Genomic DNA, 57,671 nt, shown 5'->3' with positions numbered 1-57,671 from the left:
CGATCGCTGGGAGCGACATGAGCACCACCGAGACCACCACCACCACCACCACCACGACCAGCGCCACCGCCACGACCCGCGCGACGCAGCGCACCGCCCGCACCCTGCACACCGGCTGGAGCCTGCGCAGCACCGCCGGCCCCGTGCCGCCCGAGATCGCGGCCGTCGACGTGCCCGCGACCGTCCCCGGCACGGTGCACACCGACCTGTTGGCGGCGGGCCTGATCGTCGACCCGTACCTCGACGCGAACGAGCACCTGCTCGCGTGGATCGGGCAGGCCGACTGGTCGTACACGTCGACCTTCGACTGGCAGCCCGACGAGCACGACCGCCACGAGCTGGTCTTCGCGGGCCTCGACACGGTCGCCACCGTGCTGCTGAACGGCGAGGTGGTGGCCGAGACGCGCAACCAGCACCGCACCTACCGGGTCGGGGTCGACGGCCTCCTGCGCGAGGGGTCGAACGACCTCGAGGTGCGCTTCGGCTCGCCGGTGGCCTACGCCGACGCGCAGAGCCTGGCGCTCGGCTACCGGCCGCACGTGAACCACCACCCGTACAACGCGATCCGCAAGATGGCGTGCAGCTTCGGTTGGGACTGGGGCCTCGACACGGCGACCTCGGGCATCTGGAAGCCCGTGACGCTCGAGTCGTGGTCGTCGGTGCGGCTGGCGGCCGTGCGTCCGGTCGTGACGGTCGACGGGGCGCGGGGCGTCGTCGACGTGCACGTCGACCTCGAACGCGACGGGGCGTCGGCCGCGGTCGGGCCGGTGACGGTCCGGGCCACCGTCGGCGACGTCACGCAGGAGGCGCGGGTCGAGCCGGGCGCGGACTCCACGGTCGTGCAGGTGGTCGTCGACGACCCCGAGCTGTGGTGGCCGAGGGGTCACGGCGGGCAGCCGCTCTACGACGTGCGGGTCTCGGTGACCGGGGGAGCGGGCGGGGACGCGAGCCGCGCCTCCTCGGGGGGTGACGGCGACGGGGTCGACGCGACCCGCGCCTCCTCGGGTGTCGACGCGCCGGGCGCCGACGCGCCGGCCGGCGACGACTCGGCCGGCCCGGTGCTCGACGAGTGGTCGTCGCGGATCGGGTTCCGCACGGTCGAGGTGCAGGTCGACCCCGACGAGGTCGGCACGAGCTTCAGGGTCGTGGTGAACGGTGAACCGTTGTGGATCAAGGGGGCGAACTGGATTCCCGACGACGCGTTCCCGCACCGCATCGGGCGTGGCCGCTACCGGCAGCGCATCGAGCAGGCCGAGTTCGGCAACGTGAACCTGCTGAGGGTGTGGGGCGGTGGCATCTTCGAGTCCGACGACTTCTACGAGCTGTGCGACGAGCGGGGCATGCTCACCTGGCAGGACTTCCTGTTCGCCTGTGCCGCCTACGCGGAGGAGGACCCGCTGCGCGGCGAGGTCGAGGCCGAGGTGCGCGACAACGTGACGCGGCTGATGACGCACCCGAGCCTCGTGCTCTGGACGGGCAACAACGAGAACATCTGGGGTCACGACGAGTGGGGCTGGGAGCGTCGGCTCGACGGGGCGACCTGGGGGCTGGGCTACTACCTCGACCTGCTGCCGGCGTTGGTGGGCGAGCTCGACCCGGGGCGTCCCTACGCCGCGGGCAGCCCCTGGTCGGGCAGCCTGGACGTGGCGCAGAGTGACCCCGACCACGGGTCGGTGCACCTGTGGGAGCAGTGGAACCGCACGGACTACCCGACCTACCGTGATGTGGTGCCGCGGTTCGTGGCCGAGTTCGGCTGGCAGGGGCCGCCGACCTGGTCGGCGATGACGCGGGCGATCCACGACGAGCCGCTGACCCCCGAGTCGCCCGGCATGATCGTGCACCAGAAGGCGATGCAGGGCAACGACAAGCTGACCGACGGGCTGCTGGCGCACTACCGGCTGCCCGACGAGATCGAGGCGTGGCACTGGGCGATGCAGCTGAACCAGGCGAACGCGGTGCAGGTGGCGCTCGAGCACTTCCGGTCGCACGCTCCGCGGTGCATGGGGGCCGTGGTGTGGCAGATCAACGACTGCTGGCCGGTGACGTCGTGGGCCGCGGTCGACGGCGACGGACAGCGCAAGCCGCTGCTCTACGCGATGCGGCACGCCTTCGCCGACCGGCTCGTCACGATCCAGCCGCGCGACGGTGGTCTCGCGGCCGTGGTGGTCAACGACACCGAGGAGGCGCTGGCCGGCCTGCTCACGCTGCGGCGCGTCGAGTACGACGGTCGCGTCCTCGCCTCGGAGCAGGTGTCGCTCACGGTGGCGGCTCGCGACACGGTGACCGTGCCGGTGCCCTCGTCGGTGGCGGAGTTCGGCGCGCCCGAGTCGGAGCTGCTCGTGGCCTCGGTGGCCGGGGTGACGCGCGGGCTGTGGTTCCCGGTCGAGCCGCGGGACTCGGCGCTCGCCGCAGCTGCGTTGACGACGTCGGTGACGGCGCTGGCCGAAGTGTCGGGGTCGGGTGCGGGCTACCGGGTCGAGGTGACGGCGGGTTCGCTCGTGCGCGACCTGGCCCTGCTCGTCGACAAGGTCGACCCCGCGGCGACGGTGGACGAGATGCTCGTGACCCTGATGCCCGGCGAGACGGCCGTGTTCACGGTGGCGTCCGACGCGGCCGGCGTGGGGGAGGAGCTCGTCTCGGGGAGGGTGCTGCGCACGGCGAACGAGCTGGTCGGGTGAGGCGGTGCGACCTGGTCGGCGTCAGGCCGGCCAGGTCGCCCAGACCGCGACGCCGTTGAAGACGACATGGGCGACGATCGCGCCGCCGAGGCGTCCGGTCACGCTCGCGAGGGTGCCGACGATCAGGCCGAAGACGAAGGTGCTGACGACGATGATCGTGGCCGTCGTCGGCGCGACGTTCAGTCCGACCGCGACGTGCAGCACGGCGAAGAGCGCCGCCGACACGATGACGGCGCTCGTCGTCGCGAGGACCTGCAGGAGGCGCGTGTCACCCGTCAGTGCCCGGTCCAGTGAGCGCAGGAGAAGTCCGCGGAAGAAGACCTCCTCGACGAGGGGAGCGACGAGCACCGGGGCCAGGATCAGGACGACCGTCGTCGCCAGGTCGGGTCCGCCGTCGAGGGTGGGCTGAGGTGCGAGCCCCGTGTCGCCGGTCGACACGAGGTTGAGGCCCGCGTCGAGCCCGCGGGCGCCCATGCCCGTGGCGAGGCCCCAGACGAGGTCCGTCCACCGGAACGAGAGACCGAGCGTGCGGCGCGCGCCGCCTCGGCCGAGCCCGGTGCAGGCGACGACGACGGCGATGACGAGCGGCACCCAGACGACGACGTAACTCGCCGCGGTGCCGAGCGCCGGCGGGATGCCGGGGGACCGAGCGATGAGGTCGCCGACGATGCGCGCACCCACCACGACGGCTCCCAGCGCGAGCGCCGCGTAAGCGAGGTCCCAGCGCGCGGATCGGGTTCGAACGTTTCGGCTGTCGATGTGGGGGGCCGCCATGGCCCCAAAACTAGGGCACGGGAAACGCCGAGAGGCGGAGCAACGTGTCGTCCAGGCGGACTCGACACCGCCCGGAGGATCGAAACGTCCGCCGTGGCTCGTCCGAGGTGCCAGGATCGACCCACGACGAGGAGGTCGAGTGCTGGACAGTGCCGGAACGCGGCCCCGGGAGGGCGCCGGATCGACGGCGGGTCCAGGCCGAGCTGTCTGGATAGATCTGCTACGTGGCTGCTCGATCCTCCTGGTGATGGTCTTCCACTCGTACATCTTCGCCGCGAACGACACCGGTGAGAGATCGTCTGTCCTCGATGTCGTGACAGGGACGTTCGAGCCCCTGCGGATGACGACGATGATGTTGCTCTCGGGGCTGTTCGTGCCCCGTTCACTGGAGAAGGGAGCCCGGCCGTATCTCGTCGGGAAGCTGCGAAGGATCGCCTACCCGTACCTCGTCTGGTCGGTGTTCATGCTGGTCTTCCTGTTCGTGGGTTCTCTGACGGTGGGGCTCCGATTCGACCCGGCCTGGGTCGGGCGTGTCTTCTACGACCCCATCGAGCACCTCTGGTTCCTCGGATACCTCTTGGCCTACTTCGTCCTGGCGTATCTGACCAGGTCATTGCCGAGCGTCCTCGTGATCGCCGGCGCGGTCGGCCTGTCCCTCCTGCCGCTCGCCTTCGAATGGCAGCACTTCTGGCAGCTGCTCGCGTTCTTCTTCGTCGGTGTCGCTGTCAGCGGTCGAGTCGGCCCCCGACTCGCCCTGTCGACAGCCCGCGGTCGGGCGTGGTTCCTGCTCCTGACGACCCTCGCGGTCTCCGTGGGGCTCGTCGTCACCGGACTCATGGAGTCCTTCCGCTTCTGGCTCTTTCCCTTGTCTCTCATGGGCATCGTCGGGGCTGCGGGTATCGCGCGGCGCGCTTCCTCGAGCCGAGTGACGGGCGGCATCGCCTTCGTCGGACGACATTCCATCGTCTTCTACCTCGTGCACTGGCCGGTCGCCATCGTCTCGTCCGAGATCGCGGCGCACGTGCTCGCGCTCCCCACGCTCGCCGTGTCGGCGGTGAACCTCGTGGCAGGTTCGGCGGTGTGCACCCTGCTGGCATTCGCGTACGGCCGCTCGGCGATCGTCCGGGGACTGTTCGTCGCGCCACGACGGGGGCACCGGCGTTAGCTCGCGTCAATGGACCTACGAGGCCTGCTCATGTGGGAACATTGCCGAGATGTACCCCGGATCAGGGCGGGTGCAGCATCGAGCAAGGGGAACCCAGCCGTGGAGCTTCGCGACTACATCACCGTCCTCCGCAAAGGGTGGGCCTTCATCGTCGTCATGGTGCTGGTGGGTGTGGGGGCCGCTGCCGCCTACTCGCTCGTGAAGACCCCGGACTACAGCGCATCGGCTCAAGTCTTCGTCTCGACGCAGACCAGCGGCAGCGTCGCCGACCTGGCCCAGGGGAACACCTTCACCCAGCAGCGCGTGAAGACCTACGCGAGTCTGGTCACGACGCCGATCGTGCTGCTGCCGGTCATCTCGAGTCTCGGTCTCAACATCACGGCCGAGCAACTGGCCGAGAGCATCACCGCCAGTGCGCCACTCGACACGACCTTGATCCAGATCGACGCCGTCTCGGACGACCCGGTCAGGGCCGCCGACATCGCCAACGCGACCTCGCAGAGTCTGACGAACGCCGTCGAGCAGATCGAGTCGACCGGTGACAGCGGTGGGTCCCAGGTCAAGCTGACCCGTGTGCAGGAGGCCCAGGTGCCCGTGTCGCCCGTCAGCCCGAACGTCCCGCTGAACATCGCGCTCGGATTCCTCGTCGGCCTCGCGATCGGCATCGGCATCGCCGTCCTCCGTCACGTCCTCGACAACCGCGTCCGCAACGAGTCCGACGTGGAGCGCATCAGCTCGGCGCCCGTCGTCGGCGGGATCGCGTTCGACCCGAAGGCGCAGTCCCGTCCTCTCATCGTGCAGGCCGACCCCCGCAGCCCGCGCGCCGAGTCGTTCCGTACCCTGCGGACCAACCTGCAGTTCCTCGACCTCGGCGGCCGCGCCCGCACGTTCGTCATGACGTCATCGGTGCAGAGCGAGGGCAAGAGCACCACGGTGGCCAACCTGGCCATCGCCCTCGACAGTGCCGGGGCCAAGGTGATCGTGATCGACGCCGACCTGCGTCGTCCGAAGCTCGGCCAGTACATGGGGCTCGACGACGCAGCCGGTCTCACCGACCTTCTGATCGGTCGCGCCGAGCTGGCGGACGTCGCCCAGCCGTGGGGTCGCGGCCAGCTTCACGTGCTCCCGGCCGGGCAAATCCCGCCGAACCCGAGCGAACTGCTCGGCTCCCGTGCCATGTCCGACTTGATCCGGGAACTCGAGATGCGTTTCGACTACGTGCTCTTCGACGCGCCGCCGTTGCTTCCGGTCACGGACGCCGCCATCCTCTCGAAGAGTGCGAGCGGTGCGATCGTGGTCGTGTCGTCGGGCAAGACGCACAAGAACCAGCTCGCCGGGGCGGTGAGCGCTCTCGAGAGCGTGGGTGCCCCCATCGCCGGCTTCGTCATGACGATGATGCCCACCAAGGGCCCTGACGCCTACGGCTACGGGCGGTACGGCGGAGCGTACGGCTACGGCATCGACGACGATGGCGACACGAAAGCAGAGAAGAAGGAACGCATCCGCGTCGGCAGTGCCGCTCGCAAGGCCGCGAAGTGACCTCGACCCGTCCGTTCACGATCCTCGTGGTCTGCACGGGCAACATCTGTCGGTCGCCCCTAGCCGAGCAGCTCTTGTCCGCTCGTCTCCTGGGTTCGGTCACACCGTTCGTCGTGACGAGCGCGGGGACGATGGCGCAGGACGGGGCCCCGATGGACGATCTCGCCGCGGAGCAGTCGCGTCGTCACGGTGGCGTGCCCGACGGGCACGAGGCCACTTACCTCACCGAGAAGCTGGCCGAGAGCGCCGACCTCGTCCTGACCGCCTCACGCGAGCACCGATCCGCCGTCGTGCGTCTGTCGCCTCGCGCCACTCGGCGCACCTTCACGTTGCGGCAGTTCGCGCGCCTCGCGGACTCCCTCGGGCTCGAGGAACTCGAGTCGGCCGAGGACACCTCCGACGTGGTCCGCCTGGTGGCCGGACAGAGGGGCATGATCCCTCCCGCGACCGACCCGGACGACGAGGACGTCGTCGACCCGTACCGTCGGTCGCTCGACGTCCACGAGAGAGCGGCCGCGGACGTCGACGAAGCCGTCAGCTCGATCGTGGCAGCTCTTCGAGCACCTGATCGTCGCTTCTCGGACGCCGGCGGGAGAACGGACGCATGACGTCGGCGGGGGAGAGCCGGTGGGGCGGTCGTGGGGTGTGGTGGATCGCCCTGCTCGGAGTGTTGGTCCTCGTCGACGTCGGGCTCATCGCCGCCGCCGTCTCGTCGACGCAACCTCGGGATCGGGCCGAGGCCGGGCCGATCCCGACCTTCTCGCAGGAGCCTGACCAGGCCGCCACCACCCCCTCGGCGTCGGAGACGCCCACGCCGATCGCTTCGGCGCCCGCTGTCGAGAACGAGGACGCCCCGCAGGTGTTCCTGTCTGCCGTCAGCGCGACCGAAGCCTGGCGCGCGACGACCGGTGATTGCGCGGGGACGCCAGCGCGCGTCGAGCGGACCACCGACGGCGGAGCGACCTGGGGCGCGGTGACCATCCCGTTCGACCTGAGGACCGTCGTGGCCTTGAGCGCGGGGTCGGAGCGCACGTCGGTCTACGGGGGTGTCGGTGACAGTTGCGACCTCGGGTACTGGTCCACGTTCACCGCAGGGGAATTCTGGAAGGAGTACCCCGCCGATGCGACGGGTGTCGCGTATCTCGATCAGGCAAGCGCGACCGTCGTTTCTCCGACAGATGTGTCACCTGCTCCCTGCGACGCACCGAGGCGTGTCCTGGTGCAAGACGCCACGACGATGGTCGTCTGCGACGGCCTCCTCGAGACGTCGGGATCGGCAGGCTGGACGCCGATCTCCGTTGCCGGCGTGATGGACGCCACCCCTGCGGTCCCCGGCTACCTCCTCGCCTTGCGAGACGCGGAGGGCTGCGACGGCATCGCCGTGGCCACGGTCGCCAGGCCCCTGTCCGAGGGCGTCGAGCCGACTCGCGTGGGTTGCGTCTCGGGCGCCGACGGGACCGTTGCCACCGCCGTCACCCGGGTGGGAGACGTCGTCTGGCTCTCGTCGGCCGACCGGTCGTGGGTCTCGACGGATGGCGGTGTGACGTGGTGACCACACGCGAGCCCTCGGCTGCGGTCGTTCCGTTCGACTGGAGCCGTGTGTACGCGCGTCGGCTCGCCGTCACCGATCTGCTCGTCCTCGTGTGGGTCGTCTTCGGAGTCCAGATCGCCTACTTCGGACTCGATGCGAACAACGTCGCGTTCTCCGGCAGACTCAACGAATTGCGCTTCAGCTACTACGGCTTCTCCATCGCCTTGATCGTCGCGTGGATGGTGATGCTCAGACTGTTCGACACCCGGGATTACCGTGTCCTCGGGGGCGGGTCCGCCGAGTACCGAGCCATAGCCGACAGTACGGCCCGACTCTTCGGGTTGGTCGCCGTGGTGTCGTACCTGTTGAAGATCGACATCGCGCGGGGCTACATCTTGATCGCCCTGCCCCTCGGCATCGTCGTGTTGATGCTCTCGCGGTGGATGTGGCGCCAGTGGTTGTCGTTGAAGAGGCAGACCGGCGCGTATTCCGCGCGCGTGGTTCTGGTGGGCTCGCCGACGACCGCCCTCCACATCGCCCGCGAACTCGCGCGTCACCCCGAGGAGGGTTACTTCGTCGTCGGCGCATGTGTCACGTCGGGCGCCGTCGGAACCATGCTGCCCGGGACGTCGATCCCCATCCTCGGGGACGTGTCCCATGCGCTGTCCTCCCTCGATGCCGCCGCGGCGGACACCGTGGTCATCACGGGATCGGAACAGCTCGGCCCGCAGGAGATCAAGACCCTCAGCTGGGGTCTCGAGGCCGGGCAGCGCCATCTGATCGTGGCTCCCAGCCTCACCGACGTCGGTGGGCCCCGCATCCACACGCGCCCGGTCGCAGGGCTTCCCCTCATCCACGTGGAGACCCCTCGCTACGCCGGCAGCAAGCTCTTCACGAAGCGTGCTTTCGACATCCTGGGTTCATCGGCGTTGATCATCGCGCTGTCCCCGGTGCTGATCGTGCTGGCCCTCATCGTCAAGCTGACGAGCCGGGGGCCCGTGTTCTATCGGCAGGAACGGGTCGGGCTGAACGGTGAGCACTTCGACATGCTCAAGTTCCGGTCGATGCGTGTCAACGCCGATGACGAGCTATCGTCGCTCCTGGCTGCTCAGGGCACGAGCGACACACCTCTATTCAAGGTCAAGGACGACCCGCGAGTGACATCCATCGGAAGGCTTCTTCGCAAGCACTCCCTCGACGAATTCCCGCAATTGTTCAATGTCTTTCTCGGCTCGATGAGCCTGGTCGGACCACGCCCCCAGCGTGACGGCGAGGTCGCCCTGTACGACGACGCCGCTCGTCGTCGGCTCCTCCTCAAGCCCGGCATGAGCGGATTGTGGCAGGTGGGCGGTCGGTCATCGCTCGGCTGGGAAGACGCCATCCGGCTCGACCTCTACTACGTCGAGAATTGGTCCATCACCGGAGACGTCGTGATCTTGTGGCGGACCATCAAGGCCGTCCTGCGGCCCGGGAACGAGGCATCGTGAGTTCTTCTCCGTCCACTGCGCCCAGTGTGACTCTGATCGTCGAGAGGAACAGGACCGGGCATCGGCTCTTCTACGTCCGTCTCCTGGCCGCGGCTGCCACCGCACGAGGTGACGACGTGATCGTGGTTCTGTCGCCGGGGGACACCGTGTCCATGGAAGCGCGACTTCATCTCGCCTCGCTCCCCGACGCAGTGAGAGTCGTCGAGGAGGAATCCCTCGGTCTCGCTGACGTGGAAGCCCTGTCACATCGGTACGCCGCTGACCGAGTGGTGCTGCCGGATGCCGATCGAGCGACGATGGATCTCGCAACGCGTCGGGGTGGGTGGAAGGGCGCCGGTGCACTCTCGCTGCTGGTGATGCGGGAGGCGGCCCAACCAGGGCGCCTCACGGTGGTGCAAGCGCTCAAGGGCCGACTTCGGCAGTCTCTCTTCATCAGAGCCTCCAAGCTCCAGAACGTCAGGGTCTGCGTCCTCAAGTCACCCACCTGGTCGGGTTCATCACGTCTGGTCCCAGCCGTCGACCCGATCTCCGTCGACGTCGACTCCAATGCCGTGCAGGCTCTCCGAGCCGCGTGGCAGCTCGACTCAGAGCGCCGATGGTTCGCGGTCGTCGGTGCGGTTTCGGCGAGGAAGAACGTTGACCTGGTGATCTCAGCCCTGCACCAGCTTCCTGACCAATCCGTCGTCGGACTAGTCATCGCGGGTTCGATGGAACCGGAGACACGGGCGCTTCTCCAGCCACTGATCCAAGGACTGGACGCGACCGGCGTCGCTGTCCGAGTCGTCGACCGATTGCTGACCGACGGTGAACTCGATGCCTGTGTCGCCGTGGCCGATGTCGTCGTCCTGGCTCATTCGAACGAGGGGCCGAGCGGCATCCTCGGAAAGGCGGCGGCGTTGGGAACGCGGGTGGTGGCAGCAGGAGCAGAGAGCTTGCGCCGTGATGCGGACGCTTTTCCTGAGCTGGCGTCGTGGACGACGCTGTCTGCACCGGCACTCGCCGTCGAGTTCAGCCGGGTCCTTGCTCTTCCCGCCCCGGTCCCCGTTCTCAGCATCGGTACTGAGGCCTTCACGTCGGCGCTCCTGTGACGACAGCGTCAGCACCGCTCGAGCCACGGAGATCGATCGGCCACCAGGCGGTGTTCCTGGCGGGTTCGACGGGCCTGGCTCAGGTCCTGCTCGCAGTCATCTACGTTCTTGCGGCCCGAGGATCTGACCCGAGGTCCCTCGGTCTCATCATCACTGCCATCGCGTTGGGAACGACCGCCGCGGGCTTCGTGGATTTCGGCACGAACTCTCTCTGGGCGAGGGAGATCGCTCGACGTCGCCTGGAGCCCGCCGAGCTCGGCGCACGCGTCTGGGGCAAGCTCCTGGCAGCGTCGGTTCTCGGCTGCGCATGGGTGCTCGTCACCCTCGTCGCGTTTCCGCTGAGCCACATCTGGCCCGCAGGAATCGTCATGGTGGCCCTACTGGCCAATCAGACCATGCAAGTTGCTCTCCGAGGTGCAGCTCGAGGTGAGCTGGTCTCGGCCGTCATCCTCGTGGACCGGGCCGTGGCGATCCTTCTGTTCCTCGGGTTGCTGAGCTCCGGCGTGAGTGTCATGACGGCTCTCTGGCTCTCCATCTCAGTGGGTTCGGCGTCTGCGGCCGTCCTCGGTTACACCTTGACCAAGAAGGGAACACGGCCGGCTTTCACGGTGACTCCGCGTCGCAACCCGTGGTCAGGGGCGAGGAACTTCGGTCTTGCGGGCGTGGCCAACAGTGCTCAGACCCTCGATCTCCCCCTGCTCACGCTCGTGGGTGGCCCGGTGGCGTCTGGTCTCTACGGGGCCGTGAGTAGATGGACGCAACCGATGAGTCTCCTCGCTACGGCTTTCGCATCGGCCAGCGCGCCGTTCGCGGCGAATGCCGGCACCATGAGGGGAGCCTTGGCGAGTCTTCGCAGGGGCCTCTGGATGCCCGTCGCGGCGATCGTCCTCGCTCTCACCGTTTTCGCCTTCGCGCCATGGATCGTGGACCTGCTCCTGGGGCAGAGCTACGAAGGCTCCGCCGCAGTTCTGCGGGTACTGGCTCTCGTGAGCGTGGCCTCGATCATCAGCCAGCCACTCGTCGTCGCTCTGCAATCCCTCCGACATGACGGTTTCGTCGCCCTTGCACTGTCGCTTTCGGTGCTTGCCCAGCTGGGTCTTGTGGCTGTCCTGGCACAACGTGAGGGTGCCTTGGGTGCAGCCCTGGCTTCTCTCACTATCCAGGTTCTTTTGCTGGTTGCGTTGTTGGTAAAAGTGTCTGCGGAATACAATCGGGGCGCTAGGCCATTGCCCCATCCGGATGACTCGATCACAACGGCCACGGAGAACTGATGTCGCGACCAATCGTTCTTCTTACAGCAACGGTGACGCCCAATGCGCCCGCATTAGGAGGTGTTGTGAACGACCCGCGAGACCGTCTAAGTCAGTATCGTCGCAGCATAGAGGTATGGTCTCGGGCGGCACAATCACAAGATTTCTCGTTGGCAGTGGTGGAGACCAGCGGGTCAACTGCCCAGGAGGTTCTGGGTAGCGTCTCTGGCGCGGCGAGAGCGAATATCCAGTTCGTACCGTACCTGCCGCCTCGAGAGCTGCTGGTGCGAGGTAAAGGTGCAGCGGAGCTCGGTGCCGTGCACGAAGCCCTCGGCCGGTTGGATGGCATTTCCGACGAATCGACTGTCTACAAGGTGACGGGTCGACTTGCTCTTTTGAATCCGATGATTCTCGAGACACTGCCCGCAGATGGTTTGCGGCTCCGGATGACTCTCGACAGATCGTTTGCTGACTCCCGAGTCTTCGGAGCTTCATTGGCAGTTTGGCGCGATCAGTTGCAGGATCATGAAAGGGTCATCAACGACGAGAGCGGCACCTTCCTCGAGCACTTCATCGCTGGGCGAGCAAGCTACGGAACTACCGTCGGACGAATTTCACTGAGTCGGTTCAGACAGCGGCCTGTTTTGTCCGGCCGTTCCGGCGCGACAGGTGCGACGTACAGTGCGGCCTCAAGTCGTGTGCGAGCCGGCCTCCTCACCTGGACGGAAGCGAAACTCGTCGCTCTCGCCGCACGTAAGCAGGTGTAAGCGGATCGAGGCCGTCAAGACCAGCGAACATTGTTGCGGATGGCGCGGGCCGGGTTGCCGGCGATCAGGACACCGGGCGTGGTGAAGCTCCTCGTGACTACGGCGCTACCAGCAATAACGCAACCATCGGCGATCTCGACCCCCTTGTACAGCCGGGCGTGGCTGCCTATCCACACGTCGTTACCAATCTTCACTGGAGACTTTGATGGTCGCGCGACAGCCGCTGGGGTGCCCATGAACTCGTGGAAGTCGTTATCGAGTACCTGAACGTCCCATCCGATTGCGCACCTCTCGCCAATGGTCATCGGCAGGGATGCAATGACGCGCACGTAGGGCGACAGGTAGGTGCCGCTTCCGATCGCAAGGCTTGCGTCAGGCCCTACGTCGATTCGGCAACCTGTGGCTAATGTGACGTGGCCGTCGATCCGAAGTTCGCCGCGAAGACGAAGCAATCCGCGGTCATTGCCCCGCGCAAAGCCGTAAGGCCTGATACCCAGCGAGAGTCTTGAGTCAGGAGCGAGTACGAGGTTCCGAGCATTCTTGATGGAGTAGCCGCGGCCCACGATCACCCGACGGCGTCGGAACAGAAAACCGAGCGTTCGGAAGGCGGAAATTCGGAAGTCGCCAAAGAGAACTTCTACTAGACGCATCTATGCCTCAGACCTGGCTCTTGCAGTCGAAACGGCTGGCCGTGCCTGTATTAAGGGGAAGGGCGGGCTGGCCTATTGAAGTGGTCACGCGTTCGTGGCCCTCGAATTTAGAGGTCGAGCCGGGATTCCAGAGAGGGTCTCATGCGGTGATGTGGACGATGTCACGACCGAGTTGGGGGCTACTGTCGTGCCGACAGCCAAGACGGTTGGCCTGCTTCCCCCGATGACCTTCGCGCCTGGATAGACGATGCAATCATCTTGGACGTCGATCGCAAAGCGCGGAAGATCCTCGCCCGATCTGGGCTGGCGGGTTCCCAACGTGACCTGGTGGTAAATCTGCACGTTTCGCCCGATGCGCACGTGGGGGGACATTACGATCCCTTGACCTCGATGCTGGAGGATCAAGCCGGGTCCGATCGTGACCGCTCGAGGAATCTCCACACCCTGCGCAAGCAGAAGCTGCTGGATCAGGCCGCCGATAATGGGGCGGTTTCGGGCATAAACCAGACGCTCGATGAGTCCCATGAATTGATAGTACGTCGTCTTTACGTGCGGCAGGTTCGAAAACCACCGCCGCGGAGGGTAACGGTGCCCGTATGCGGACACATCGTGGGTTATCCTCGCATCATGGGGCGGCAATGGATCTGGGTCGGGGGACCACTTGTCGTTGTGCTCATCGTTATCGCGGCAATGCGGCAACCATTGGCTCTCCTCGTGGTCCCGGTCATCGCCCTCGGCGCCTGCTTCTTTCGCTACGCGGCATTACGAGTTGTTGTGTTCATCATCGGAGCCTTGCTTGTCTTCCAGACCTCCGAGGGCATATCCGCTCCCAAGGTCGCCTACCTAGGCCTTGTCGCGCTGGCGGTCGGGCTCGCGTTGATCCGCATGCCGCGGATACTTCGAACAACGTGGGGACAAGAGATGCGGCCAGCCCTGATCGGCGCCGGCCTCCTTGCCGCGTGGGTGGCGCTTGTGACGCTTCCCTACTCGGTCGTAGTGGAGGGGGTCTCGCCCAGCGCATGGGCCCGAGACGCCATCACGTACTTCCTGATTTCGGGAGGCGTGGTCATCGCCATCGAGGCGGCCGAGTCCACGACGCTGAGGCAAGCGAGAGCTTTGGCCCTGGGCACCGGGGTCGTTGTTGCCGTCGGCTTCGCCGCTCGCTGGGTGAGTCTGCGCGGCTTCGGCGAGTCCGATACGAACCAGAGCCTTCTTGCTTCTTTCGTCGGCGTTGCTTTTCCCCTTGGCCTTGCCTTGGCGCTGGCGTTAGTGGGATTAAGAGTCCGACCCGCGTATGCGCTGCTCGGTGTCTTTTTCCTCTTAGCGCTCCTCGTGACGGGAACGAGAAGTGCCGCCGTCTTCGGAGTTGTATTCCTCGGTCTCATCGGGCTGCGTAACAAGGCCCGAGTGGGAGTAGTGAGGGTCGCCTCAGCTCTCGGAGCCGCGGCGCTGGCAGTCATTGTCCTCCTACCCTTGGCGGGGGCTGCGTTTTCGTCCGAGCAGTTTATTAGCCAGCGCTTCGAGGCAGGCGTGCGTGCCTTGACCGGCGGCGTCACTCAAGACAGATCTGGCGCAATTAGAGCTCGGGCTTACGATTTTGCTGCCGAGATCTGGCGGGATCACGTGTTGATGGGGCAAGGGCTCGGGCGTGTCTTTCCCGATCCCTCCGCGGCTGGTTTCACTACGAGCTTTTCCCTAGACACGCCCCTGTCATACCCTGCCAAGTTCGGCTTGTTAGGCACCATCGTCCTGATCGTATCGGTCGCGTTAATTGCCCGAGCTCTGCTTCGCCCTGGACAAGCTGGCTACTCCATCGAAAGTACCGCGTTCAGAGGAGCCCTAGTGGTCGTACTAGCTTTGCTACCCTTCGGGGCACCCACCGAGGACAAGGGGTTCGCACTGAGCCTGGCGCTTGCCGTCCTGTGCGTGACCGTTGCCAAAAAGTTTCGCTTGGAGAACGTAGATAGTCGGGCGACGGATCAGGAGATCTTGGCTGCTGCACGGGTGTAGTCGTGCTGGCTAGGCAGACTGCAGAGCTCACCGCCCTGCGGCCTGAGATCAGGACCGATGTTGCGACAAGGATGAGTTCAACATGATTCGCAGGCCGAAGGTCGTACCCGTGTCCCTCACGGGGGCTCTTAGCTGCCAGGGCCGATCTTCAGTCGGGTAGGCCAAAGACCCATCGTTGTTTCCCAGCGGCCTGCCAAAGCGGGAGGGCACGGCCCGAATGAGACGGTGGAGTCCGGCAATGAAAGAGGGCCACAAGGTCGCTACTCTGCTCGGTGGACGTGGTTTCATCATGCAAGCATCGGCTGCCCGTAAAAGGCCGACCTCAGGCGTTCGGTTGCATGACAGTATTCATTTTCCGGACGGACGGACTGACGGGTAAGAGTGGCTTCTAGGCCCGAAGAGATCCTTAGCCTTGCGCCCGTTTGTTGCGTCGCTTTCGACTCAAGGGGACAAGTATGGTGTCACGAGGTCGGGGGATGGCACCTAGGAATACCTCGGCGAAGGCCTCTGGAGAGTGCTTCAGAATCTCGGGAGTTGCTACCAGGTCATGGTCGTGCTGCCCGACGGAGACGTCGTTCATCGCACCTTGGATCGATTCGACGTCGCTCTCCGTGACCGTGACCCCCTGCATGTGTTTGACATCTGCTGTTACCCCACACTCTTGGCTCACGATCACGGAGAGGCCAGCAGCGAGGGCTTCGTTGACTACCAACCCCCAGACCTCTTCGGTGGGAACATGAACAAGAGTGTCAGCTCGTGCAAGGACATCCGGTAAAGATTGATAGGGGACGTGGCCGGTGAATTGAACCCGGTGGTCAAGACCGAGCTTGTGACTCAAGGCCCGGAGGATTTCCAGTTGAGGCCCAACCCCCACGATCTCCAGGGTTGCTCGCTTATCGTCAAGCATCGACAGTGCTGTCAGGACTGATCGAAGGTTCTTCCGCTCAATCAGCTGGGAGATAGCGAGAAAACGTGTCGACGTGGCCTCTAAAGCGCCCTGCGAGATCCGAATGCGACTGGTGGAATCGTGAATCCAAATCCCGTCGACCGCGTTGAAGCCCGTCCTTAGGTGTTGCTCGCCAACGCCCATCGCCAGGACAGCGTGTCGTGCAGCCTGACCCGGCACGACGACCTCATCCAGGAGGCGGAAAAAGATTTGTCTAATCCGACCGACGGGGCCGCCGTTGAATTGATGCGACCCTGAGTGTGACTCGTAAAACCCGATGGTTTTTGTCCGACAGGCTCTTGCCACGAGTAAAGCCAGCAAGTACGCCGGGCTATCCCAACCCCCCAGCAAGATGGCGTCCGCGCGCGCAATCGCGGCCAAGTTCAACCGCAGGGGGAAGTAGTGCCTCGCTTCGCCCCGCCGAACCACCAGGGTGGGAACTTCGCGAACTCTATAGGTGGTCCTTCGTCCGTCAACGCGCCAATCGCTGCCCCGATTGCTGCCGTCTCGGCTGAGGCGTTGAGAGTTCTCCAAGAGCAAAACCTCGAGATCGGCCTCCTTCGCGATCGCGGTCCAAACCGGCACTCTGTATGGCGCGGCGGTGTTGGTCATCCACAGAAGACGTGGTCGTGATCGATTGCATCGAGACACAGAGCTGGTCTGGGCACCTTCGTACACATTCTCTAGTTCTCTAGCAATGCCCGTGATGTCGAAGAGCTCGATCATGGCCGCTGCCTGACCCACTTCGATGCTCTTCCTCAGCCCAGGTTCGCTCAAGATCCTCTCCACGCCAAGAGCGAGGTCACCTGGCGTTGTACCCGTCACGATTCCAGCACCTGCGTTAGCAATGTCCGGCGCCATGCCGGACTCCTCGGTCATGACCACAGGGACTCTGCTTGCGACTGCTTCGATGACTGTCATCGGGTAGACCTCACCCACGCTCGGTAAGACGTAGACGTCAGCAGTCTCGAAGTGCTTGATAGCGGTGCCCGGCTCGGCCGGACCGTCGTAACGCAATGAGATCCACGGATGATCTTGCATGAATCGCGTCAGTTCGGGGAGATTGCCCTCATCGGGGCCCACGATCTTGTACTCGGCCCTAATCCCGCGTTCATGCAGAATGCGTGCCATGTGGGCGAAGGCCATTACTCGCTTTCGCGGATGCAAACGCGCGAGGAAGAGAATGGTAGGGGTGTCAGGCATGGGCTTCGCTCGCCGGCCTGAGTCCTGGTGGATGGCATTGCGGAGCATCGTGTTATCTGAGACACCAGCAACGGACCGCAGCGATTGGCTCTCGTCCGGCGTGAGGATCAGCCGCGCTTGTGCCTTCCTGAGGGCCGTGCGGGTCAAGAAGAGGTCGAACACGCGGGCCAGGACTCGAGAGTCGGCTCGGACCATGCCGTGCGTCTGAGTGACGAGGGGAACGCCTTGAATCAGTAGGGCCCTGGCCGCCGGACCGGTGACCAAATCGCGCCCGAGGTGTATGTGCGCGACGTCGAATGAACGGCCTCGTGCGGCAATGTAAGCCAGCAGCCGCGGCGCCACCAGACCGCTGAAGCGGAGTCCTTTCACGCTACGGGCCCGGAACAGATGCACGTGTACACCTGGGATGGAGAGACGGCCCCGACCGTCCCAGCCGGCTACGAAGTGCACCTCATGCCCCAGCCGAGCTAGCTCGCGCATCTGCTCGATGGCAACGGAAATTGGCCCGCCATACGCCCCGTCCTCCGAGAGGAAGGTGGCGACATGCAAGATTTTCATGTGGTCATCTCAGTGAAACGGTAACCGCGGAATGAAGCGTCAGGACCGCCGACAATCGTGTTCGCGGGTATGTCGGCCGTGGCGAGGGTCGTTGGCTGCAACAAAGCCGACTCGCCGATAATTGTGCCGCCCAATATGACACACCGTGCGGTCACCCACACGCCAGCGCCGATTCGGATGGGTCTCGTTATGAGCGCCATGTCGCGACGGTGGGCATGGCTTCCGGTGGTCAGGAACGTCTCTTGAGAGATGACGACGTCATGCCCGACGTAGATGTGATCTTGGTTGTGGAACCAGACGCCCTCACCGATCCATGAGTCCTTGCCGATGTGCAACTTCCAGGGGAAGCGCACCCGGATGCGAGGCCGCATGATGACCCCGGACTCGATCTCTGCGCCGAAAGCGCGAAGGGTGGCGACACGGAGGCGCGAGCTGATCTGCCAGGGGTTGTGCACGAGGAGGAGCTCGACCGCTCCCCAGGCGTAAACGACCCACCTGGGCCTGTCCCACGTCTGACCTTCACCCGGGGCCGAAGCCAGAGGGATGACAGGCGTCGAGCCCGTCGTCGGTTGTTTTGTGGTCTCACTCATGATCGGTCTCCCCGGGACTGTGAGGCATGGATCGTCTATCTCGTGCTTGTCGGGTCTTGGACCGTCGCACCATGACACTTTGCGATGAGTTCGAATGCTCCACCCCAGAAGATAGGGTCGCACAGTGACGAACCCTCGCCTCCGAATCCTAATCGTCGGGATGCACTTCGATCCCGAGGTGACCGGGAACGCGCCGTACACGACGGGCCTGGCCGCCGGTCTCCGGCGGTCCGGCCATGACGTTCGAGTCATCACGGGGTATCCGCACTACCCCGAGTGGCGTGTCAGGGAGGGGTACAGAGGATTTTCGCGTCGTGAGACGATTCGAGGCGTTCCCGTTCGTCGAGTGAGGCACCTGGTTCCGCGCAAGCCGACGACCATCACGCGCCTCCTCGCAGAGGTCTCTTTCGGCGCGCGCGCCGTGTTCTCGCGATGGGGCGGGCCGGATGTCGTGCTAGCCGTCTCGCCGGCACTCTTCGGCACGGCGCTCGTGGTGGCCAGGGCGCGGCTCGTCCATCGCAGACTTCCCGTCGCCGTCTGGGTGCAAGACCTCTACAGCCTCGGAGTCGTCGAGACGGGAACAGGCGGAGGCCGGGCAGCGCGACTGGTCAGTTCCCTCGAAAGCCTCGTCCTGCGTTCAGCCGACGGCGTAGCAGTCATCCATCAGCGGTTCTCAGCGACGGCGTCAACTGCCCTCCGGGTGCCTTGCGGCCGGCTCGCTGTGATTCGGAACTGGTCTCACCTGGCTCAACCTTCTGCCATAGATCGACAGGAGGTCCGGGCGAGGTACGGATGGGGTGTTGACGAGACGATCGTCCTGCACGCCGGCAACATGGGCATGAAGCAGGGACTTGAGAACGTCGTCGCGGCCGCCTCGGTCGCCGACGACCGAGAGGAAGCGGTGAGGTTCGTCTTGCTCGGAGGAGGCAATCAGCGTGCGCGGTTGGAGGCGGTGGCTTCGGGCGTAACGAGGCTCGAGTTCCTGTCATCGCTCGATGACGACGAATTCTCCGCGGTGCTGCGCTGTGCCGATGTCCTTCTCGTGAACGAGAAGGAGGGAGTCTCGGAGATGTCGGTGCCGAGCAAATTGACCTCATACTTCAGCACGGGGGTTCCGGTCGTCGCCGCAACCGACGTCGAGGGCGTCACTGCTGGCGAGATCGAAGCATCCGGCGGAGGAATCGTCGTTCCTGCCGGACAACCAACGACACTTCTCGAGGCTTGTTTGCGCATAGGACGTGATGCGGCTTTCTCGGCCGAACTCGGACGCAACGGTTTGCGATACCGGGAGGAACACCTCACCGAATCGGCGGCAGTCAACCACTACGCTGAGTGGCTGTCAGGTCTGGCAGGCCGCTCAGGGGGCGGTCCGGCGACTTCGGCCTGACTTCACCGCAGGGGACCAATTGACGAAGCGCGCATTCATCACGGGCATCACCGGCCAGGACGGCTCGTATCTGGCGGAATTGCTGCTGAGCAAAGGCTACGAGGTCCACGGCCTGATTCGTCGGGCTTCGACATTCAACACGTCGAGGATCGATCACCTCTACGTCGACCCGCACGTGGTGGGTGCCAAGCTCTTCCTCCACTACGGAGACCTCAGCGACGGCGCTCGTCTGGTCAGCCTCCTCGGTGATCTAAAGCCGGACGAGGTCTACAACCTCGCTGCTCAGTCGCATGTCCGGGTCTCGTTCGACGAGCCGGAACACACGGGCGACACCACCGGCGTGGGCTCCATGCGAATGCTCGAAGCCGTTCGCATGTCCGGCATCCACACGCGCTTCTACCAGGCGTCGTCATCCGAGATGTTCGGTGCCACACCGCCCCCGCAGAACGAGGAGACGCCTTTCTATCCGCGTTCCCCTTACGGCGCCGCAAAGGTCTACAGCTACTGGGTGACGAAGAACTACCGCGAGGCCTATGGCATGTTCGCTGTCAACGGCATCCTCTTCAACCACGAGTCGCCACGACGTGGTGAGACATTCGTGACCCGGAAGATCACGCGCGCCGTCGCGGCCATCAAGGCCGGTCGACAAGAGAACGTCTACCTCGGCAACCTGGACTCGGTTCGGGACTGGGGTTACGCGGCGGAGTACGTCGAGGGCATGTGGCGGATGCTCCAGGTCGACGAGCCTGACGACTTCGTTCTCGCCACCGGGGGCAACTTCACGGTCAAGGACTTCCTCGAGACCGCGTTTTCGCATGCAGGGCTGAACTGGCAGGACCACGTCCTCTTCGACGAGAGATACCTCCGCCCCACCGAGGTGGATGCGCTCGTGGGAGACGCGTCCAAGGCCAAGGAAAAGCTCGGCTGGGAAGCCACCGTCGACACCGGAGAGCTCGCTCGCATCATGGTCGATGCCGACATCGAGGCTCTCGACCACGTCGGTCGCCCCTGGATCGACAAGGTGTCGCTCGAGAGCTGGGGAACGAAGTGACGCACGAACCGATCGCATTCGTGCCGTCGGCCCTCGACCGCGAGGCGACGTTCTACGTCGCTGGCCATCGCGGGCTGGTCGGCTCGGGCATCTGGCGCCTCCTCGAGGCCGAGGGCTTCTCGTCACTCGTCGGCCGGACGTCGTCGGAGCTCGACCTGAAGGACCGCTCGGCGGTGTTCGACTTCTTCCGGTCGACGAAACCGAGGTATGTCGTCCTCGCTGCCGCGAAGGTCGGCGGCATCCTGGCCAACGACACGTACCCTGCGGACTTCCTCACCGAGAACCTGCAGATCCAGCTCAACGTCATGGACGCAGCCCTCGAAGTGGGCGTCGAGCGGTTGCTCTTCCTGGGGTCGTCGTGCATCTATCCGAAGTTCGCGACTCAGCCCATCACCGAGGACTCGCTGCTCACCGGGCACCTCGAACCGACCAATGACGCCTACGCCGTCGCGAAGATCGCCGGCATCATGCAGGTCCAGGCCGTCCGTCGCCAACACGGGCTGCCGTGGATCTCAGCCATGCCCACCAACCTGTACGGGCCGGGTGACAATTTCTCCCCGAAGGGGTCACACGTCCTGCCGGCTCTCATCCGCCGGTACGACGAGGCCGCTCAGGCTGGCGACGAGAGTGTGACCAACTGGGGAACGGGCACTCCCCGCAGAGAGTTCTTGCACGTCGACGATCTCGCTGCCGCGACCTTGCATCTGCTCGAACACTTTGACGGCCCACAGCAGGTCAACGTCGGGACGGGCACGGACGTGAGCATCCGCGAGATCGCGGAGACCATCGCAGCAATCGTCGGATTCACGGGTCGGACGGACTGGGACGAGTCCAAGCCGGACGGGACTCCGCAGAAGCTCCTCGACGTGACCAAATTGTCACGAGCCGGCTGGACGTCGCAGATCTCTCTCGAGGACGGGCTTCGTTCCACCGTGGAGTGGTACCGGGCGAACCATGCCGTTCTCCGCACGTAGAACACGAGCAGGCGTGGAGAGCGCGTGAGCGACGACGGCGGCGTCCGCGCGCGCCCCTCTTCGCGAGCGACGTGGCGGGGGGCCCGTCGGGTTCTTCTCGTGCTGGCGATCGCAGTCGTCGTCTGTGCCGCATGGGTGGGCGTCCGGGGTTACCTCGCCAGTCAGCACCTTCAGAACGCGGTGGCGCTCGCTACAGAGGTGCGGAGCGGAATCACCGACGGGGGAGACTCGACGCTCCAGAGGGCGCACGATCTGCAGTCGGAGGTTCGAGCCGCCGAGGGCTTGACCGGCGACGTCGTCTGGCGTGGAGCCGAATACGTGCCCTTCGTCGGGGACGACCTTCGCGCCGTTCGTCAGGTGTCGGCAGTCCTGTCCACCGTGGCCGACGAGGCCGTGGTGCCCGTGGCCGAGGTGGCGAGCACGGTGGACGTCGAGTCGTTCAAGCCCGTCGACGGTGCACTCGACCTGCAGCCCCTCGTCGACGCGCAGCCTGCTGTCGATCGGGCAGACCGTACGCTGACGTCCCAGCTGGAGGTCTCCCAGGCCATCGACACGACCGGCACCGTGTCGCAGGTGACCGACGCGGTCGACCAGCTCGTTGACGTCTTGGGTGGTGCCAGCGCCCAGGTCGACGTCGTGGCCCGCGCGGTCGACCTGGCACCCGGAATGCTGGGGGCGGACGGCCCACGTGACTATCTCGTCCTGTTCCAGAACAACGCCGAGCTCCGCGCGACGGGCGGCATCCCCGGGGCCGTCGCCTTGCTCCGGGTCGAGGGCGGCAAGATCTCACTCGTCCAGCAGGCGTCGTCGGGTGACTTCCCCCGAGCGGACGCTCCGGTGCTGCCCTTGCCGGTCGAGACGCAGGGCCTCTACGGCGCCATCACGGGCCAGTACATCCAGGACGTCAACCTCACCCCGCAGTTCCCGCTCAGCGCGCAGCTGGCCCGCGAGATGTGGAAGCGGCAATTCGGCACCGAAGTCGACGGCGTGCTGTCGATCGACCCGGTCGCCCTCAGCTACCTCCTGACGGCCACCGGCCCCGTCACCCTGCCGACCGGTGACGTGCTGACCTCGGACAACGTCGTCTCGATCCTCCTCAGTACGGCCTACTCGCGATACTCCGACCCGACCCAGCAGGACGACTTCTTCGCCGGGGCCGCGGCAACGGTCTTCTCAAGCATCTCCTCGGGCAACCTCGACGCGTCGGCCCTGCTCGCCGGACTCGCGCGCGCGGGGGAGGAGCGCCGCCTCTACCTGTGGAGCGCTGACGACACCGAACAGAGCCGGATCGCCGAGACGACCCTGGCCGGCGAGCTGCCGACGAGCACGGCCCACCAGCCGAAGTTCGGCGTCTACTTCAACGACGGCACCGCCTCGAAGATGGACTACTACCTCGGTACCAAGATCTCGATCGGCCAGGCCGTGTGCCGGCAGGACGGCAGGCCCAGCTGGGTCGTCGACGTGACCCTGACCAACAACGCCCCGGCCGACGCGGCGACGTCACTGCCCGAGTACGTCACCGGAGGCGGTCAGCTCGGCACGCCGGCGGGTGACATCAGCACGAACGTGAGCATCTATGCCCCCAGTGCGGGGGTGTTCGTCGCGGCGGCCGAGGACGGTGCCGAGGTCGGGCTGCAGACGGCGTCGGACTCCGGACTGTCGGTCACCCAGTATCAAAAGACCCTCTCACCAGGACAAACGTCGACGATGCGTGTCGAGTTCCTCGGCGGCGACGCGGTGGGAAGCGCTAAGACGTCAATTCCCGGCATCGAATCGACCCCAACTGTTCACGGGACCGAAACACAATCCCTAAAAATCAACTGTGAATCGCGTCTAAGCTGAGGGAGCGTCCAGTTTCCGCAGGGGGAACTTGAAGAGGCGCCAACCAACGTCTCAGGGGATCACACATGAAGAAATTCGCAGCCACCGCTCTGCTCATCGTCGTCGGGCTGTTCGCCGTCCCGACCGCCGCCAGCGCCTACGCACCGTCCACCGACGTCACGGTCAGCGGCCGTGTCGCCCCGGGCCAGCCCGTCGCCGTCGCCTTCGCCGAAGGAACGTTCACCCCCGGTGAGACCGTCAGCGTCGCCGTGACCGGCGAAGGCCGCGTCACCCTCGCCGCCATCGAGACCGTCACCATCACCAAGGCGGCCACCGCCTCGGGTGCTGCGTCGGTCACCGTCACGCTGCCGGCCAACGCCCGCGGCACCTACTCGCTCACCGCGACCGGCCTCTCGTCGGGCCAGCTGGCCACCTCGGCTCTGACCGTCGTCGCAGCTGACGCGGGCAACGCCGCCGTCGGTGGCAACGACGGCCTGGCCTTCACCGGCTCGACCGTCCCCACCCTCGTCATCTGGGGTGCCGCCGGCGCCGTCCTGCTCGGCATCGCGCTCATGGTCGTCCTGACCCTGCAGCGTCGCGCGCGCAGCAACGCGTAACACCAGCTCTCACCACGAAGGCCCCGGGCATCAGCCCGGGGCCTTCGTGTGTGCGGAAGGTGTTCAGGTCGTGGGATGGGGCCGCGGCGAGAGGGTCGGAGCCACTGCTGCCCCAGCCGGATCGCTGCTCTCCTTGTGCTGCCCCGTTCGACAGCCCGCCACCGGCGGCGTCAGCGTCGAACGGCGGCCAGTCGGTGTACGACGTCGAGCACGACGACCCCGACCAAGGCCCCGATGACTGCTCCGGTCGCGTTGGCCAGCACGTCGTCGGCCGAGGCGAACCGGCCGGGCAGGAACACCAGCTGGCCGAGCTCGATCGTCGCACTGGCTACGAAGCCGGCCACCGCGCCCCACCACCAACGCTCCAGGCCGACGAGCAACACGACCACCACGCCCAGCGGCACGAACAGCGCGATGTTGGCCGAGAACTCGACCGTCGAGTAGTCCACCCACACCGGCACGCCGATCCCGTGCAGCACGTCCAGAGCGCGCTGCAGCGTCGGGCCGAAGCCCTCGTCGACGGGCCGGGCCGTGAACGCGATCGACGCCAGCACGAGGGCATAGACCACGGCGGCCGCGATCGCCCCCGCCCGCACCTTCCGTTCCGGGGTGCCGAGCGGGGTCGGCGTCCCGACGACGACCGCCGCACGCGCCACGAGCAGCCCGAGCGTCAGCCCGACCGCAGCCGCCCACAGCAGCGACGCGAGGCGTCCCCCCACCGCGCCCGCGCCTCCTGAGCTGAGAGACGCGTCAGCACTCGTCGTGATGGCCACGACAACGCTCGCCACGAGCACGGCGCCCGCCGCCAGGCCCCCTGCCGTGCCTCGATGACGCCGCGGCGCGGCCAGGGCGACCAGGGGCAGCACCGGCACGACGGCGGCGCTCACGGCCAGGGCCTGGACGAAGCCGCCCGACAGCGTCAGCAGCCCCACCGAGCGGGCCGCGCCCACGATCGTCGAGGCCGCCGCCCGGGCGAAGGTCGCGACCAGCGCCACGTCCGTCACGGCCCCGAGGGCGACGACCAGACAGGTCAGGTACACCGCGAGCACGACGGCCGCGGTGACGCGGCGGCGGCGGGCGGTCATCGCCCCACGCTAGCGGCCCGGCCCCGCACCTGAACGCTCGCTGTGATTCGCTCGCACCGCCCGACCCGGGCAATAGCCTGCGAGGGATCGGGCACGTCCCGTGCTCGCACGTGATCAAGGAGGATCACCATGGCAACGAATCACGCGGTCGCCTACAAGGGCCCCGGCCAGGTCGAGGTCATCGACGTCGACTACCCGACCTTCGAGCTGAAGGACGGCCCCGGCGTCAACCCGGCCAACGTCGGACGCAAGGTCAACCACGGCGCGATCCTGCGCACGGTCGCCACCAACATCTGCGGCTCCGACCAGCACATGGTCCGCGGCCGCACCACCGCCCCGACGAACCTCGTGCTCGGCCACGAGATCACCGGCGAGGTCGTCGAGGTCGGCCCCGACGTCGAGTTCATCAAGGTCGGCGACATCGTCTCGGTGCCGTTCAACATCGCCTGCGGCCGCTGCCGCAACTGCAAGGAGCGCAAGACCGGCATCTGCCTCAACGTCAACCCCGACCGTCCCGGCAGCGCCTACGGCTACGTCGACATGGGCGGCTGGGTCGGCGGCCAGGCCGAGTACGTGCTCGTGCCCTACGCCGACTGGAACCTCCTGAAGTTCCCCGACGCCGACCAGGCCATGGAGAAGATCCTCGACCTGGCGATGCTCTCCGACATCTTCCCGACCGGGTTCCACGGCGCCGTCACCGCCGGCGTCGAGGTCGGCTCGACCGTCTACGTCGCCGGAGCCGGCCCCGTCGGCCTCGCCGCCGCCACCGGAGCCCTGCTGCTCGGCGCCAGCGTCGTCATCGTCGGCGACATGAACGCCGACCGCCTCGCCCAGGCCCGCAGCTTCGGCTGCGAGACCGTCGACCTGACCAAGGGCGACCCCGCCGACCAGATCGACCAGATCCTCGGCGAACCCCTCGTCGACTGCGGCATCGACGCGGTCGGCTTCGAAGCCAAGGGGCACGGCGGCGGATCGGGCGACGAGGCACCCGCCACCGTGCTCAACTCGCTGATGGACATCACCGCGGCGGGCGGCGCCCTCGGCATCCCGGGGCTCTACGTCACCGGCGACCCGGGCGGAGTCGACGAGGCCGCCCAGAGGGGCTCGCTGTCGCTCAGCCTCGGCACCGGCTGGGCCAAGTCGCTGTCGTTCACCACCGGCCAGTGCCCGGTGATGAAGTACAACCGACAGCTGATGATGGCGATCCTCCACGACCGCACGAGCATCGCGAAGAACGTCCACGCCCAGGCGATCAGCCTCGCGGACGCCCCCCGCGGCTACGCCGAGTTCGACAAGGGCGCCGCCACGAAGTACGTCCTCAACCCGAACGACCTGATCAAGGCGGCCTAGCGGTCGTCGCCACCCGCGCCTCCTCGGCTCTCGGTCCCCTCGACCGACAGAGCCCAGGAGGCGCGGGTCGGCCCACCGGGCCACCCGCGTTCCGCAGCCACTCGCGTCGTTGCGTGCTGTGCAAGGTGTATGACGGAACGATCCCATGACGAAGACATCCGACACCCCTGCCTCCGGCGGCGCCGACGCCGCCCGCCCCGCCTCCGGCCACGGCCGCGCCGCCCGCTCCGACGAGGAACGCCAGAAGTGGCGCGCGTTCGCCGTGTGCGTCGGCGTCGCCGCCCTGACGATCCTCGACCTGTCGAAGGTCAACGTCGGCCTGCCCAGCATCGAGGCGTCGCTCGGTGCCGGACCCACCGCCCTGCAGCTGATCGTCGCCGGTTACGCGCTGGCGTTCGGCCTGTCGCTCGTGCCGTCCGGCCGTCTCGGCGACCTCAAGTCACGCCGCATGATGTTCGTCATCGGACTGACCTCGTTCACCGTCGCCAGCCTGCTCTGCGCCCTCGCGCCGACCATCGAGCTGCTCGTCGCCGCCCGCATCCTGCAGGGCGTCGCCGCCGGCATCCAGATGCCGCAGGTGCTCGGACTCATCCAGCAGCTCTTCCAGGGCAAGGAACGCGGCCGCGCCTTCGGCTTCTTCGGCGCCATCATCGGCGTCAGCACGGCGTTCGGCCCGACCCTCGGCGGCCTGCTCATCGCGATCGGCGGCCCGGAGGACGGCTGGCGCCTGCTGTTCTGGATGAACATCCCGCTCGGCCTGATCGCCATCTTCTTCGCCCTGAAGCTGCTGCCGAAGACCCGCACCGCCTCGAACGGCCACAACGAGCTCGACCTCTTCGGCATCGTGCTGCTCGGCCTGACGATCTTCACGCTCATGCTTCCGTTCGTGCTGACCACCGGCCAGGGCGACGACCCGCTGCGCTGGCTCTTCTTGATCGGCTTTGTCGCGTTCGGTGCCGCCTTCGTCTGGTGGGAGCAGCGCTACAAGGCCCGCGGCAAGTCACCGGTCGTGCACTTCAGCCTGTTCTCGCTCGCCTCGTACCGCAACGGCACCCTGATCGCCACGGTCTACTTCTGCGCCCTGCCGGCGACCTTCCTGCTGACGACGCTCTACCTGCAGCAGGGGCTCGGCCTCGAGCCCGTCTACGCCGGCATGGTCACCATCCCGTTCGCGCTGACCAGCGCCGTCGCCGCGTTCTACGGTGGACGCCTCGTCGACCGCTTCGGTCGCAGCCTGGTCGTGCTCGGGCTGATCCTGGTCGCGGTGGGCTTCGTCGCCCTGCTGCTCGCGGCCGTGCTCACCCCACGCGACATCACGCCGTACGCCATGGGCATCGGCATGCTGATCGCCGGCACGGGTGGTGGCTTCGTCATCTCGCCGAACCAGACGCTCACGCTGGCCGAGGTGCCCGTCGAGATGGGCGGCGTCGCCGGCTCGATGGGGCAGGTCGGTCAGCGCGCCGGCACGGCCATCGGCACGGCGGCCGCGGTCTCGACGTTCTACTCGGTCATCGCCGGGGCCGGGGGAGCGGAGGGCGCTGACCTCGACATCTACCACGAGGCCTACCGCAACGGGTTCTTCGTCACGATCGCCCTGGTGTCCGTGGCGCTCGTGCTCGGGCTGATGGACCTCCGCGCCCGCAAGAAGGGGCGCGTGGGCGACGGGGCCGAGGCTGCTGCTGCGTAGTCGGTGACCATCGTCGGCCGGTGACCATGGCCTCCTCGGTGACCCACGTCGTCGGGGTGACCCGCGCCTCCTGCGTGAGACGCGCCTCCTCGGTGAGACGCGCCTCCTGGGGTCGCGTGCCCCCGCAGGTCAGAGGCGCGCGAAGGCCTCGACGACGTAGCTCGTGACGTCGACCTGACGCGTGCCCGACAGGGCGATCGACGCGGGGTCGACCGAGCCGGCGGCGGTGCTGGCGGTGGCGGAGGCGGCGGGCGTGACGAACATGGTGGGCCTTTCGGTCGGCTGGTGAGGCGGTTGGCGGGGCCCGGCCGCCCGTCACAGGGAGACGGGCGGCGGAGCCCCTGGCGTCCCTGCCCGAGATGCTCGGTGCTCCTGTCGGAGCCGGTGACGTCGTGCGACCAGTCAAGCGGGCCGGGTGTTGCGTGAACATAAGCGCAGGGCTGAGTCGCCCTCCGTCGCAGGGATGAACCTCGGTTCAGGCAGGAGGCGCGGCCACGATCCCGAGGACGCTCTCGTGCAGCAGTCCGTTCGTCGCCAGCGCGGTGCCGTGCCAGGGCCCCGGCTGTCCGTCGGCGCTGGTGAAGCGTCCGCCGGCCTCCTCGACGACGACGGCCACGGCCGCCATGTCGTAGGGCTGCAGGTCGAACTCGCCCGCGATGTCGAGTGCGCCCTCGGCCACGAGCATGTACGACCAGAAGTCGCCGTACGCCCGCGTCCGCCAGACCTTGCCCGTCAGGTCGAGCAGCTGCGGCAGGCGTCCGGCGTCGATCCAGTACTCGAGCCCGTTGAAGCTCAACGAGGCGTCGGCCAGGTCGCGCACGCCCGACACCCGCAACGGCCCGTCGTGCTCGGTCGAGAACGCCCCGCCGCCCTGCGTCGCCCACCAGCGTCGCCCGAGCGTCGGAGCACTCACGACACCCACCACGGGCACCCCGTCCACGACGAGCGAGATCAGCGCCGCCCAGACCGGGACCCCGCGCAGGAAGTTCGCCGTGCCGTCGATCGGGTCGACCACCCACTGGCGGTGCGAGGGAGCGTCGTGGCCGTACTCCTCGCCGTAGAAGGTGTCGTCGGGGCGGGCGGAGGCGACCCGCTTACGGATCGCCCGCTCGACGGCCTGGTCGGCGTCGGTCACGTGCGACCGGTCGGGCTTGAGCGACACGTGCAGGTCGGCCGAGCGGTACCGCTCGGTGCTGATCGCGTCGGCCAGGTCGGCCAGCTCCAGCGCGAGCGCCAGGTCGTCCACCCACGGCGGGGTACTCGCCGGCTTCGTGACGGCGCTGCGCTCGTCGTTCGCTCCGGGATCGGCGCCCGAATCGGGTCCGACAGGGGACGAGGAGGCGCGGGTCGGCTCGGCAGCATCGGTCACCCCGTCAGCGTACCCAGCCCGCCCTGCTCGTCCGCGCGCCGCTCGCATGACCGGCCCGCGCCTCCTGCTCCCGGCACGGGCGGGCCCCGGACGTCATCGCACCGCGTTTCGTGCACGGCACCGCGACTAGTCCCGGTGCGCTGCACAAAACGCGGTGCGACGCAGCAGCGTTCTAGCCGAGCTCGTCGCTGCGGGCGTCGTCGGCAGCCGCGGCGAGGTCGCGCGCGCTCACGCCGCCCTTGGACGCGAGCAGCGACTGCAGCGACTCGAGCCGTTCGCGGCCGACGTCGCCGAGCTCGCCGGCTTCGATGCGGTCGACGATCTCCCAGTCGTGGGCCTCGGCCAGCGGGATGCCGTCGACCGGCTCGCCCTCGGCCGGGATCGCGTGCGCCGCGAACGACTTGAGGATGTTCTCGGGGTCGACGTGGCCCAGCCCGAACGACCGCACACCGGGGGTGTCGACGATCCAGCCGCCGGTCGGCACCTTGAACGACACCGTCGACGACGACGTGTGCCGTCCGCGCCCGGTGACCGCGTTGACCACGCCGACTTCGCGTCGCGACCCCGTCAGCGCGTTCACGAGGGTGGACTTGCCGACGCCCGAGTGACCGACCGTGACCGTGACGTGCCCGTCGAGGACGCCGCGCAGCTCGTCGAGCGCGGGGGAGACCTGCCCGCCGGGCGCGACCTCGTCGAACGAGGTCGACGTCGTCGTGACGATGCGCAGGTCGAAGCACGAGAAGTGCGCCGCGAACGGCGCCGGGTCGGCGAGGTCGGTCTTGGTGATGCAGAGGATCGGCTCGACCCCGGCGTCGAACGCCGCGACCATGTAGCGGTCGACCAGGCGGGGCCGGGGTTCGGGGTCGGCGGCCGCCACGACGATCAACATCTGGTCGGCGTTGGCGACGATGACGCGCTCGACGGCGTCGCTGTCGTCGGCACTGCGCCGCAGCAGGGTCGAGCGCTCCTGGACCTTGACGATGCGCGCGAGCGACCCCTCGGAGCCGCTCGTGTCGCCGACGACGCCGACGCGGTCGCCGGTCACGACGCTCTTCTTGCCGAGCTCACGCGCCCTGGCCGTCGTGATCTCGCGCTCGTCGGGGGTGCCGGCGTCCATCAGCACGCCGTAGCGGCCGCGGTCGACCGTCCAGACGACCCCCTCTTCGGCGTTCGCGTAGGCCGGACGCTGCTTGGTTCGCGGCTTGTTGCCCTTGGGGTTCGGGCGCACCCGCACCGAGCTCTCGTCGTACTCGCCGTACTCGCGCTCGTCGTCGGCGTCGTCGCCGTCGCTCCACCAGCTCATCGTGCCTCGCTCATCGTCGACCGTGCCTCGCTCGTTCCGTGCCGTGCCCCGTTCATCGTCGTCGGCCCGGCGCCTAGAGGAACCCGAGCAGGTCGATGTCGGCGGGGCTCTGACGGACGGTGCGGCCGAGCATCTCGTCCCACAGCTCGACGAACTGGGGCAGCGTCTTGGCGACGACGCGGACGTCGTCGAGCTCGACGCCCTCGACCGCCAGGCCGATGATCGCCGCAGCGGTCGCCATGCGGTGGTCCTCGTAGGTGCGCCACTGGCCCGCGTGCAGCGGGGACGGCTCGATGCGCAGGCCGTCCTCGAGTTCGGTCACCGCGCCTCCGAGGGCGTTGATCTCGGCCGCGAGGGCCGCGAGGCGGTCGGTCTCGTGACCGCGCAGGTGGCCGATGCCGGTGATCGTGCTGGGGCCCGAGGCGAGGGCGGCGAGGGCGACCAGCGCGGGGGCGAGCTCGCCTCCGCGGGACAGGTCGACGTCGACGCCGGGCAGCGAGCCGCCGCCGACGAGGCCCACGCCGCCGTCGACGGTGAGGGTGTCGCCGTCGAGCGTGACGGTCGCGCCCCAGAGCGGCAGCAGGTCGATCAGGTCGGCCCCGACCTGGGTCGTGTCGGCGGGCCAGTGCGCGATGGACACGGTGCCGCCCGCGACCAGGGCGGCCACGAGGAACGGTGCCGCGTTCGACAGGTCGGGCTCGATGACGACCTCGCGCCCCTCGATCGGCGTCGGCGGTACGATCCAGGTGCCGACGGCCGGCGACGCGACCTCGACCCCGCGCTGCGCGAGCGCGTCGATCGTCATCTCGATGTGCGGCAGGCTCGGCAGGCGTTCGCCGGTGTGGGTCAGGGTGAGGCCACGCTCGAAGCGGGCGGCCGAGAGCAACAGGCCCGAGACGAACTGGCTCGAGGCGGAGGCGTCGATCTCGACGTCGCCGCCCTCGACCTCGCCGGTGCCGTACAGGCTGAACGGCAGCGCACCTCGCCCGTCGTCGTTCACCTCGACGCCGAGGGCGCGCAGGGCGTCGATCGTCGTGCGCATCGGGCGCTTGCGGGCGCTGGCGTCGCCGTCGAACGTGACCGGGCCGAGGGCGAGTGCCGCGACCGGGGGCAGGAACCGCATGACCGTGCCGGCCAGGCCGCAGTCGATCGTCGCCCCGCCTTGCAGCTCGCCGGGTGTGACGACCAGGTCGGGCCCGAAGGGGGAGTCGTTGGGGAACTCGGTGACCGTCGTGCCCAACGCCTTGAGCGCCTCGATCATCAGCGCCGTGTCGCGCGAGTGCAGCGGCAGGCGCAGCGTCGAGGGTGACGACGCCAGCGCCGAGAGCACCAGTTCGCGGTTCGTCAGCGACTTCGACCCGGGCAGGGACGAGGAGGCGCGCAACGGTCCGGAGGCGGTGGGCGCCACCCAGCGCCCCTCGTCGACCTCGGGAACCCTTCCGTCGCCATAGGGGGAGAACTCGGGCCCGGAATACCTGTACACCTGCATCGGTTCACCACAGTAATGCAGCAAGAACCTGGAGGACCTGTGCCTGTCGCACTAGCACCGAGGGAAATCACCGTCGCCGAACTAGAATCGGCCTTGATGAGCACCCCCGAGGGCCACGAGCCCACACCGACCGTTGCCGCCGTCGAACCGACCGAGGCCGACGTCGACGCCGCCCTCGAGGCCGTCGACGCCGACGCCGAGAAGCGCGCCCTGTTCGAAGAGCAGGCGCTTCCGTTCATGGATCAGCTCTACGCCGCGGGCATGCGCATGACGCGCAACCCGGCCGACGCCAGCGACCTCGTCCAAGAGACGTTCGTCAAGGCCTACGCGGCGTTCGCGCAGTTCCAGCAGGGCACCAACCTGAAGGCCTGGCTCTACCGCATCCAGACCAACACGTTCATCAACACGTACCGCAAGAAGCAGCGCGACCCCTACCAGGGCACGATCGACGAGTTGGAAGACTGGCAGATGGGCGGCGCCGAGTCGGCGACCCGCGCCTCCGGCTCGACCCGCTCGGCCGAGGCCGAGGCGATCGACCACCTCCCCGACAGCGCCGTGAAGGACGCCCTGCAGAAGGTCCCCGAAGACTTCCGCATGGCCGTGTACTTCGCGGACGTCGAAGGCTTCTCGTACCAAGAGATCGCCGACATCATGAAGACCCCCGTGGGCACCGTGATGAGCCGCCTGCACCGCGGCCGTCGCCTGCTCCGTGAACTCCTCGCCGACTACGCACGCGATCGTGGCATCGCCGTCCCCGTCGGCTCGTCGAAGGGCGCAAAGAAATGACCGACTGTGGTTGCACCAAGGCCAAGGCCGAACTCGAGGACTACCTGCACAACGAGTTGTGCCGCGAGGACGCGGCCGACATCCGAGAGCACATGGCGAACTGCGGCGACTGCTCGGGTGAGCACAAGGTCGGCGTCGTGCTGACCGAAGCCGTCCAGCGTGCCTGCCGCGAGACGGCACCCGAAGACCTGCGCGCGACCGTCCTGGCACGGTTGCGCGAGCTGCAGTCGGCGCACCGCTAGCCGCGGCGGAGGTCGCAGCCGGGGCTCGTCGCGCATCCCGTTCGTCGACGGGGTGAGGGGCGCGGTCGACGCGACCCGCGCCTCCTCGACCGTCGTCGCCCACCGTCGTCGCGTCGGTCAGCGACCGGCGGCGTGGTGCGATGCGATGGACACCTCGTCCAGTTGTCGGTCGTAGACGCGCACCGTGTCGACGTCGCCCCGGAAGCTGTAGTCGGCCGGTTGGCCCGGCCACGGGTCGAGGGAGTCCCGGCCCACCCGCCACGAGCCGTCGTACGTCTTGGCGCCGCGGTTGTCGGCGCGGCCGGCCTGGTGGACGCCGTCGAGCCAGAGGTCGAGGGCCCCGGGGCGGAAGGTGCCGACCACGTGATGCCACTCGCCGTCGTCGACCCGGCTGCGGCTCGCGACCGTGAACCGGAAGTCGCTCGAGCCCTGCACGCCGAACGACACGAGACCCTGTGACGTGACGTAGAGCTGGCGGTCTTTGATCGAAGAGGCGGAGGCGTCGCTCGAACCGAAGCCGACGACGCGCCCGCCCGGCCGGTCGGTACGGAACCAGGCCTCGACCGAGAACGTCGACGGCGCTGCCTCGCGGGTCGTGGACACGACGCGTGCGTCGTCCGACCGGAGGTCGACCGACGGGTTCGCCTGGCACGAGCCGTCGTTCCGGACCGCCCCGCTCAGGGCCCGACCGTCCCGACCGTGCGCGCTGGCGTCATGATGGGCGTCCCCTCGCGGTCCGTCGAAGTCCCAGGCGAGGACGGGATCGTCGAGCAGCGGGCCCGTCATGCACGGGAAGAGCTCCGTCGAGGCGCGACCGTCCGATCCGGTGGCCCCCGAGAACGCCGCACCGCTGGGCACCGTGCCCATCAGGGAGGCGAGGACGAGCACCACTGCCGCGACGCCGGTCGGCGAGACCGACCGGGGCGCCGTCCCGATCGGCGGGGCGGTGGGCTCCCAGCGGGGTCGCCCGCAGCGGGGGCACGGTGCTTCGGACTTCGTCGGGTCGTCGAGACGCGCCAGCCCGGTGAGGACGCCGACCCCGACCACGAGCACGACGAGGGGGAGGAAATCGCCGCCCCTCAGCCACGTACCCGGCGCCCCCACCCAGGGCACCCGCAGGACGCCGACCCCGTGGACGGCCTCGGCGGCGACGAGCGAACTGTCGGGAGCCGCGTTGGCGTCGCCTCGCAGCCGGAGCCCGTCGGGTTCGTGGGAGACGAGACGATGGAGCCGCAGCCGGTCGGCGTGGTCGGGGTCGTCGACGAGCAGCACCTGGCCCGGTTTGACGTCGTCGCCGTCGATCGGGGCGGCGGCGACGACGTCACCGGTGCGGAGGCGTGGGGCCATCGAGTCGCTGGCGACGGTCGTGACGTGCCATCCGAGAGCGGCGGGCACGACGCACCACAGAGCGAGCAGGACGCCCAGCCGGAGGATGGTCCGCGCCGTGGTCGCGACGACGACCGGGCCGAGGTCACCGGAACAGCGACGGGTGCGCGGGGGCATCGGGGTCCTCTCTGTCTCGGTGCCGGGCGGGTGTCGGCGGCCGACGGGTGCGGGGTCAGTCGTTCTGCGCCTCCCAGACGAACGTCGTCGCGGCGCTCGCCTCCTGCACGGTGTTGGGCGCGGCGGGGTCGAGCTCGTAGCTGAAGCGGTACGTCGACGAGGTCGAGCCCGCGGGGACGTTCCACTGCCCCAGGCCGTCGGCGAACGAGGTGACCTCCATCAGGTCGGAGAGGCTGCCGTCATGGACGGGAGCGCCCTCGGCCTCGAAGGCGGAGCAGTCGTCGGTCACCGCGCCACGCTCGACGACGAGGTCGAGGTGGTCCGCGAGGGCGTCGGCGTCACTCGACTCGCCGGAGTAGAGCCGCACGGAGCTCGCGGCGCTGGTGTCGGTCGTGACCGTGATGCAGGTGGAACCCGAGTCGCCCGGCAGCAGGCCCGCGACGTCGAACAGGGCCTCGCCGGCGTCGTCGTCGCTGATGGCCACCTTGCCGCTGGCCCAGGCGTTGCCGGAGTTGTCGGTGCGGTCCGAGAACGCGGCGTACGAGCTGGTGCCGACGACGATGCCGCTCAGCACCACGGCGACGGGGAGTGCGAGGTGGGCGGTGAGACGGCGCGAACGCGGGGAGAGGTGCATGGCTGATCCTGTCTGTCATCGAGAAATGTTGCAGGTGAGATACTAAGTCTTCTTCAACAAAGAGACAAGTGTGGGTCCGCCGTCGCGTCCTATCCGGTCGTCACACGTCTCGCGCTGCGCTAGCGTCGTGGCATGACCGCACCGGTGCAGCCCCTCGGCATCCCGACGACCAGCGACCTGGACGACCTCGTGTCGTTGATCGGCCTGCTCGGCTACACGCTCGACTCCGACGTGCTCTCTGCTCGTCTGGCCCGCTTGACGGCCGACGCAGGTCACGAGACGTGGGTCGTGCGCGGTGACGACGGGCGCATCACGGCGGTCGCCGGCGGACACGTCGTGTGGGCGTACAACGACGACGCCCCGACCGCCGAGCTGCTGTTGCTCGTGGTGTCGGCCGAGGCTCGTCGCGACGGTGTCGGCTCGTACCTGCTCGGCCACTTCGAGTCGTGGGCCCGGGGCCACCAGGCACGCGTGCTCAACGCCGTCTCGGCAGCGGCCACCGACTCGGCCAACCGCTTCTACCGCAAGCGTGGCTACCACGAGGCCGGCGTCCGCTACTCGAAGCTCATCTGACCGCCGCGCCTTCTTGCCGCCCTGACGGCGGCGTCACCTTGGGCTGGAGCGGCCGTCCTCGGTCGGCAACTCAGGCCTCCTGGTGCGCTTCGGGCGTGAACATGCCCGGAGCGGCACGTGCTCCTGAGTTACCGCCCCTCGGCTGCCGCTGCCGCTGCCGCTGCCGGTGACGTCACAGGTCGCGGTCGCGGGGCGTGTGTCGCGGGTCCTGAGTCGGCAATTCCTGGCTGGTGTCGTCGTGCAGCGGTCTGAGCTGTGCTGAGCGCACAGGAGTCCTGAGTTGCCGACGGCGGGGCCGGGCCCGAGTTCGGCTCGGACTGCCGGTGCCGGGGGCGACGTCGAGGCCGGTGTGAACGGGCGCTTGTCGGCAACTCAGGAGAACGGTTGCGAACAGCGCGGCTGACGCACCGCGAGGCGACAGGAGTCCTGAGTTGCCGACAGCGGGGCCGTCCGAGCAGGAGCCTTTCTCCTCAGTTCCCGCCCCTCCACGGTCCCTGAAGTCACTGGTCGTGTGTCGCGGGTCTCGAGTCGGCAATTCCTGGCTGGTGTCGTCGTGCAGCGGTCCGAGCGGTGCTGGGCCCGCAGGAGTCCTGAGTTGCCGACTGCGGGCCGGGGCCGGGGCCGGGGCCGAGTTCGGAGCCGAGGTCGGCATGGATGCGGGTGTGGACGGGCGCCTGTCGGCAACTCAGGAGGACGGTCGCGGATCGGCGGGCTGGCGCGGGGCGAGGCGACAAGAGTCCTGAGTTGCCGTCGGCGGGGCCGGGCCCCGAGTTCGGCCCGGACTGCTGGCGCCGGGGCCGACGTCAAAGCGGGTGTGGACGGGCGCGTGTCGGCAACTCAGGAGAACGGTCGCGGATCGGCGGGCTGGCGCGCGGCGAGGCGACAAGAGTCCTGAGTTGCCGACGGCGGGGCCGGGGCCGGATGCTGGGCTGGGCAGGGGGCCGGGCCGGCCTGGGCGGGGGAGAGCGGCGCAGAAGGACGTGGCCGCGCCTCCGGCGGGAGGCGCGGCCACGGCCGTGCGGGCGGGGGCCGTCTACAGGTCGAGCGCCTCGGCGATCAAGGCCGCCTGTTGCACCGCGCTCGCCTTGTTCGACCCGGCGGCCGGCGAGGCCGACGCAGGACGCGACGCGACGCGGATCTGTCGGTCGAGGTGCTTCTGCAGCTCGAGAACGACGAACGGCCAGGCTCCCTGGTTCTCGGGCTCTTCTTGCGCCCAGACGAGCTCGGCGGACGGGTAGCGGTCGAGCACGCGACGGATCTCGTCGAGCGGCAGCGGGTAGAGCTGCTCGAGGCGGACGAGCGCGACGTCGTTCTGGACGCCCCGCTTGTCGAGCTCGGTCGAGAGGTCGTAGTGGATCTTGCCGCTGTGCAGCACGACGCGCTTCGTCGACTCGGGCTCGGACACCCGGGTGCAGTCGAGCACCGGCTCGAAGCGCCCCGAGGTGAACGCGTCGACCCCGCTGGTCGCTCCGCGCAGCCGCAGCATGGCCTTCGGCGTGAAGACCACGAGCGGACGACGCGGGCGGGCGTAGGCCTGACGGCGCAGCAGGTGGAAGTACGACGCAGGCGTCGACGGCCGGGCGATCGTCATGTTGTCCTCGGCGCAGAGCTGCAGGAAGCGCTCCATGCGGGCGGACGAGTGGTCGGGGCCCTGGCCCTCGTAGCCGTGCGGCAGCAGCAGCACGACGCTCGAGCGCTGGCCCCACTTCTGCTCGGCCGACGAGATGAACTCGTCGATGACCGTCTGGGCGCCGTTGCTGAAGTCGCCGAACTGGGCTTCCCACAGCACGAGCGCGTCGGCCCGTTCGACCGAGTAGCCGTACTCGAAGGCCATCGCCGCGTACTCGCTGAGCAGCGAGTCGTAGATCCAGAGCTTCGCCTGGTTGTCGGCGATGTTCTGCAGCGGCAGCCACTCCTGGCCGTTCTCGCGGTCGTGCAGCACCGAGTGCCGCTGCACGAAGGTGCCACGACGGCTGTCCTGACCTGCGAGGCGCACGGGCGTGCCCTCGGTCAGCAGCGAGCCGAAGGCGAGCAGTTCGGCGAAGGCCCAGTCGATGCCGCCGTTGCGGCTCATGTCGACGCGCTTCTTGAGCAGCTGCTGCAGCTTGGGGTGGACCGAGAACCCGGCCGGCGGGTTGTCGTGTGCGTCCCCGATGTCGTGCACGAGCTCGAGCGAGACCCCCGTGGTCTCGGGCTCGCCCCGGGCGTCGTCCTGCTGGGCCACGGGCCGCTCGAGGTCGGCGACGTCGCCGTCGTCGCTCGTGACGACCGGGATCGACCCGGTCTGCGCGGCGTGCGTCTCGGCGAAGGCGCGCTCGAGGCGCTCCTGGAAGTCGCGGTGGGCACCGTCGTACTCGTCTTGCGTGATGTCGCCGCGGCCGACGAGGGCCTCGGTGTACAACGTGCGCACCGAACGCTTCTGCTCGATGAGGTTGTACATCAGCGGCTGGGTCATCGAGGGGTCGTCGCCCTCGTTGTGGCCGCGTCGGCGGTAGCACACGAGGTCGATGACGATGTCGCGCTTGAACTGCTGACGGTACGAGAACGCCAGCTCGGCGACGCGGGCCACGGCCTCGGGGTCGTCACCGTTCACGTGGAAGATCGGCGCCTGGATCGTCTTGGCGACGTCGGTGGAGTACACCGACGTGCGCGACTCGGACGGCGGCGTCGTGAAGCCCACCTGGTTGTTGATCACGATGTGGATGGTGCCGCCCACGCGGTAGCCGCGCAGCTGCGACATCTGCAGCGTCTCGACCACGACGCCCTGACCGGCCATGGCCGCGTCGCCGTGGATCAGGATCGGCAGCGTGCTGAAGGCACCGGGCGTGCCCCGGTCTTGCTTGGCGCGCACGATGCCCTCGAGCACGCCGTCGCCGGCCTCGAGGTGCGACGGGTTCGCGGCGAGGTACACGGGGATGGTCTCGCCGACCGCACTCGTGAACTCGCCCTCGGTGCCGAGGTGGTACTTGACGTCGCCAGAGCCCTGGACGGTCTTGGGGTCTTGCGTCCCCTCGAACTCGCGGAAGATCTGGCCGTAGGTCTTGCCGGCGATGTTCGTCAGCACGTTGAGGCGGCCACGGTGGGCCATGCCGATCGCGACCTCGTCGAGGCCCTCGCGGGCGGCGTGCTGCATGACGGTGTCGAGCAGCGAGATGGTGGACTCGCCGCCCTCGAGGCTGAAGCGCTTCTGGCCGACGTACTTCGTCTGCAGGAAGGTCTCGAAGGCCTCGGCCTCGTTGAGCTTGGCGAGGATGCGCATCTGCTCGTCGTGCGAGGGCTTGGTGTACGGCACCTCGAGGTGGTCCTGGATCCACTTGCGCTGTGCCGGGTCCTGGATGTGCATGTACTCGACGCCGATGGTGCGGCAGTACGAGTCGCGCAGGATGCCGAGGATGTCGCGGAGCAGGGCGTGGGTGCGGCCGCCCAGGCCGCCGGTGACGAACTCGCGGTCGAGGTCCCAGAAGGTGAGTCCGTGGCTCTCGATCGCCAGGTCGGGGTGCGTGCGCTGGCGGTACTCGAGCGGGTCGATGTCGGCCATCAGGTGGCCGCGCACGCGGTAGCTGTTGATCAGCTCTTGGACGCGGGCCGTCTTGCTGACGCGCTCGGCCAGGTTGACGTTGATGTCGGCGTTCCAGTGGATCGGCTCGTACGGGATGCGCAGCGCCGCGAAGATGTCCTCGTAGAAGCCGCGCTGCCCGATCAGCAGCTCGTGGACCTTCTTGAGGAACTCGCCCGAGCCCGCCCCCTGGATCACCCGGTGGTCGTAGGTGCTGGTCAGCGTGATGGTCTTGCCGATGCCCAGCTCGACGAGCGTCTTCGAGGCCGAGCCCTGGAACTCGGCCGGGTAGTCGAGCGCGCCGGCGCCGATGATGGCCCCCGCGCCCTTCATCAGGCGGGGCACGCTGTGCACGGTGCCGATGCCGCCGGGGTTGGTCAGCGAGATCGTGTTGCCCTGGAAGTCGGCGGCGGCGAGCTTGTTGTCGCGGGCCCGCTTGACGATGTCCTCGTAGGCGGTGAGGAACTCGCCGAAGTGCATCTCTTCGGCCTTCTTGATGCCGGGCACGAGCAGGGCGCGGGTGCCGTCGGGCTTCGGGATGTCGATGGCGAGGCCGAGGTTGACGTGCGCGGGGGTGACCACCGACGGCTTGCCGTCGACCTCGTCGTAGAAGACGTTCTGGCTGGGGAACTCTTTCAGCGCCTGGACGAGCGCCCAGCCGATGAGGTGCGTGAACGAGACCTTGCCGCCGCGGGCGCGCTTGAGGTGGTTGTTGATGACGATGCGGTTGTCGATCATCAGCTTCGCCGGGATCGTGCGGACGCTCGTCGCGGTGGGCACGGTGAGGCTGGCGTCCATGTTCGTGGCGAGCGACTTGGCCATGCCGCGCAGCGGCGAGACGACGTTCTCGGCCTCGGGCGTGGGCTGCTCGCCGGGACTCGCGGGCTTCGCCTTGGCCTTGTCGGGCACCTGGGCCGGGATCGGCTTCGCCGCCGGCTCGACCGAGGTCGTGCGGGCGGCGGCCTTCTGGCCGGCGGCTGCAGCGGCCGCGGGTGCCGGGGCATCGGCTGCCGGCGCGGCAGCAGACGACGCAGGAGGCGCGGCTGCGGTCTCGACGGACGGTGCGGCCGGCGACGTGGGGGCGGACCCGCCCTCGGGCGGCGTGTAGGCCTCGAGGATCGGCCACCACGACTCGTCGACCGAGTTCTTGTCGACCACCCACTGCTCGTAGAGCTCGTCGACGAGCCACTCGTTGGCCCCGAACTCGGCTGCAGCGCCGTCGTCAGTTGTACCGGTCACGTGGCTTGACACAGCCGATCGCCCACTCTCCGTTGATTGTTGATCAGTGCGTGGGCTGCGACGCCCACCTCTGCCAGCTTAAGCGTAAAAGGCCGGTCCTCGGCGGGACGACTCACAGGGATTACCGTGGACCCATGCGGTTCTACGAGACGACCCCCACGCACGATCTGACCTACTCCGACGTGTTCCTCGTCCCGAGCCGGTCGTCGATCACCAGCAGGCTCGACGTGTCCCTCGCCCCGGGCGACGGCACGGGGGCCACGATCCCGATCGTGTCGGCCAACATGAACTCGGTCACGGGCCCTCGCCTGGCGGCGACCCTGGCCCGTCGCGGCGGCCTCGGCGTGCTGCCGCAGGACATGCACCTGCAAGACCTCGACGCCGCCATCCGCTGGGTCAAGGCCCAGCCCGTCGACTACGACACGCCCTACTCGCTCGACGCGGGCCAGACCGTCGAACAGGCGCTCTCGGTCGTCCCGGCCGTCGAGGGCCATGGCATCGTGCTGCACGACGGCACGGGGGCGTACCTCGGCTGCATCGCCACCTCCCGCCTGGCCACGGCCCCGCGGGACGCGGTGCTCGGCGACCTGCTGCACGGGGCCCTGACCTCGCTCGACGCCGACGACGTCGACAGCCCGCGTGACGCGTTCGACCGCATGGTGGCGGCCGACATCCACTTCGCCCCCGTGCTGCGGCACGGTCAGGTCGTCGGCACGGTGAGCCGCAAGAGCGCGCTGCGGTCGACGATCTACCAGCCCGCCGTCGACGCCGACGGTCGGCTTCGCGTCGCCGCGGCGATCGGCATCAACGGCGACGTCGCGGGCAAGGCGAAGGCCCTCGCCGCGGCGGGCGTCGACGTGCTCGTGATCGACACCGCGCACGGCGACCAGGACGGCATGATCCGGGCCGTCCGGGCGGTGTCCGCCCTCGACCTGGGCCTGCCGATCGTCGCGGGCAACGTCGTCACCGAAGAGGCCGTCCGGCACCTCGTCGCGGCCGGCGCGTCCATCGTCAAGGTGGGCGTCGGCCCGGGCGCCATGTGCACCACCCGCATGATGACCGCCGTCGGTCGCCCCCAGTTCTCCGCCGTGCTCGAGACGGCGGCCACCGCCCGTGCCCTCGGCGCGCACGTCTGGGCCGACGGCGGTGTGCGCTACCCGCGCGACGTGGCGCTCGCCCTCGCGGCTGGTGCGTCGTCGGTGATGATCGGCTCGTGGTTCGCCGGCACCATCGAGGCACCGGGCGAGCTGGCGAGCGACGAGCGCGGCCTCTACAAAGAGAGCTGGGGCATGGCCTCGACCAAGGCCGTGCGTGGTCGCTTCGAGCGTCTCGACCCGTACGAGCTGGCCCGCAAGACCCTCTTCGCCGAGGGCATCTCGTCGTCGAAGATCTACCTCGACCCGCTGCGTCCCGGCGTCGAGGACCTCCTCGACATGATCACCTCGGGCGTCCGCAGCTCGTTCACCTACGCCGGGGCGACGTCGGTTCCCGAGTTCGCCGAGCGTGCGCTCGTCGGCGTCCAGTCCGCGGCCGGGTACGAAGAGGGCAAGGCGCTCCCCGTCAGCTGGTGAGACGGGGGGCGAGGTCACGTGACGGGAATCGTGCCGGTGCCGTAAGATCGCCCGTCTATGGATGACCCTCCGTCTCAGACGACCGCACCCTCGCACCATCGCACGCCGCGCCTCCTGACCTCGGGTGCTCCTACCGCCGAGTGGGGTGACTCCGTCCGGTGAACGAGTGGATACTGCTCGCGTTCGGCCTGCTGCTCACCGTCGGCACCGGCCTCTTCGTGGCCAGCGAGTTCTCGCTGGTCAACCTCGACCGGTCCGACCTCGAGGCACGCCAGTCCCGGGGTGAGAAGGGGCTCGCCCCGACCATCGGCGCGCTGCGCATCACCTCGACCCACCTGTCGAGCGCCCAGCTCGGCATCACGCTGACGACCCTGCTGACCGGCTACACGATGGAGCCCGCGATCTCGCGGCTCCTCTCGCCGCCGCTCACCGCGGTCGGCGTTCCCGAGGGGGTCGTCGCGGTCGGCGCGCCGATCGTCTCGATCGTCGTCGCCACCCTGCTGTCGATGATCATCGGCGAGCTCGTGCCGAAGAACTTCGCCCTGGCGCTGCCGCTCAAGACGGCCAAGCTGGTCATCCCGTTCCAGGTGCTGTTCACCACGGTGTTCAAACCGGCGGTGGCCCTGCTCAACAACACGGCCAACGGCGTGCTGCGGGCCATGGGCATCGAGCCGAAGGAAGAGCTGTCGGGTGCCCGCACGGCCGAAGAGCTCTCGTCGCTCGTGCGTCGTTCGGCGACCGAGGGCAGCCTCGACCGCGACACGGCGACCCTGCTCGCCCGCACGCTCGTCTTCAGCGACCACACCGCCTCCGACGTCATGACGCCGCGGCCCCGTCTGTCGACCGTCGCGCGCGGCGACTCGGCCGAGACCGTGCTCGAGCTGGCTCGACGCACCGGCTACTCGCGGTTCCCGGTGACGGACGACGGCATCGACGACGTCGTGGGCCTCGTCCACGTCAAGCAGGCCGTCTCGGTGCCGCGTGAGAAGCGGGCGGACGTGCCCGTCTCGGCGTTGCTGACCGATGCGGTCCGCGTGCCCGAGACGATGACCCTCGACAACCTGCTGAGCGAGGTCCGCGGTCGCGGTTACCAGATGGCCGTCGTCGTCGACGAGTACGGCGGAACCGCCGGGGTCGTCACCCTCGAGGACCTCATCGAAGAGCTGGTCGGCGAGGTCAGCGACGAGCACGACCGCAGCCGGGTCGACGTCGTCCGCTCGCGCAACTGGCTGACCTTCCCCGGTCTGCTGCGGCCCGACGAACTGCTCGAGCGCGCCTCGGTCAAGGTGCCCGAGGACGGGCCCTACGAGACCGTCGGCGGCTGGCTCATGAGCGAGCTCGGCCGCCTGCCCAAGGTCGGCGACGTGGTCGAGACCGACGACGGCGCGTTCCGGGTCGAACGGCTCGACGGCCGACGCATCGACCGCATCCGCTTCACGCCCACGCCCGACGACGTGCCCGAGGTCACGGAGACCGAGCCGGGCCGACGCGACGGCCGCGGACGCGACGATCGCGACCGCTCCGGCCGACGCGACCCGAAGGCGCTGCCCGAGACGACGCTGCCCGAGAAGGCGCGCACGGGCGTCGAGGACGACCGTCGCGCGGTCCGCACGAAAGAGGTGACCCGATGAGCAGCGACTGGTGGGGCATCGTCTGGCTCGTGGTGCTGCTGGCCGGCAACGCGTTCTTCGTGGCGGCCGAGTTCGCCGTGATCTCGGCCCGACGGTCGCAGATCGAACCCAAGGCCGAGGCTGGCAGTCGTGCCGCCAAGACCACGCTCTGGGCCATGGAACACGCGACGATGATGCTCGCGACGACGCAGCTCGGCATCACGATCTGCTCGTTGCTGATCCTCAACGTGTCCGAGCCGTCGATCCACCACCTGCTCGAGGGGCCGCTCGGTTGGACCGGGCTCAGCCCCGAGCTGGTCAGCGTCGTGGGCTTCGTCATCACGCTCGTGCTCGTGTCGTTCCTGCACGTCGTGTTCGGCGAGATGGTGCCGAAGAACATCTCGTTCTCGCTGCCGGACCGCGCCGCCCTGCTGCTGGCCCCGCCGCTCGTCGCCATCGCCCGCGTGCTGCACGTGGTCGTGCTGGCCCTCAACCACTCGGCCAACGCCGTGCTGCGGGCCTTCAAGGTCGAGCCGAAGGACGAGGCGACCAGCGCCTACACGGTCGACGAGGTCGCGACGATCGTGGCCCAGTCGCAGCGCGAGGGCATGATCACCGACGCCACCGGCACGGTGCGCGCGGCGTTCGAGTTCACCGAGAAGACCGTCGCGCAGACGGCCGTCCCGATGGACGAGCTCGTCACCCTGCCCGAGGACGCCACGCCGCACGACGTCGAGCGCGCCGTCGCCCAGCGCGGCTTCTCGCGGTACGTGCTGGTCGACGACGGCGGCGACCCCACGGGGTACCTGCACCTCAAGGACGTCATCGACCTCGACGAGGACGAGTTCGCCGATCCGGTTCCGCCGAAGCGCATCCGCCAGCTGATCTCGATCTTCCAGGGCACCGAGCTCGAGGACGCCCTGGCGACCATGCGCCGCAGCGGCGTCCACGTCGCGCGGTCCTTCGACGAGACCGGAGCCACGCGCGGCGTGCTCTTCCTCGAGGACATCCTCGAAGAGCTCATCGGCGAGGTGCAGGACGCGACCCGGCGTCGCTGACCGCGCCTGAGACGCACGACGCGACCCGCGCCTCCTGACCCGAGAGGGTGAGGAGGCGCGGGTCGCGTCGTGTGGGGCCGCTGCGGCCCCGGGCGGCTCAGCGCACGCGGAACGGTGCGCGCTCGTACTGCGACGGCGTGTAGTCGATCTCGATCCCGAGCTCGGCCGCGGCGCGCAGGGGGAAGTGCGGGTCGCGCAGGAACTCGCGCGCCATGAGCACGACGTCGGCGCGACCGCTGGCCACGACCTCGTTCGCCTGCTCGGCGCCGACGATGAGGCCGACGGCACCGGTCTCGACGCGGCCCTGACGACGGACGTGCTCGGCGAAGCGCACCTGGTAGCCCAGGCCGACCGGGATGCTCACGCCGGCCACGAGGCCGCCGGTCGAGATGTCGAACAGGTCGGCGCCGGCCTCGTGCGCCCAGGCGGCGACGGTGGCGGTGTCGTCCTCGTTCCAGCCGCCGTCGGCCCAGTCGGTCGCCGAGAAGCGGACGAGCAACGGGTACTCGTCGCCGACCTCGGCCCGGACGGCCGCGACGACCTCGAGCAGGAAGCGCGCACGGTTCTCGAGCGACCCGCCGTACCGGTCGTCGCGCTCGTTGCTCAGCGGCGACAGGAACTGGTGCAGCAGGTAGCCGTGGGCGGCGTGCAGCTCGATCAGCTCGAAGCCGGCGTCGACCGAGCGGCGCGCGGCGACGCGGAACGCCTCGACGAGGTCGCCCACCGCCTCGGTGGTCAGGGCGACGGGCTCGTCGTAGCCCTCGAAGGCGACGGCCGACGGGGCGACGGTGGTCCAGCCGCCCTGGTCGGCGGGGACGGTGCCCTGCGTCTCGCTCCACGGGCGGAAGGTCGAGGCCTTGCGGCCCGCGTGGGCGAGCTGCACGCCGGGCACGGAGCCCTGAGAGCGGATGAAGGCCGTGATCGGGCGGAACGCCTCGACCTGCGCGTCGTTCCAGAGCCCGAGGTCTTGCGGCGAGATGCGGCCCTCGGGCGTGACCGACGTGGCCTCGGCGATGACCGCACCCGCGCCTCCTCGGGCGAGCGAGCCCAGGTGGACGAGGTGCCAGTCGGTGGGGACGCCGTCCTCGAGCTCGGCCGAGTACTGGCACATGGGGGCGACCCAGAGGCGGTTGCGGAAGGCCTGGCCGCGCAGGGTGATCGGGTCGAAGAGGCCGACGCTCGCGCCGGTGGGCGCCGCGGTGGTGTCGGGGGTGGTCGTGGGGACTGCGTCCGTCTGGGTCACGAGGGGGGTCATCGCCTTTCGGTGGGGAGGGCCGCGAGCTCGTCGACGAAGCGTCGGAGCGGCTCGGGCCCGGTGTAGAGGTGCCCGGTGATGCCGAGCGCCTGGGCGGCCTCGACGTTGTCGGACCTGTTGTCGATGAACACCGTGTCGGCGGCCGTTGTTCCGAGTTCGGCCAGGACGTGCTCGAAGATCGTGGCCGACGGCTTGAGGTCGTCGAGTTCGGCGCTGACGAAGACGCGCTCGAACAGCTCGCCGAGGGGCGAGTGCCGGAACGGCGACGCGAAGTCGAGCCCGGCGTTCGAGAGGATCGCCAGGCGCGTGCCGCCGTCGGCCAGATCGGCGATCACGTCGAGGGTGCCGGGCTCGGGGACGAACCACGACGGGAAGTCGGCGGCCCAGAGCTCGTGCACGCGGGTGCGGGTCCAGGCGGCGCCGGTGTCGGACTCGATCGCGCGCCAGTAGGCGCCGGCGGTGAGCGTGCCGCGGTCGAGTGCGTGGCGGTGGCGGCCGTAGCTGGGCCAGAGCACGGCAGGGTCGACGCCGGCGAGCTCTTCGATGCGGCGGCGCGAGGCGTCGTCGGGGAACCGGGCGATCACCTCGCCGTAGTCGAAGACGACGGTGCGGCCGGGGAGTGAGATGCTCATCGATCCACCGTATCGGCGGGCGCGGGTCGGGCGGGTCGGGCGAGGGCGGCCGCGCGGGCACGGGTGGGCCGGGGCCGACTACCGTCGGGGCGTGACCTCCGACACCCGCTACACCGACTGGACCCCCTCCGACGCCGCCGACCGGATCGCCGTGCCCGCGGTCGACGACGACAAGTACAGCCGCGGCGTGCTCGGCGTCGTGACCGGCTCGAGCTCGTACCCGGGCGCCGCCGTGCTCGGCGTCGAGGCCGCGCTGCACACCGGCGTCGGCATGCTGCGCTACCTCGGCCCCGCCCGCGCGTCCGACTTCGTGCTGCACCGTCGGCCCGAGGCCGTCACGAGCCCGGGTCGCGTGCAGGCGTGGTTGCTCGGCTCCGGGGTCGACCCGGACCACCTCGACGACGAGACCCGCGACGGCTTCGCGACCGGCGCCTCCTCGGGGGTGCCACTCGTCCTCGACGCCGGGGCGCTCTCGCTGCGCGAGCAGGCGACCGGTCCGGTCGTGCTGACGCCGCACTTCCGTGAGCTGGCGAAGGCCTCGGGCCGCGAGGTGGACGACGTCGCCGCCGACCCGGCCGGCGCCGCCGAACGCGCGGCGGGGGAGTGGGGTTGCACGGTGCTCGTCAAGGGGCACCGCACGTACGTCGCGTCGCCCGGCGGCACGCGCCTCGTCGCGGCCAGCGCTCCGACGTGGCTCGCGACCGCCGGTGCGGGTGACGCGCTCGGGGGAGTCCTCGGAGCCCTGGTCGCGACGCACGCCGACGAGATCGCCGCGGACGAGGAGGCGCTGGCCCGGTTGGCCGCGACGGCTGCGGTCGTCCACGGCCTCGCGGCGTCCCGGGCGAGCGCCGGGGGACCGTTGACCGTGCTCGGCCTGGTCGACGCCCTGCCCGCCACGATCGCGGAGCTGCTGCGCCGGGGCTGAGCCCGGCCGCGCTGAGCCCGGCCGCGCTGAGCCCGGGCGTGGCGCACGCGACCACGAACTGAGCGTCGCACCACCGGTGTCGGTGGTGCGACGCTCAGGTCGTGCTGTGGCGCTCGACGGGCGAGCGCCCGGGGGGTCAGGAGGCGGGAGTCGCCGCCACGAGGAACTCGACCGTCCCCTGGTCCTCGACCTTGACGAAGCCGAGGCTCGGTGCGTCGACGCCGTAGTCCGAGAAGGTCACGGGGATCGACCCGCTCACCTGCACGCCGTCGCCCGAGAGCGCCGCCTGCAGAGGCACGGTGACGCTCTTCGTGACGCCGTGCATGGTCAGCTCGCCGGTCGCCTCGACCTCGGCCACCTCACCGTCGGACGGGACGGCCGCCTCGATCGGCTGGGTCAGCGTGAAGGTGGCCGTCGGGTACTGGTTCACCTGCATGGCGGTGCCCTTGAAATAGTCGTCGCGGTTGCTGCTGTCGGTCGCGATCGAGGCGACGTCGACGTCGACGGTCGCGGCCGAGATGGTCGTGCCGTCGACGGTGATGGTTCCGGAGACCTGCTCGGTCTTGCCGACGACGGTGACGTCGGTGCCGTTCAGCACCTCGTCGACGCGGTAGCCGGCCGTGCTGCCGTCACCGATGCTCCAGTCGCCCGTGAGCTGGCTGGGGTCGAGCGTGCTCGAGCCGGGGGTGAGCGAGGCGGTGGGCGCGGCATCGGGTTCACCGACGATCACGTCTCGGTAGAAGGCCGGCCCGGCGAAGGCCGCGGTGGCCCCCAGGACGACGACGACGGCTGCGGCGATGCCCAGCCCGATCTTGGTCTTCTTCTTCATGGTTTTCGTCCTTCGGAGGGGTCGGCATGACGCGCGGCGAGTCCACGGGGCTGGGTCCGATGCTGGCGTGGTTCTTTCGCAAAGACCTGGGAGGCGCGGGTGAAGACGGTGGGCGCGCGCGACGGAGCAACGCTCCAGGGTGCGGGTGGCGAGACCGCGGCCCGGCTCGGGTCGTCACGGCTCGTCCCGGCTCGGGTCAGGCGGTGAACCGGGTGAGGAACTCGCGGGTGCGGGCCTCACGCGGCGCCGTGAAGAGCTGCGCGGGTGGGCCCTGCTCGGCGATGCGGCCCTGGTCGAGGAAGACGACCCGGTCGGCGACGTCGCGGGCGAAGGCCATCTCGTGCGTCGCCATGAGGATCGTCGTGCCGACCTCTTTGAGCGTGCGCACGAGGTCGAGCACCTCGCCCACCAGCTCGGGATCGAGCGCACTCGTGATCTCGTCGAGCAGCAGCACGGCGGGACGCGGGGCCAGGGCGCGGGCGATGGCGACCCGCTGCTGCTGCCCGCCCGAGAGGCGGTCGGGGTAGGCGCCGGCCTTGTCGCCGAGGCCCACGCGCGTGAGCACCTCGAGGGCGCGCTCGTTCGCGGCGGCCTTGGGCTGGCGCAGCACATGGCGACTGGCGAGCGCGACGTTGTCGAGCACGGTCAGGTGCGGGAACAGGTTGAAGTGTTGGAAGACGACGCCGATCCGGGCACGGACGGCGTCGACGCGCACCCGGGGGTCGGTGATGTCGTCGTCGCCGAGCACGATGCGGCCGTCGTCGATCTGTTCGAGCAGATTGACGGTGCGCAGCAGGGTCGACTTGCCCGAGCCGCTGGCCCCGATCAGCGCCACGACCTCGTCTCGCGCGACGTCGAGGTCGATGCCGTCGAGCACGACCGTGTCGCCGAACGACTTGCGCACGCCCTCGAGGCGCAGCACCGTCTCGGGGCCGTGAGGGGCGGGGGTGACGGGCACCGCGCCTCCTGCGGTGGGCTCGGGGGTGGGGGTGCTCATACGACGCTGCCCGCCTGTTCGCGACGACGGAGGCGTGCCGACAGCCAGTCGGTCAGCCAGATGGTGGGCAGGGCCAGCAGCACGAAGAGCAACCCGGCGAGCACGTAGGGCGTGAAGTTCGCCGCGGTCGCCGTCTCGATCTGCGCGGCGCGGACGGCGTCGACGGCCCCGAGCACCGAGATGAGCCCGACGTCTTTCTGCATCGAGACGAAGTCGTTCATGAGGGCGGGCGTCACCTTCCGCAGCGCCTGCGGGAACACGACGAGGCGCAGGGTCTTGGCGTGGCTGAGGCCGAGCGACCGGGCCGCGAGGCGCTGCGACGGGTGGACGGCGTCGATGCCGGCCCGGATGACCTCGGACACGTAGGCCGAGTAGGTGAGGATCAACGCGATCGTGCCCCAGAACTCGGCGGGCAGCCGCGGGATGCCGAGGCCGAGGCCCGGCACGCCGAAGCCGACGAGGTAGAGCACGATGATCAGCGGCATGCCGCGGAACAGGTCGGTGTAACCCCGCACCAGCGCCCGGACGGGGAAGAACACCGGCCCGCGCAGGGTGCGCAGCGCCGACAGGACGGTGCTGACGACGGCCACTCCGACGGCGGCGACCAGCAGCACCCGCACGTTCAGCCAGAGGCCCTCGACGACGCGGGGCCAGGCCGAGGCGAAGGTGGCCCCGTCGAGGAAGCTGAACTGGACGCGGGACCAGCCGGGCGTGCTGGTGACCGCCCACCAGGCGAGGGCGGCGAAGGCGACCGTGCTGACGGCGGCGATCACGACGGACCGGGTCGACTGTCGTCGACGGAACGCGCGTCGGTCGAGTTCGAGGTCGCTGACCGCCACCGGGTCGGCCGCGACCGTGCGAGGCGCTACGACAGCTCTTTCACGTCGTAGTCGGCCAGCCACTGCTGCTGCAGCTCGGCGAGCGTGCCGTCGGCCTGGAGGTCGTCGACGGCTTTCGTGACGTCGGCGGTCAACGAGCTGCCGAGCGGCAGGACGATGCCGAGCTGGTCGCTCGCCCCGTCGGTCGCGGGCAGCTGGCCGAGCACGACGCCGCCCTCGACGAAGTAGGTGGCGGTCGGGACGTCGAGGACGATGGCGTCGACCTGGCCGGCCTCGAGCGCTGCCTTCGCGTCGTCGTTCGAGTTGTAGGCCTGCACACCGCCTTCGGGGTCGATGGCGTTCTCGGCGGCGGTGAAGCTCGTCGTGCCGCTCTGGGCACCGATCGCGAGGCCCTCGAGGTCGGCGATCGAGGTGGCGTCGGCCGCGGCCGTGCCGGGCAGGGTGACGACCGCCTGGCGTGTCTCGTAGTAGGCGGGGGAGAAGTCGACGGCCTTCTCGCGCTGGTCGGTGATCGAGAACTGCTGCAGGTTGAGGTCGAAGGTCTTCGGCCCGGGCGCGATGGCCTCGTCGAACGTGGTGCGCACCCAGACGACGTCGGAGTCGTCGTAGCCGAGCTTGTCGGCGACCGCGTAGGCGACGGCCGCCTCGTAGCCCTTGCCCGAGGTCGGGTCGTCGTCCTCGACCCACGGGCCGTAGGCCGGTTCGCCCGTGGCGACGGTGAGCTTGCCCTCGGTCACGGGGCCGACGGCCGCGGCGTCGGCACCCGAGCCCCCGTCGGACGAGCAGGCGGCGAGCGACCCGGCCAGCACGAGGGCGGCGGCGGTCGCGACGAGTCGGAGGGAGGCGGGTCTGCGCATGAGTGGGATCGTAGCGGCGACCGCCGACGTCGGCCGACGCATGACGCCCGGTGTCGGGACCGACGGCTAGCCTGTGGGCATGCCGACCCCCGTGCCCTCCGCGTCGGCCGAACCCGGTGCGCCGACCGTCCGCGACGCAAGGTCGTCGGGCACCCGGTCCGGGGCCGACGGTCGCACCACGTTCGTCGAGCGGGCGAGGTCGCTCGCGGCGTCACCCGTGGTGCTCGGCATCGCCTTCGTGCTCGTGCACGCCTGGCTCGTCCGGCTCAACCTCGTCGGCGGCAACCGCACCCTGGGCGACGTCGACGTCGTCTACCGCACCTGGATGCAGCAGGGCGTCGGGGGTGGCGACTGGGTGGGCGTCGACCGACCGTGGGTCTACCCGCTGCTCGCCGCGGTGCCGATGCTGGTCGCCCGGCTCGGTGGCGACTCGGGCTACGGGGCGGTGTGGCTCGTGCTCGTGTCGCTGTTGAACGCCGGGGCCTTCGTCGTGCTCGTGGCGCGGCGGCGCGCCGGGTCCGTGGCCGCCGCGTGGTGGTGGCTCGCGTTCCTCGTCGCCCTCGGGCCGATCGCCCTCGGCCGCATCGACGCCGTCACGGTCGCCGTCGCGCTGGTGGGGCTGCTGCTCGTCTCGACGCGGCCCTCCCTGGCATCCGCCCTGCTCACGATCGCGGCGTGGGTCAAGGTCTGGCCCGCCGCGCTCGTGGTGGTCGCCGTCCTCGCCGTGCGGCGTCGCGTCGAGGTCGTCGTGGCCGCCGCGGTGACCAGCGCGGTCGTGGTCTCGATCTCGCTCGTGCTCGGCAGCGGGTGGAACGTGGTCGGCTTCGTCGGCCAGCAGGCCGGTCGCGGGCTGCAGGTCGAGTCGCCCGCGGCGGTGCTCTGGCTCTGGCGCGCCGCCGCCGGGGTCCCCGGCACCTTCGTCTACTACGACCGTGAGATCCTCACCTACCAGATCGCCGGCGACGGCGTCGGGTTCGCCGCGAAGGCGATGAGCCTCGTGATGGCCGCGGTCGTGCTGGGCGTCGTGCTGCTGGGTCTGCGGGCGGTGCGCCGCGGGGTGACGGCCACGCGCCTCCTGGGTCCGTTGTCGCTGGCCGTCGTCGTCGCCCTCATCGTGACCAACAAGGTCGGTTCGCCGCAGTTCGTGGCATGGCTGGCGGTACCCGTCGTCGTCGGGCTCGTGCTCGCACGCTCGGGCGGGCCGCGGTTCGTCGTGCCGGCGGTGCTGGCCGTGGTCGTGGCGGGGCTGACGCAGGTGGTCTACCCGCTCGAGTACGACGCCCTGCTCGCCGCGCGACCCGACCTGGTGGCCGTGGTCACCGTGCGAGCCGTGCTCGAGCTCGGGCTGCTGGGATGGACCGTCGTCACGCTCTGGCGCGTGCGTCCGGCACACGCGAGGATGGACGCATGATCGTCGCGTTCTCCGTCTCACCCAGTGGTGCCGCTCCCGAGGGCGGGCCGTCCTCCGGCTCCGAACCTGATTCGGTCCACTCGGCCGTGGCGGCCGCCGTCGCGGTCGTGCGGGCGTCCGGCCTGCCGAACCACACCTCGTCTATGTTCACCGAGATCGAGGGCGAATGGGACGAGGTGATGGCCGTCGTCAAGGCCGCCACCGAGGCCGTCGGTGCCTTCGGCTCGCGTGTCTCGCTCGTGCTCAAGGCCGACATCCGACCGGGACGCACCGGCGAGCTGACCGGCAAGGTCGAACGACTCGAAGCGGCGCTCGGCGCCACCGATCACGCGGCCTCGCCGGTCGCGGCCGCCCCCGGGGCATAGGCCTCGTGCCGGGGCGACCGAGCCGGCGGGGGACCGCCCTCCTGGCCGGCGGCGTCACCGTGGTGCTGGTGGCCGCCGTCGCGATCGGCGTCGGCGTGTCCCGGAGCGAGCCAACCGCGACGTCGGCGAGCCCGAGCCCGACCGTCGAGGCCGCACCCACACCGACACCGACACCGACCCCCGAGGCCGTCCCCGCGCCTCCGTCGCCCGAGGCCCTCGCGGCCCTGCCGCTGGCGTTCTACGACGCCGTCATCCCCGCGCTCCTCGACGGCACCGACGTCACGCCCGAGAACGCCTGGGCGGTGGCCACGCCGACCGCGCCGCTCGTCGCGCTGTACGCGAGCCCGGCGGCCGACGCCGCGCCGGTCGCCACGCTCTCCTCGACGGTGCCGACCCTGAACCTTCCCGCGGCGACGGCGGTCTGGGGCTCCCGGGAGGGTGCCGACGGCGGCATGCTGCTCGTCTCGACACCGTCCCGCAACGCGACGCCCGGTGACGGAGGCGTGCCGGCGGCGCCGAGTGCGACCTTCGGCTGGGTGCGCGCCGCCGACGTGTCGATGACGGCCGCGGCGTCGAGCGTCGTGGTCGACACCGCGGCGTCCACCCTCTCGATCGTCGGGCCGGACGGGGTGGCGTCCGCGTCCGAGGCCGTACGACTCGGCACGCCGGACGACCCGACCCCCTCGGCGACGGCGACCTACATGCAGGCGAACTACGTCGACCGCTCGATCGGGTACACGCAGGGCAACCCCATCGCCCTCACCGGGGCCCACTCGTCGTTGCTGCCCGAGTACGGCGGCAACTCCGCCCTCACGGCGATCCACTTCTATCCCGACCCGACCGGGGCGTCCCACGGGTGCGTGCGGGCGTCGGCGGCGATGACCGCCGCGCTGGCCGCCCTGCCGGTCGGCACCGCGATCACCTTCACCTGACCTCGTCCGACACCGGTCGGGTCGGCGACACCGATCGGGCCCGCGACACCGATCGCGCCCGCGACACCGATCGGGCGCCCGACACACTGGTGCCGCACGCCGCCGGGGCCGTAGACTCGTTCTCACATCGCGCGGTCGAATCGATACGACCCGGCGTCGAGCACCCGCCCGGGTGACGACGGCGCCCTCGGGCCCGCGCCCCTCCCAGCTCGACGGCGAGCCGTGGCAGGCTCCCTCGCTGACACCCTCCTCGAACTCGAAGGCCCTCGCTCGTGACCCACCTCTCCCGCCGTCGTCGCACGGCCGCCCTGATCGCCCTCGCCCTGGGTGGTTTCGGCATCGGCTCGACCGAGTTCGTCGCCATGGGCCTGTTGCCGAACATGGCCGGCGATCTGCTGCCCGACCTGTACTCCCGGTCGGCGGACGCCGGCATCGCCCAGGCCGGCTGGCTGATCAGCGCCTACGCCCTCGGCGTCGTCGTCGGGGCCCCGACCATCGCCGCGATGTCGTCGCACTTCCCGAAGAAGAAGCTGCTGCTCGCCCTGCTCGCCGCCTTCACGGTCGGCACGATCGCCTCGGCCCTGCTGCCGTCGTTCGGCTGGGTGCTCGCCGCCCGCTTCGCCGCGGGCCTGCCGCACGGCGCCTACTTCGGCATCGCGTCCATCGTCGCCGCGTCGATCATGGGCCCCGGCAACCGAGGCAAGGGGGTCGCGCTCGTGCTCAGCGGCCTGACGATCGCGAACGTCATCGGCGTGCCCTCGATCACCTGGCTCGGCCAGCAGTCCGGCTGGCGGGTGGCCTACCTCGCGGTCGCCCTCATCTTCGCGCTGACCTTCGTCGCCGTCGCCTTCGCCGTGCCGCACCAGGACGGCGACGCGTCCGCCTCGATGAAGCGCGAGCTGCGGGCGTTCAAGCAGCCCCAGGTCTGGCTCGTGATGGGCATCGGGGCCATCGGCTTCGGCGGGTTCTTCGCGGTCTACAGCTACATCGCCAACGCCGTCACGGAGGGGGCGGGCGTCTCCGAGGGCATCGTCCCCTGGGTGCTCGTCACGGTCGGCGTCGGCATGACCATCGGCAACCTGCTCGGCGGCTGGTTGGCCGACCGCTCGCTCAAGCTCGCCATGTACCTCGGCTTCGTCGGCCTCATCGCCGCCCTCTCGGCCTACGCGCTCACCTCGAGCTCGATCGTCGGCATCTTCGTCAGCACGTTCTTCGTCGGCCTCGTCGGCTCGAGCGTCGGCCCGTCGGTGCAGTCCCGCCTGATGGAGGTCGCGGGCGAGAGCCAGGTCATCGGGGCCGCCCTGAACCACTCGGCCATGAACCTCGGCAACAGCTTCGGCGCGTACCTCGGCGGCGCGGTCATCGCGGCCGGACTCGGGTTCTCGGCACCCGGCTGGGTCGGCGTCGTGCTCGCCCTCGCCGGAGTCGTCCTCACCATGATCAGCTTCGGCATGCAGCGCGTCGACGACCGACGCGGTGCGGCCCGGGCCACGGCCTCCGAACGCGAGTCGGTCTCGGCGTAGGCGTCCTCGGGGCGCCGGCCCGCGCCTCCTGCGGTCGGTTTGGCCGTCCTGCGGGAGCGGACTGCCGGCCCTTTCGTGACCGTCGCCGTGCCCGACCCGATCTCGACCCGCTCGGTTCGACCGGGCTCGTGCGCGCAGGCGCGCCGAACCCGACTCGGCTCGGGCGCGAGGTGTGCCGAACCCGACCGTGCTCGCGCGCCCAGGCGTACCGAACCCGATCGTGCTCGTGCGCCGAGGCGTACCGAACCCGACCGTGCTCGTGCGCCCAGGCGTACCGAACCCGACCGAAGATGTCCGACACGCCGCTCGTGTCCGGGCCGAACTCCGCGTCGGGCGGTGAATTCTCGCGATTTGCACAGGGCAGGGCAGGGCAGGGCAGGGCAGAGAGGCGCCGGGTCAGGAGGCGCGGGTGGCGCGGACGACGAACGGCCCGGCCCACGAGGGGGCCGGGCCATCGCGCGGGATCGCGCCGCGGGTCAGAAGCTCGTCTGGGCCGGCGTGTCGGTCTGCAGCAGGATGCCGTCCTGGATGGCGCGCTTCCGCAGGGCGACCTTCGTGCCCACGTCGTAGCCGGCCACGCGGTACTTCTCGCGGATGCGCTTGAGGTAGCTCTTGGCGGTCTCTTCGCTGATGCCGAGCTGGTAGGCGACGGCCTTCACCGGCTCGCCACCGCCGTAGAGCGCCATCACGCGGCGTTCTTGTGCGCTGAGCTTCGGCACGCCGCCGACCTCGGCGGCGTTCAGGGCCAGGTCGAGTTCGGCCGAGATGTACGACTCGCCCTTGGCTGCCGAGCGGATCGCCTCGACGATCATCTCGGCGTCCTCGCTCTTGACGAGGTAGCCCAGGGCGCCGGCGGCGAGGGCCTCGCGCACCACGTTGGGCTCGGAGTAGGTGCTCATCAGGACGGTCTTGACGCCCGTCGTCTTGAGCGTGTTGATCTTCAGCGAGATCGGGATGTTGTCCTTGAGGTCGAGGTCGAGCAGCACGACGTCGACGGGGAACTCGGGGTGCGTGAGCAGCTCGGGCCAGGACGCGACCGCGGCGACCATCGAGATGTCGCTCGCGGCACCACGGATCCACTCGCTGAGGGCGCCCAGGAGCATCTTGTGGTCGTCTACGAGGGCGAGGCGGATGCGGTCGTCGTGGTCTGACACGTCGGGACCTTCTTTCAGGACGGTGTGGGGTTCATGCTACGGGCGGGGGTGGTGATCGGGCCGGACCACGCGGGGTGCTCGGCGGCTCAGGCCTCGGCGGGGTTGTCGACGATGCAGCTGACCGAGATCTTGACGCTCGATTCGTGGGACGACACGACGTACTCCCCGGCGCGCTCGAGGGCGTTCCAGGTGGCGGGCGTGACGCGGTTGCGGCGGATGCCCGTCGTCGAGAGCACGACGGGCACGCACACGCTGCGACCGGCGAACGACTGGGACGCGGCGGTCACCGGGCCGAGGGCGAGCTGGATGGTCGTGCCCGGGGCGCGGCTCTTCGAGTCGCCGAGCAGCAGCCAGACGCCCTGCAGCAGGCCGTCGCGCTGTGCCGGGGCGAGCAGGCCGGCCAGCGACGACGGGTCGACCAGCGTGACCGACCGGCCGAGGTACTCGGACTCGGTGACCGCGTGGTGCAGCCAGGTCTCGCGCCGGCCCTCGATCAGGTGCAGGCGGAGTTCGGTGGCGAGCGACGCGGCCTGCGAGGCGACCTTGGGCGAGAGGGGCAGCGGCACGTCGCCGTTCGCGACCCCGTCGAGCAGCTTCTCGGCGGCGAGGTCGAGCCGCGCCAGTTCGTCGCTCGCGAGCATGCCCACCGCGAAGCGGGGTTGCGACACGTTGCTCTGCACGAGCACCCGGTCGAGCTCGACCTGCACCATGCGGCGGAACCGGTGCACCGCGAAGGTGGCGATGGCGCTCGGCAGGACGGCCAGGGCCACCACGGTGATCTGCTGCGGCCCCGAGTCGCTGGTGACGGGCG

General features: G+C 69.2%; 48 protein-coding genes (1 of these 48 cut by a window edge). 28 read left to right on the top strand and 20 right to left on the bottom strand.

Annotated elements, in window-relative coordinates:
• Positions 1-17: 17 nt before the first annotated feature.
• Positions 18-2,678 carry a glycoside hydrolase family 2 protein gene (locus AC1MBW_RS00800; RefSeq protein WP_480025140.1) on the top strand — a complete coding sequence of 887 codons (2,661 nt, stop codon included), beginning with the start codon at positions 18-20 and terminating at the stop codon, positions 2,676-2,678.
• Positions 2,679-2,699: 21 nt separating this feature from the next.
• Here the strand turns inward: AC1MBW_RS00800 and AC1MBW_RS00795 are convergent, their stop codons facing one another.
• The gene (locus AC1MBW_RS00795; protein ID WP_480025139.1) at positions 2,700-3,452 is read right to left on the bottom strand and encodes a CPBP family intramembrane glutamic endopeptidase; all 753 of its coding nucleotides are present in this window, start codon (positions 3,450-3,452) and stop codon (positions 2,700-2,702) included.
• On the opposite strand from AC1MBW_RS00795, the gene AC1MBW_RS00790 reads away from it, so the two are divergent.
• From AC1MBW_RS00790 to AC1MBW_RS00755, 8 genes are all read left to right on the top strand, one after another.
• Positions 3,436-4,617, top strand: a complete 1,182-nt coding sequence (locus AC1MBW_RS00790) for an acyltransferase family protein (RefSeq protein ID WP_480025138.1) — start codon at positions 3,436-3,438, stop codon at positions 4,615-4,617. The two genes, AC1MBW_RS00795 and AC1MBW_RS00790, sit on opposite strands and share 17 nt — an antisense overlap.
• Positions 4,618-4,716: 99 nt before the next feature.
• Entirely contained in the window at positions 4,717-6,156 is a 1,440-nt protein-coding gene (locus AC1MBW_RS00785; RefSeq protein ID WP_480025137.1) for a tyrosine-protein kinase domain-containing protein, read from the top strand.
• On the top strand, positions 6,153-6,764 hold the full coding sequence (locus AC1MBW_RS00780) for an arsenate reductase/protein-tyrosine-phosphatase family protein (protein ID WP_480025136.1): 612 nt from the start codon (positions 6,153-6,155) through the stop codon (positions 6,762-6,764). The genes AC1MBW_RS00785 and AC1MBW_RS00780 overlap by 4 nt, the downstream gene beginning before the upstream one ends.
• A complete protein-coding gene (locus AC1MBW_RS00775) occupies positions 6,761-7,708 on the top strand; it encodes a hypothetical protein (protein WP_480025135.1) in 948 nt (315 codons plus the stop codon). The genes AC1MBW_RS00780 and AC1MBW_RS00775 overlap by 4 nt, the downstream gene beginning before the upstream one ends.
• Complete coding sequence (locus AC1MBW_RS00770; RefSeq protein ID WP_480025134.1) at positions 7,702-9,174, top strand: sugar transferase; 1,473 nt, start codon at positions 7,702-7,704, stop codon at positions 9,172-9,174. Before AC1MBW_RS00775 ends, AC1MBW_RS00770 begins: the two co-directional genes overlap by 7 nt.
• A 26-nt stretch (positions 9,175-9,200) precedes the next feature.
• Positions 9,201-10,262: a glycosyltransferase gene (locus tag AC1MBW_RS00765; RefSeq protein ID WP_480025133.1), complete on the top strand. Its 1,062-nt coding sequence runs from the start codon at positions 9,201-9,203 to the stop codon at positions 10,260-10,262.
• A complete protein-coding gene (locus AC1MBW_RS00760; protein ID WP_480025132.1) occupies positions 10,259-11,533 on the top strand; it encodes a lipopolysaccharide biosynthesis protein in 1,275 nt (424 codons plus the stop codon). The genes AC1MBW_RS00765 and AC1MBW_RS00760 overlap by 4 nt, the downstream gene beginning before the upstream one ends.
• A gap of 149 nt (positions 11,534-11,682) precedes the next feature.
• Positions 11,683-12,279: a hypothetical protein gene (locus tag AC1MBW_RS00755; RefSeq protein WP_480025131.1), complete on the top strand. Its 597-nt coding sequence runs from the start codon at positions 11,683-11,685 to the stop codon at positions 12,277-12,279.
• A gap of 14 nt (positions 12,280-12,293) precedes the next feature.
• Here AC1MBW_RS00755 and AC1MBW_RS00750 read toward each other — a convergent pair whose 3' ends face one another.
• Positions 12,294-12,929: an acyltransferase gene (locus AC1MBW_RS00750; protein WP_480025130.1), complete on the bottom strand. Its 636-nt coding sequence runs from the start codon at positions 12,927-12,929 to the stop codon at positions 12,294-12,296.
• Between the two features lie 258 nt (positions 12,930-13,187).
• Here AC1MBW_RS00750 and AC1MBW_RS00745 point away from each other — a divergent pair, with 258 nt between their 5' ends.
• Complete coding sequence (locus tag AC1MBW_RS00745; protein WP_480025129.1) at positions 13,188-14,939, top strand: O-antigen ligase family protein; 1,752 nt, start codon at positions 13,188-13,190, stop codon at positions 14,937-14,939.
• 406 nt (positions 14,940-15,345) lie between these two features.
• On the opposite strand, the gene AC1MBW_RS00740 is transcribed toward AC1MBW_RS00745, so the two are convergent.
• Positions 15,346-17,646, bottom strand: coding sequence for a glycosyltransferase (locus AC1MBW_RS00740; RefSeq protein WP_480025128.1), 2,301 nt, complete (start codon positions 17,644-17,646; stop codon positions 15,346-15,348).
• Positions 17,643-18,236: an LbetaH domain-containing protein gene (locus AC1MBW_RS00735; RefSeq protein ID WP_480025127.1), complete on the bottom strand. Its 594-nt coding sequence runs from the start codon at positions 18,234-18,236 to the stop codon at positions 17,643-17,645. The genes AC1MBW_RS00740 and AC1MBW_RS00735 overlap by 4 nt, the downstream gene beginning before the upstream one ends.
• A gap of 124 nt (positions 18,237-18,360) precedes the next feature.
• Between AC1MBW_RS00735 and AC1MBW_RS00730 the strand changes: the two genes are divergently transcribed.
• From AC1MBW_RS00730 to AC1MBW_RS00710, 5 genes are all read left to right on the top strand, one after another.
• The gene (locus AC1MBW_RS00730) at positions 18,361-19,623 is read left to right on the top strand and encodes a glycosyltransferase family 4 protein (protein ID WP_480025126.1); all 1,263 of its coding nucleotides are present in this window, start codon (positions 18,361-18,363) and stop codon (positions 19,621-19,623) included.
• A gap of 19 nt (positions 19,624-19,642) precedes the next feature.
• The gene (gmd, locus tag AC1MBW_RS00725; RefSeq protein WP_480025125.1) at positions 19,643-20,674 is read left to right on the top strand and encodes a GDP-mannose 4,6-dehydratase; all 1,032 of its coding nucleotides are present in this window, start codon (positions 19,643-19,645) and stop codon (positions 20,672-20,674) included.
• On the top strand, positions 20,671-21,648 hold the full coding sequence (locus AC1MBW_RS00720; RefSeq protein ID WP_480025124.1) for a GDP-L-fucose synthase family protein: 978 nt from the start codon (positions 20,671-20,673) through the stop codon (positions 21,646-21,648). The genes gmd and AC1MBW_RS00720 overlap by 4 nt, the downstream gene beginning before the upstream one ends.
• 282 nt (positions 21,649-21,930) lie before the next feature.
• A complete protein-coding gene (locus AC1MBW_RS00715; RefSeq protein WP_480025123.1) occupies positions 21,931-23,490 on the top strand; it encodes a DUF4012 domain-containing protein in 1,560 nt (519 codons plus the stop codon).
• Between the two features lie 65 nt (positions 23,491-23,555).
• Positions 23,556-24,086, top strand: coding sequence for a hypothetical protein (locus AC1MBW_RS00710; protein ID WP_054147202.1), 531 nt, complete (start codon positions 23,556-23,558; stop codon positions 24,084-24,086).
• Between the two features lie 170 nt (positions 24,087-24,256).
• On the opposite strand, the gene AC1MBW_RS00705 is transcribed toward AC1MBW_RS00710, so the two are convergent.
• The gene (locus AC1MBW_RS00705) at positions 24,257-25,171 is read right to left on the bottom strand and encodes a VanZ family protein (protein WP_480025122.1); all 915 of its coding nucleotides are present in this window, start codon (positions 25,169-25,171) and stop codon (positions 24,257-24,259) included.
• A gap of 129 nt (positions 25,172-25,300) precedes the next feature.
• Here AC1MBW_RS00705 and fdhA point away from each other — a divergent pair, with 129 nt between their 5' ends.
• Together fdhA and AC1MBW_RS00695 are read left to right on the top strand one after the other, a co-directional pair.
• Positions 25,301-26,521: a formaldehyde dehydrogenase, glutathione-independent gene (fdhA, locus tag AC1MBW_RS00700; protein WP_480025121.1), complete on the top strand. Its 1,221-nt coding sequence runs from the start codon at positions 25,301-25,303 to the stop codon at positions 26,519-26,521.
• 145 nt (positions 26,522-26,666) lie between these two features.
• Positions 26,667-28,208, top strand: coding sequence for an MFS transporter (locus AC1MBW_RS00695; RefSeq protein WP_480025120.1), 1,542 nt, complete (start codon positions 26,667-26,669; stop codon positions 28,206-28,208).
• Positions 28,209-28,337: 129 nt separating this feature from the next.
• Here AC1MBW_RS00695 and AC1MBW_RS00690 read toward each other — a convergent pair whose 3' ends face one another.
• The 4 genes from AC1MBW_RS00690 to aroA form a co-directional block, all read right to left on the bottom strand.
• Positions 28,338-28,472 carry a hypothetical protein gene (locus AC1MBW_RS00690; protein ID WP_480025119.1) on the bottom strand — a complete coding sequence of 45 codons (135 nt, stop codon included), beginning with the start codon at positions 28,470-28,472 and terminating at the stop codon, positions 28,338-28,340.
• A 211-nt stretch (positions 28,473-28,683) separates the two neighbouring features.
• Entirely contained in the window at positions 28,684-29,454 is a 771-nt protein-coding gene (locus tag AC1MBW_RS00685) for an inositol monophosphatase family protein (protein ID WP_480026131.1), read from the bottom strand.
• 295 nt (positions 29,455-29,749) lie between these two features.
• Entirely contained in the window at positions 29,750-30,880 is a 1,131-nt protein-coding gene (gene rsgA, locus AC1MBW_RS00680; protein WP_480025118.1) for a ribosome small subunit-dependent GTPase A, read from the bottom strand.
• 73 nt (positions 30,881-30,953) lie between these two features.
• Positions 30,954-32,369 (bottom strand): 3-phosphoshikimate 1-carboxyvinyltransferase, encoded by a 1,416-nt coding sequence (aroA, locus tag AC1MBW_RS00675; RefSeq protein ID WP_480025117.1) that lies wholly within the window; start codon positions 32,367-32,369, stop codon positions 30,954-30,956.
• A gap of 96 nt (positions 32,370-32,465) precedes the next feature.
• Between aroA and AC1MBW_RS00670 the strand changes: the two genes are divergently transcribed.
• Both AC1MBW_RS00670 and AC1MBW_RS00665 read left to right on the top strand, forming a co-directional pair.
• Positions 32,466-33,155: a sigma-70 family RNA polymerase sigma factor gene (locus AC1MBW_RS00670; protein ID WP_054147199.1), complete on the top strand. Its 690-nt coding sequence runs from the start codon at positions 32,466-32,468 to the stop codon at positions 33,153-33,155.
• Positions 33,152-33,397, top strand: coding sequence for a zf-HC2 domain-containing protein (locus AC1MBW_RS00665; protein ID WP_043593711.1), 246 nt, complete (start codon positions 33,152-33,154; stop codon positions 33,395-33,397). The genes AC1MBW_RS00670 and AC1MBW_RS00665 overlap by 4 nt, the downstream gene beginning before the upstream one ends.
• Positions 33,398-33,514: 117 nt before the next feature.
• Here the strand turns inward: AC1MBW_RS00665 and AC1MBW_RS00660 are convergent, their stop codons facing one another.
• Together AC1MBW_RS00660 and AC1MBW_RS00655 are read right to left on the bottom strand one after the other, a co-directional pair.
• The gene (locus AC1MBW_RS00660) at positions 33,515-34,900 is read right to left on the bottom strand and encodes a LamG-like jellyroll fold domain-containing protein (protein WP_480025116.1); all 1,386 of its coding nucleotides are present in this window, start codon (positions 34,898-34,900) and stop codon (positions 33,515-33,517) included.
• Positions 34,901-34,955: 55 nt separating this feature from the next.
• The gene (locus AC1MBW_RS00655) at positions 34,956-35,534 is read right to left on the bottom strand and encodes a hypothetical protein (RefSeq protein WP_480025115.1); all 579 of its coding nucleotides are present in this window, start codon (positions 35,532-35,534) and stop codon (positions 34,956-34,958) included.
• A 132-nt stretch (positions 35,535-35,666) separates the two neighbouring features.
• On the opposite strand from AC1MBW_RS00655, the gene AC1MBW_RS00650 reads away from it, so the two are divergent.
• Positions 35,667-36,107: a GNAT family N-acetyltransferase gene (locus tag AC1MBW_RS00650; RefSeq protein ID WP_480025114.1), complete on the top strand. Its 441-nt coding sequence runs from the start codon at positions 35,667-35,669 to the stop codon at positions 36,105-36,107.
• A gap of 1,033 nt (positions 36,108-37,140) precedes the next feature.
• On the opposite strand, the gene AC1MBW_RS00645 is transcribed toward AC1MBW_RS00650, so the two are convergent.
• On the bottom strand, positions 37,141-40,914 hold the full coding sequence (locus AC1MBW_RS00645; protein WP_480025113.1) for a multifunctional oxoglutarate decarboxylase/oxoglutarate dehydrogenase thiamine pyrophosphate-binding subunit/dihydrolipoyllysine-residue succinyltransferase subunit: 3,774 nt from the start codon (positions 40,912-40,914) through the stop codon (positions 37,141-37,143).
• Between the two features lie 122 nt (positions 40,915-41,036).
• Between AC1MBW_RS00645 and guaB1 the strand changes: the two genes are divergently transcribed.
• The 3 genes from guaB1 to AC1MBW_RS00630 all read left to right on the top strand — a co-directional run bounded on the left by guaB1 (position 41,037) and on the right by AC1MBW_RS00630 (position 45,141).
• Positions 41,037-42,473 carry a GMP reductase gene (gene guaB1, locus AC1MBW_RS00640; protein WP_480025112.1) on the top strand — a complete coding sequence of 479 codons (1,437 nt, stop codon included), beginning with the start codon at positions 41,037-41,039 and terminating at the stop codon, positions 42,471-42,473.
• A 158-nt stretch (positions 42,474-42,631) separates the two neighbouring features.
• Positions 42,632-44,104, top strand: a complete 1,473-nt coding sequence (locus tag AC1MBW_RS00635) for a hemolysin family protein (RefSeq protein WP_480025111.1) — start codon at positions 42,632-42,634, stop codon at positions 44,102-44,104.
• Complete coding sequence (locus AC1MBW_RS00630) at positions 44,101-45,141, top strand: hemolysin family protein (RefSeq protein ID WP_043593716.1); 1,041 nt, start codon at positions 44,101-44,103, stop codon at positions 45,139-45,141. The genes AC1MBW_RS00635 and AC1MBW_RS00630 overlap by 4 nt, the downstream gene beginning before the upstream one ends.
• A gap of 97 nt (positions 45,142-45,238) precedes the next feature.
• Here AC1MBW_RS00630 and AC1MBW_RS00625 read toward each other — a convergent pair whose 3' ends face one another.
• Both AC1MBW_RS00625 and AC1MBW_RS00620 read right to left on the bottom strand, forming a co-directional pair.
• Positions 45,239-46,396: an NADH:flavin oxidoreductase/NADH oxidase gene (locus AC1MBW_RS00625; RefSeq protein WP_480025110.1), complete on the bottom strand. Its 1,158-nt coding sequence runs from the start codon at positions 46,394-46,396 to the stop codon at positions 45,239-45,241.
• The gene (locus AC1MBW_RS00620; protein WP_054145203.1) at positions 46,393-47,028 is read right to left on the bottom strand and encodes an HAD family hydrolase; all 636 of its coding nucleotides are present in this window, start codon (positions 47,026-47,028) and stop codon (positions 46,393-46,395) included. The genes AC1MBW_RS00625 and AC1MBW_RS00620 overlap by 4 nt, the downstream gene beginning before the upstream one ends.
• A 91-nt stretch (positions 47,029-47,119) precedes the next feature.
• Between AC1MBW_RS00620 and AC1MBW_RS00615 the strand changes: the two genes are divergently transcribed.
• The gene (locus AC1MBW_RS00615) at positions 47,120-47,953 is read left to right on the top strand and encodes an ADP-dependent NAD(P)H-hydrate dehydratase (RefSeq protein ID WP_480025109.1); all 834 of its coding nucleotides are present in this window, start codon (positions 47,120-47,122) and stop codon (positions 47,951-47,953) included.
• A gap of 136 nt (positions 47,954-48,089) precedes the next feature.
• Here the strand turns inward: AC1MBW_RS00615 and AC1MBW_RS00610 are convergent, their stop codons facing one another.
• From AC1MBW_RS00610 to AC1MBW_RS00595, 4 genes are all read right to left on the bottom strand, one after another.
• Entirely contained in the window at positions 48,090-48,782 is a 693-nt protein-coding gene (locus tag AC1MBW_RS00610) for a YceI family protein (RefSeq protein ID WP_480025108.1), read from the bottom strand.
• A 196-nt stretch (positions 48,783-48,978) separates the two neighbouring features.
• A complete protein-coding gene (locus AC1MBW_RS00605) occupies positions 48,979-49,779 on the bottom strand; it encodes an amino acid ABC transporter ATP-binding protein (RefSeq protein ID WP_480025107.1) in 801 nt (266 codons plus the stop codon).
• The gene (locus AC1MBW_RS00600; protein WP_235451133.1) at positions 49,776-50,618 is read right to left on the bottom strand and encodes an amino acid ABC transporter permease; all 843 of its coding nucleotides are present in this window, start codon (positions 50,616-50,618) and stop codon (positions 49,776-49,778) included. The genes AC1MBW_RS00605 and AC1MBW_RS00600 overlap by 4 nt, the downstream gene beginning before the upstream one ends.
• A 26-nt stretch (positions 50,619-50,644) precedes the next feature.
• Positions 50,645-51,475, bottom strand: coding sequence for an ABC transporter substrate-binding protein (locus tag AC1MBW_RS00595; RefSeq protein WP_054147547.1), 831 nt, complete (start codon positions 51,473-51,475; stop codon positions 50,645-50,647).
• Positions 51,476-51,554: 79 nt separating this feature from the next.
• Here AC1MBW_RS00595 and AC1MBW_RS00590 point away from each other — a divergent pair, with 79 nt between their 5' ends.
• From AC1MBW_RS00590 to AC1MBW_RS00575, 4 genes are all read left to right on the top strand, one after another.
• Positions 51,555-52,886 carry a glycosyltransferase 87 family protein gene (locus tag AC1MBW_RS00590; protein WP_480025106.1) on the top strand — a complete coding sequence of 444 codons (1,332 nt, stop codon included), beginning with the start codon at positions 51,555-51,557 and terminating at the stop codon, positions 52,884-52,886.
• Positions 52,883-53,251 (top strand): thiamine-binding protein, encoded by a 369-nt coding sequence (locus AC1MBW_RS00585; protein ID WP_056225923.1) that lies wholly within the window; start codon positions 52,883-52,885, stop codon positions 53,249-53,251. The genes AC1MBW_RS00590 and AC1MBW_RS00585 overlap by 4 nt, the downstream gene beginning before the upstream one ends.
• A gap of 68 nt (positions 53,252-53,319) precedes the next feature.
• Positions 53,320-54,183, top strand: coding sequence for a L,D-transpeptidase (locus AC1MBW_RS00580; RefSeq protein WP_480025105.1), 864 nt, complete (start codon positions 53,320-53,322; stop codon positions 54,181-54,183).
• Positions 54,184-54,455: 272 nt separating this feature from the next.
• Positions 54,456-55,706, top strand: a complete 1,251-nt coding sequence (locus AC1MBW_RS00575) for an MFS transporter (RefSeq protein ID WP_480025104.1) — start codon at positions 54,456-54,458, stop codon at positions 55,704-55,706.
• A gap of 476 nt (positions 55,707-56,182) precedes the next feature.
• Here AC1MBW_RS00575 and AC1MBW_RS00570 read toward each other — a convergent pair whose 3' ends face one another.
• Entirely contained in the window at positions 56,183-56,860 is a 678-nt protein-coding gene (locus AC1MBW_RS00570; protein ID WP_043593728.1) for a response regulator transcription factor, read from the bottom strand.
• An 86-nt stretch (positions 56,861-56,946) separates the two neighbouring features.
• A protein-coding gene (locus AC1MBW_RS00565) for a hypothetical protein (protein WP_054146513.1) crosses the window boundary here: on the bottom strand, positions 56,947-57,671 show its 3' portion. It continues 526 nt past the right edge of the window; 725 of the gene's 1,251 nt are visible here — the last part of the coding sequence; its start codon lies off the right edge, out of view; the stop codon is at positions 56,947-56,949.

This window comes from Frigoribacterium sp. AP1, from assembly GCF_056680555.1.
The sequence above is the reverse complement of the archived record's forward strand: the minus strand, read 5'-3'. Positions and strand labels throughout refer to the sequence as shown.

Bases quoted from the DNA above. Each gene is read 5' to 3' on its own strand.
- AC1MBW_RS00800 (WP_480025140.1), top strand. From the start codon at position 18: ATGAGCACCACCGAGACCACCACCACCACCACCACCACGACCAGCGCC.
- AC1MBW_RS00790 (WP_480025138.1), top strand. From the start codon at position 3,436: ATGTGGGGGGCCGCCATGGCCCCAAAACTAGGGCACGGGAAACGCCGA.
- AC1MBW_RS00795 (WP_480025139.1), bottom strand. From the start codon at position 3,452: ATGGCGGCCCCCCACATCGACAGCCGAAACGTTCGAACCCGATCCGCG.
- AC1MBW_RS00775 (WP_480025135.1), top strand. From the start codon at position 6,761: ATGACGTCGGCGGGGGAGAGCCGGTGGGGCGGTCGTGGGGTGTGGTGG.
- AC1MBW_RS00750 (WP_480025130.1), bottom strand. From the start codon at position 12,929: ATGCGTCTAGTAGAAGTTCTCTTTGGCGACTTCCGAATTTCCGCCTTC.
- AC1MBW_RS00740 (WP_480025128.1), bottom strand. From the start codon at position 17,646: ATGAAAATCTTGCATGTCGCCACCTTCCTCTCGGAGGACGGGGCGTAT.
- AC1MBW_RS00735 (WP_480025127.1), bottom strand. From the start codon at position 18,236: ATGAGTGAGACCACAAAACAACCGACGACGGGCTCGACGCCTGTCATC.
- AC1MBW_RS00710 (WP_054147202.1), top strand. From the start codon at position 23,556: ATGAAGAAATTCGCAGCCACCGCTCTGCTCATCGTCGTCGGGCTGTTC.
- AC1MBW_RS00705 (WP_480025122.1), bottom strand. From the start codon at position 25,171: ATGACCGCCCGCCGCCGCCGCGTCACCGCGGCCGTCGTGCTCGCGGTG.
- fdhA (WP_480025121.1), top strand. From the start codon at position 25,301: ATGGCAACGAATCACGCGGTCGCCTACAAGGGCCCCGGCCAGGTCGAG.
- AC1MBW_RS00695 (WP_480025120.1), top strand. From the start codon at position 26,667: ATGACGAAGACATCCGACACCCCTGCCTCCGGCGGCGCCGACGCCGCC.
- AC1MBW_RS00690 (WP_480025119.1), bottom strand. From the start codon at position 28,472: ATGTTCGTCACGCCCGCCGCCTCCGCCACCGCCAGCACCGCCGCCGGC.
- rsgA (WP_480025118.1), bottom strand. From the start codon at position 30,880: ATGAGCTGGTGGAGCGACGGCGACGACGCCGACGACGAGCGCGAGTAC.
- aroA (WP_480025117.1), bottom strand. From the start codon at position 32,369: ATGCAGGTGTACAGGTATTCCGGGCCCGAGTTCTCCCCCTATGGCGAC.
- AC1MBW_RS00670 (WP_054147199.1), top strand. From the start codon at position 32,466: ATGAGCACCCCCGAGGGCCACGAGCCCACACCGACCGTTGCCGCCGTC.
- AC1MBW_RS00665 (WP_043593711.1), top strand. From the start codon at position 33,152: ATGACCGACTGTGGTTGCACCAAGGCCAAGGCCGAACTCGAGGACTAC.
- AC1MBW_RS00660 (WP_480025116.1), bottom strand. From the start codon at position 34,900: ATGCCCCCGCGCACCCGTCGCTGTTCCGGTGACCTCGGCCCGGTCGTC.
- AC1MBW_RS00655 (WP_480025115.1), bottom strand. From the start codon at position 35,534: ATGCACCTCTCCCCGCGTTCGCGCCGTCTCACCGCCCACCTCGCACTC.
- AC1MBW_RS00650 (WP_480025114.1), top strand. From the start codon at position 35,667: ATGACCGCACCGGTGCAGCCCCTCGGCATCCCGACGACCAGCGACCTG.
- guaB1 (WP_480025112.1), top strand. From the start codon at position 41,037: ATGCGGTTCTACGAGACGACCCCCACGCACGATCTGACCTACTCCGAC.
- AC1MBW_RS00630 (WP_043593716.1), top strand. From the start codon at position 44,101: ATGAGCAGCGACTGGTGGGGCATCGTCTGGCTCGTGGTGCTGCTGGCC.
- AC1MBW_RS00625 (WP_480025110.1), bottom strand. From the start codon at position 46,396: ATGACCCCCCTCGTGACCCAGACGGACGCAGTCCCCACGACCACCCCC.
- AC1MBW_RS00620 (WP_054145203.1), bottom strand. From the start codon at position 47,028: ATGAGCATCTCACTCCCCGGCCGCACCGTCGTCTTCGACTACGGCGAG.
- AC1MBW_RS00610 (WP_480025108.1), bottom strand. From the start codon at position 48,782: ATGAAGAAGAAGACCAAGATCGGGCTGGGCATCGCCGCAGCCGTCGTC.
- AC1MBW_RS00605 (WP_480025107.1), bottom strand. From the start codon at position 49,779: ATGAGCACCCCCACCCCCGAGCCCACCGCAGGAGGCGCGGTGCCCGTC.
- AC1MBW_RS00595 (WP_054147547.1), bottom strand. From the start codon at position 51,475: ATGCGCAGACCCGCCTCCCTCCGACTCGTCGCGACCGCCGCCGCCCTC.
- AC1MBW_RS00590 (WP_480025106.1), top strand. From the start codon at position 51,555: ATGCCGACCCCCGTGCCCTCCGCGTCGGCCGAACCCGGTGCGCCGACC.
- AC1MBW_RS00585 (WP_056225923.1), top strand. From the start codon at position 52,883: ATGATCGTCGCGTTCTCCGTCTCACCCAGTGGTGCCGCTCCCGAGGGC.